The 54147-nt window shown below is 71.6% G+C and carries 29 protein-coding genes (1 of these 29 running past the window's edge); 22 read left to right on the plus strand and 7 right to left on the minus strand.

The features are described 5' to 3' along the window. The 3 genes in view from NLX83_RS28645 to NLX83_RS28655 are tightly spaced (at most 15 nt apart) and all read left to right on the plus strand, a layout consistent with a single transcriptional unit that may run on beyond the window. Window positions 1-1014, plus strand: partial view of a type I polyketide synthase gene (locus tag NLX83_RS28645; RefSeq protein ID WP_254238313.1) — the end only. The gene continues 19068 nt to the left of window position 1, outside the view; 1014 of the gene's 20082 nt are visible here — the last part of the coding sequence; its start codon lies off the left edge, out of view; it ends in the stop codon at window positions 1012-1014. A 7-nt stretch (window positions 1015-1021) separates the two neighbouring features. Next, complete coding sequence (locus NLX83_RS28650) at window positions 1022-12787, plus strand: type I polyketide synthase (RefSeq protein ID WP_254238314.1); 11766 nt, start codon at window positions 1022-1024, stop codon at window positions 12785-12787. A 15-nt stretch (window positions 12788-12802) separates the two neighbouring features. Further along, window positions 12803-21571 carry a type I polyketide synthase gene (locus NLX83_RS28655; RefSeq protein ID WP_254238315.1) on the plus strand — a complete coding sequence of 2923 codons (8769 nt, stop codon included), beginning with the start codon at window positions 12803-12805 and terminating at the stop codon, window positions 21569-21571. A gap of 72 nt (window positions 21572-21643) precedes the next feature. Here NLX83_RS28655 and NLX83_RS28660 read toward each other — a convergent pair whose 3' ends face one another. Further along, a complete protein-coding gene (locus NLX83_RS28660) occupies window positions 21644-22564 on the minus strand; it encodes a phytanoyl-CoA dioxygenase family protein (protein WP_254238316.1) in 921 nt (306 codons plus the stop codon). 143 nt (window positions 22565-22707) lie between these two features. Here NLX83_RS28660 and NLX83_RS28665 point away from each other — a divergent pair, with 143 nt between their 5' ends. The 4 genes from NLX83_RS28665 to NLX83_RS28680 all read left to right on the plus strand — a co-directional run bounded on the left by NLX83_RS28665 (window position 22708) and on the right by NLX83_RS28680 (window position 28117). Further along, on the plus strand, window positions 22708-23901 hold the full coding sequence (locus tag NLX83_RS28665) for a cytochrome P450 (RefSeq protein ID WP_254238317.1): 1194 nt from the start codon (window positions 22708-22710) through the stop codon (window positions 23899-23901). A gap of 14 nt (window positions 23902-23915) precedes the next feature. Then, a complete protein-coding gene (locus NLX83_RS28670; RefSeq protein ID WP_254238318.1) occupies window positions 23916-25046 on the plus strand; it encodes an acyltransferase family protein in 1131 nt (376 codons plus the stop codon). 300 nt (window positions 25047-25346) lie between these two features. After that, window positions 25347-26606 carry a glycosyltransferase gene (locus NLX83_RS28675; RefSeq protein ID WP_254238319.1) on the plus strand — a complete coding sequence of 420 codons (1260 nt, stop codon included), beginning with the start codon at window positions 25347-25349 and terminating at the stop codon, window positions 26604-26606. Between the two features lie 290 nt (window positions 26607-26896). Beyond that, on the plus strand, window positions 26897-28117 hold the full coding sequence (locus NLX83_RS28680) for an HNH endonuclease signature motif containing protein (protein ID WP_254238320.1): 1221 nt from the start codon (window positions 26897-26899) through the stop codon (window positions 28115-28117). Window positions 28118-28278: 161 nt separating this feature from the next. Here NLX83_RS28680 and NLX83_RS28685 read toward each other — a convergent pair whose 3' ends face one another. Beyond that, the gene (locus NLX83_RS28685; protein ID WP_254238321.1) at window positions 28279-28752 is read right to left on the minus strand and encodes a MarR family winged helix-turn-helix transcriptional regulator; all 474 of its coding nucleotides are present in this window, start codon (window positions 28750-28752) and stop codon (window positions 28279-28281) included. 95 nt (window positions 28753-28847) lie between these two features. Between NLX83_RS28685 and NLX83_RS28690 the strand changes: the two genes are divergently transcribed. The 10 genes from NLX83_RS28690 to NLX83_RS28735 all read left to right on the plus strand — a co-directional run bounded on the left by NLX83_RS28690 (window position 28848) and on the right by NLX83_RS28735 (window position 45069). Further along, on the plus strand, window positions 28848-29816 hold the full coding sequence (locus tag NLX83_RS28690; protein ID WP_254238322.1) for a ring-cleaving dioxygenase: 969 nt from the start codon (window positions 28848-28850) through the stop codon (window positions 29814-29816). Further along, window positions 29813-30412 carry an alpha/beta hydrolase gene (locus NLX83_RS28695; protein WP_254238323.1) on the plus strand — a complete coding sequence of 200 codons (600 nt, stop codon included), beginning with the start codon at window positions 29813-29815 and terminating at the stop codon, window positions 30410-30412. Before NLX83_RS28690 ends, NLX83_RS28695 begins: the two co-directional genes overlap by 4 nt. Window positions 30413-31141: 729 nt before the next feature. Continuing rightward, entirely contained in the window at window positions 31142-34033 is a 2892-nt protein-coding gene (locus tag NLX83_RS28700) for an ATP-binding protein (RefSeq protein ID WP_254238324.1), read from the plus strand. Further along, window positions 34030-36702, plus strand: coding sequence for a tetratricopeptide repeat protein (locus tag NLX83_RS28705; protein WP_254238325.1), 2673 nt, complete (start codon window positions 34030-34032; stop codon window positions 36700-36702). Before NLX83_RS28700 ends, NLX83_RS28705 begins: the two co-directional genes overlap by 4 nt. 5 nt (window positions 36703-36707) lie before the next feature. Continuing rightward, the gene (locus NLX83_RS28710; protein ID WP_254238326.1) at window positions 36708-39551 is read left to right on the plus strand and encodes a helix-turn-helix transcriptional regulator; all 2844 of its coding nucleotides are present in this window, start codon (window positions 36708-36710) and stop codon (window positions 39549-39551) included. 836 nt (window positions 39552-40387) lie between these two features. Beyond that, entirely contained in the window at window positions 40388-41104 is a 717-nt protein-coding gene (locus NLX83_RS28715) for a helix-turn-helix transcriptional regulator (RefSeq protein ID WP_254238327.1), read from the plus strand. Further along, entirely contained in the window at window positions 41105-41794 is a 690-nt protein-coding gene (locus NLX83_RS28720; protein ID WP_254238328.1) for a hypothetical protein, read from the plus strand. A 19-nt stretch (window positions 41795-41813) separates the two neighbouring features. Next, on the plus strand, window positions 41814-42965 hold the full coding sequence (locus NLX83_RS42030; RefSeq protein WP_254238329.1) for a cytochrome P450: 1152 nt from the start codon (window positions 41814-41816) through the stop codon (window positions 42963-42965). After that, a complete protein-coding gene (locus NLX83_RS28730) occupies window positions 42962-44419 on the plus strand; it encodes a sensor histidine kinase (RefSeq protein WP_254238330.1) in 1458 nt (485 codons plus the stop codon). The genes NLX83_RS42030 and NLX83_RS28730 overlap by 4 nt, the downstream gene beginning before the upstream one ends. Then, window positions 44416-45069 (plus strand): response regulator, encoded by a 654-nt coding sequence (locus NLX83_RS28735; protein ID WP_254238331.1) that lies wholly within the window; start codon window positions 44416-44418, stop codon window positions 45067-45069. Before NLX83_RS28730 ends, NLX83_RS28735 begins: the two co-directional genes overlap by 4 nt. 172 nt (window positions 45070-45241) lie before the next feature. Here the strand turns inward: NLX83_RS28735 and NLX83_RS28740 are convergent, their stop codons facing one another. Then, on the minus strand, window positions 45242-45817 hold the full coding sequence (locus NLX83_RS28740; RefSeq protein ID WP_254238332.1) for a phosphatase PAP2 family protein: 576 nt from the start codon (window positions 45815-45817) through the stop codon (window positions 45242-45244). Between the two features lie 110 nt (window positions 45818-45927). Between NLX83_RS28740 and NLX83_RS28745 the strand changes: the two genes are divergently transcribed. Further along, window positions 45928-46383, plus strand: coding sequence for a hypothetical protein (locus NLX83_RS28745; RefSeq protein ID WP_254238333.1), 456 nt, complete (start codon window positions 45928-45930; stop codon window positions 46381-46383). Then, window positions 46374-46826 carry a MarR family winged helix-turn-helix transcriptional regulator gene (locus NLX83_RS28750; protein ID WP_254238334.1) on the plus strand — a complete coding sequence of 151 codons (453 nt, stop codon included), beginning with the start codon at window positions 46374-46376 and terminating at the stop codon, window positions 46824-46826. Before NLX83_RS28745 ends, NLX83_RS28750 begins: the two co-directional genes overlap by 10 nt. Here the strand turns inward: NLX83_RS28750 and NLX83_RS28755 are convergent. Continuing rightward, entirely contained in the window at window positions 46780-47745 is a 966-nt protein-coding gene (locus tag NLX83_RS28755) for an aminopeptidase (RefSeq protein ID WP_254238335.1), read from the minus strand. The genes NLX83_RS28750 and NLX83_RS28755 overlap by 47 nt on opposite strands. Window positions 47746-47854: 109 nt before the next feature. Here NLX83_RS28755 and NLX83_RS42035 point away from each other — a divergent pair, with 109 nt between their 5' ends. Beyond that, the gene (locus NLX83_RS42035; protein ID WP_254238336.1) at window positions 47855-49906 is read left to right on the plus strand and encodes a tetratricopeptide repeat protein; all 2052 of its coding nucleotides are present in this window, start codon (window positions 47855-47857) and stop codon (window positions 49904-49906) included. Here the strand turns inward: NLX83_RS42035 and NLX83_RS28765 are convergent. Next, on the minus strand, window positions 49872-51407 hold the full coding sequence (locus NLX83_RS28765; protein ID WP_254238337.1) for a hypothetical protein: 1536 nt from the start codon (window positions 51405-51407) through the stop codon (window positions 49872-49874). The genes NLX83_RS42035 and NLX83_RS28765 overlap by 35 nt on opposite strands. Window positions 51408-51526: 119 nt before the next feature. On the opposite strand from NLX83_RS28765, the gene NLX83_RS28770 reads away from it, so the two are divergent. After that, entirely contained in the window at window positions 51527-52333 is an 807-nt protein-coding gene (locus NLX83_RS28770; RefSeq protein ID WP_254238338.1) for an SDR family NAD(P)-dependent oxidoreductase, read from the plus strand. On the opposite strand, the gene NLX83_RS28775 is transcribed toward NLX83_RS28770, so the two are convergent. Next, the gene (locus NLX83_RS28775; protein WP_254238339.1) at window positions 52320-52541 is read right to left on the minus strand and encodes a hypothetical protein; all 222 of its coding nucleotides are present in this window, start codon (window positions 52539-52541) and stop codon (window positions 52320-52322) included. The genes NLX83_RS28770 and NLX83_RS28775 overlap by 14 nt on opposite strands. Before the next feature lie 185 nt (window positions 52542-52726). On the opposite strand from NLX83_RS28775, the gene NLX83_RS28780 reads away from it, so the two are divergent. Further along, window positions 52727-53293 carry a GNAT family N-acetyltransferase gene (locus NLX83_RS28780; RefSeq protein WP_254238340.1) on the plus strand — a complete coding sequence of 189 codons (567 nt, stop codon included), beginning with the start codon at window positions 52727-52729 and terminating at the stop codon, window positions 53291-53293. Between the two features lie 2 nt (window positions 53294-53295). Here the strand turns inward: NLX83_RS28780 and NLX83_RS28785 are convergent, their stop codons facing one another. Continuing rightward, window positions 53296-53997, minus strand: a complete 702-nt coding sequence (locus NLX83_RS28785) for an SDR family NAD(P)-dependent oxidoreductase (protein ID WP_254238341.1) — start codon at window positions 53995-53997, stop codon at window positions 53296-53298. Window positions 53998-54147 lie beyond the last annotated feature (150 nt).

The following is a 54147-nucleotide window of genomic DNA, read 5'->3' on the forward strand; positions in this document are numbered from 1 at the left end:
GGGGTGCTCGATGACGGACTGGTGCAGGACATGACGCCGGAGAAGCTGGAGAAGGTGTTGCGCCCCAAGGTGGACGCCGCGCTGAACCTGCACGAGATCGCCGGTGAGCTGGACGCGTTCGTGCTGTTCTCGTCGGCGGCCGGGGTCCTCGGCAACGCGGGTCAAGCGAACTACGCCGCCGCCAACGCCTTCCTGGACGCGCTCGCCAGGCGACGCCACCGGCAGGGGCTGCCCGCGCAGTCGCTGGCGTGGGGCCTGTGGGACACCGCGGAGGGCATGGCGGGGCAGTTGGACGAGCGGGATCGGGCCAGGATGAGCCGGTCCGGGGTCCGAGCACTGTCCATTGTGGAGGGATTGGCGCTGTTCGACGCCGTGGTCGGGGGAGCGCGCGCCTCGGTGATGCCGATCCGCTTGGACATCGCGGCGCTGCGGGCGCGGGCCGGGCTCGTCCCGCCGCTGTTCGCCGGGTTGGTCCCGGTGCGCGCAGCGGCCACCACGGGCGCACCCCTCACCGAGCGCCTGCAAGGGGTTTCCGAGGCGGAGCGGGACCGGATGCTGCTGGAGTTCGTCCGCGACCAGGTCGCCGCGGTGCTCGGGTACGCCTCGCCCGCCGACGTGGACCCCGGGCGCAGCTTCAGCGAGCTGGGGTTCGACTCGCTCGCCGCGGTGGAGCTGCGCAACCGGCTCACCGCCGCGGCCGGGGTGCCGGTTCCGGCCACGCTGGTCTTCGACCACCCGACGAGCACCGCGCTCGTGGGCTATCTGGCCGACCGGCTGGCCGAGACCGCCGGGATCTCGGTGCTGCCGCTGTTCGCCGAGCTGGACCGGATCGAGACCGATCTCGCGGCCGTCACCGCGGACGAGGTGAACGCGGCGCGGCTGACCGTCCGGCTCCGCGAGCTGCTGTCCAAACTGGACGGTTCGGGCGCCGGGGGCGGTTCCTTCGCCGGGCGGGTGGACTCCGCCTCCGACGAGGAGATCTTCGCCCTCATCGACAAGGAACTGGGGAGCTGACCGAGACGTGTCCAACGAGCAGAAGCTGCGCGACTACCTCAAGCGCGTCACCACCGACCTGCACGAGGTGCGGCAACGGCTGCGCGCCGCGGAGTCCCGGGAGCAGGAGCCGATCGCGGTGGTGGCCATGGGCTGCCGCTTCCCCGGCGGGGTGCGCTCACCGGAGGACCTGTGGCGGCTGGTCACCGAGGAGCGCGACGGCGTCGGCGGCTTCCCGGACAACCGGGGCTGGGACCTGGCCTCGCTCTTCCACCCGGACCCGGCCAACCCCGGCACCAGCTACGCCACCGAGGGCGGGTTCCTGCGCGAGGCGGACCTGTTCGACCCCGGGCTGTTCGGGATCTCCCCGCGCGAGGCCACCGCGATGGACCCGCAGCAGCGGCTGCTGCTGGAGACCTCGTGGGAGGTCTTCGAGCGCGCCGGGATCGACGTGACCTCCTTGCGCGGCAGCAGGACCGGCGTGTTCACCGGCGTGATGTACCACGACTACGCCGCCCGGTTGCGCACCATCCCGGAGGGCATGGAGGGCTACCTCGGCAACGGCAGCGCGGGCAGCATCGCCTCCGGGCGAATCGCTTACACCTTCGGCCTCGAAGGCCCCGCGCTCACCATCGACACGGCCTGCTCGTCGTCGTTGGTCGCGCTGCACCTCGCCTGCCAGTCGCTGCGGCGCGGTGAGAGCTCCCTCGCCCTGGCGGGCGGGGTCACCGTGATGTCGACGCCCGGCGCGTTCGTGGAGTTCAGTCGCCTGCGCGGGCTCGCCCCGGACGGCCGGTGCAAGTCCTTCTCCGCCGCGGCGGACGGCACGGGCTGGTCGGAGGGCGTCGGCTTGGTGCTGCTGGAGCGGTTGTCCGACGCGGTCGCCAACGGTCACCCCGTGCTCGCCGTGGTGCGGGGCTCCGCGGTGAACCAGGACGGCGCGTCGAACGGGCTGACCGCGCCGAACGGGCCTTCGCAGGAGCGGGTGATCCTCCAGGCGCTCACAGCGGCTGGCCTGTCCACCGACCAGGTCGACGCGGTGGACGCGCACGGCACGGGCACCCCGCTCGGTGACCCGATCGAAGCGCAGGCGCTGCTGGCGACCTACGGCAAGGACCGGTCGCAGCCGCTGCTGCTCGGGTCGTTGAAGTCGAACATCGGGCACACGCAGGCCGCGGCGGGGGTCGGCGCGGTGATCAAGATGGTGCAGGCCATGCGGCACGGGGTGCTGCCGCGCATCCTGCACCTGGACGAGCCGACCTCGCACGTGGACTGGTCGGCGGGCGCGGTCTCGCTGCTCACCTCGACGGTGCCGTGGCCGGAGTCCCGTGACCGCCGCCGCGCCGGTGTCTCCGCTTTCGGCATCAGTGGCACCAACGCGCACGTCATCCTGGAGGAGGCTCCGGAGCCGGTCGAGCAGCCGCGCGCCGAGGGTTCGGGGCCCTGGGTACTGACGGCGAAGACGGCCGAGGCGCTGAACGCCCGCGCGGCGCAGATCGCGGAGCTGGAAGCACACCCGCTCGACATCGCGCACTCGCTGGCCACGACGCGGGCGGCGCTCGACCACCGTGCGGTCCTGCTCGATCCCGCCGCGCTTCCGGCGCTGCTCGCGGGGGAGCCCGACCCGAACGTGGTGCGCGGGGTGAGCACCGGTGGCAAGACGGTCTTCGTCTTCCCCGGTCAGGGTTCGCAGTGGACCGGCATGGCCCGCGACCTGCTCGACAACGAGGTCTTCGCATCGTCGATGTCGTTGTGCGCCAAGGCTTTGGCTCCACACGTCGACTGGGACCTGTTCGAGGAGCTGGACGGCCCGTTGGAGCGGGTCGACGTCGTGCAGCCCGTGCTGTGGGCGGTCATGGTGTCCCTGGCCGAGCTGTGGCGCTCCCACGGGGTCGAGCCGGAGGCGGTGATCGGCCACTCGCAGGGGGAGATCGCCGCCGCCTGCGTCGCGGGGGCGTTGTCGGTGGAGGACGCCGCGAAGGTGGTGGCGCTGCGCAGTCGCGAGCTGCTGGCGTTGTCCGGGCGCGGCGGCATGGTGTCCGTGGCGACCGCCGATGTCGACGACCTGCTGACCGACGGCGTGGAGGTCGCGGCTGTCAACGGCGCTGCGTCGGTCGTGCTCTCGGGCGACACCGACGCGCTCGACAAGGTCATGGAACGCTGCGCTGACAAGGAGATCCGGGCTCGGCGCATTCCCGTGGACTACGCGTCGCACTCGCGGCATGTCGAGGACATCGAGGATCGTCTGCGCGAAGTCCTCGCCGGTGTCGAGCCGAGGCGGCCGGACATCCCGTTCCTGTCCACCGTCACCGGCGAGTGGCTGACCGAAACCCTCGACGCGGACTACTGGTACCGCAACCTGCGGCAGCCCGTGCTGTTCGCGCCCGCCGTGCGGACCGCGCTCGACCTCGGCTACTCGGTGATCATCGAGGTCAGCCCGCACCCGGTGCTCGCGGTCGGCGTCCAGGAGAGCATCGACCGGCCCGCGGCGGTCGTCGGCACCCTCCGCCGCGACGAGGACGGGCAGCGGCGGTTCCGCACCGCCCTCGCCGAGGCCTACGTGCACGGCGCGCACGTGGACTGGGCGAAGCTGTGCGGTGGCGGGCGGCGCATCGACCTGCCGACCTATCCCTTCCAGCACGAGCGGTTCTGGCTCGACGCACCGGCCACGACGGGCGAGGCGAACAGCTTCGGGCTGGCCGCGGCCGATCACCCGTTGCTGGGCGCGGTCGTGCGGATGGCCGAGCGCGACAGCGTCCTGCTGACCGGGCGGCTCTCCCTGCACACCCATCCCTGGCTGGCCGAACACCGAGTCGGTGGTGTCGCACTGCTGCCCGGCGCCGCGTTCGTCGACCTCGCGGTCCGCGCAGGGGACGAGGCCGGGTGTGGCCGGATCGACGAGCTCACCCTCGAAGCCCCGCTCATCGTGCCCGAGCAGGGCGGCGTCCACGTGCACCTGTCGCTCGAAGCGCCGGATGAGGATGGCCGCCGCGCAGTCGCGGTGCACTCGCGGCCGGAGGACTCGGAGGACTGGACCCGCAACGCGGTCGGAGTCCTCTCCCCGCGGAGCGCGGAACCATCCACAGTGGACAGTAGGCCCGCTGAGGCCGAGCCCGTCGACGTCACGGGTTTCTACGACCGGCTCGCCGAGGCCGGACTCGGCTACAGCGGGCCGTTCCAGGGCCTGCGCTCGGCCTGGCGGCTCGGTGACGACGTGTACGCCGAGGTCGCGATCGATGTTGACGCCGCGGGCTTCGGGCTGCATCCCGCCCTGCTGGACGCCGCCCTGCACACCGCGGCACTCGGCACGGCCACCGAAGTGAAGCTGCCGTTCGCCTGGACCGGCGTGGAGCTGCACGCGGTGGGGGCCACAGCTCTCCGCGTCCGGATGAGCCCGGCCGGTCCGGACGCGATCTCCCTGGAACTGTCCGATATGGACGGTCATCCGGTCGCGACGGTCGAATCGCTCGTGCTGCGGGCCGTCGCCGCTCCTGCTCCAGAGCCGTTGTACCGGGTGGAGTGGGTCCCGGTCGCCAAGCCGGACAGCTCCGCCGAGACCGGCTTGTACGAGGTGACCGCCGATGACCCGCTGACTGCCACCACCGAAGCTCTCGACGCGATCCGCTCCTGGGATGAGTCGCGTCCCCTGACGGTGCTCACCAGTGGCGCGACGACGGGGGAGAACCTCGCGGCGGCGGCAGTGTGGGGCCTGGTCCGGTCGGCGCAGTCGGAGAACCCGGACCGGTTCGTGCTCGTCGACAGCGACGGCTCGGTCCCACCCGGCGTCGCCGTGGCCTCGGGTGCCACGCAAGTCCTTGTGCGGGAAGGAGAACTGTTCGCGCCCCGGCTTGCCCGTCCGTCCGCGGCGCTCATCCCGCCGCGCGCGAGGGCATGGCGGCTGGAGGTGACCACCAAGGGCAGCCTGGACAACGTCGCACTGGTGGAGTGCCCGGACGCGCTGCGCCCCCTGGAGCCGGGTCAGGTCCGGTTGGGCCTGCGCGCGGCGGGGCTGAACTTCCGCGACGTGCTGCTCACCCTCGGTATGGTCGACCAGGACGGGCTCGGCGGCGAGGCGGCGGGCATCGTGCTCGAAGCCGCCCCGGACACCGGTTTCGTCCCAGGGGAGCGGGTCTTCGGCATGTTCCCCGACTCGATCGGACCGGTCGCGATCGCCGACCACCGCATGATCGCGCGGATGCCGGAGGGCATGACCTTCGAGCAGGCGGAGACCATCCCGGTGGTGTTCCTGACCGCCTACTACGGCCTCGTCGACCTCGGTGGGCTGCGGGCGGGGGAGTCGGTGCTGGTGCACGCCGCGGCCGGGGGCGTCGGCATGGCGGCGGTCCAACTCGCCCGGCACCTGGGCGCCGAGGTCTACGGCACCGCGAGCCCGGCGAAGTGGGCGGCGACCGGCCTGCCCGCAGACCGCGTCGCGAACTCGCGGGATCTCGGTTTCGCCGAGCGGTTCCCGAAGGTCGACGTCGTGCTGAACTCGCTGGCCCGCGAGTTCGTCGACGCCTCGCTCGGGCTGCTCGGTCCGGGCGGCCGGTTCCTGGAGATGGGCAAGACCGACCGCAGGGACGCGGCCCAGGTCGCCGAGGCGCATCCCGGTGTGACGTACCGGATCTACGACATCATGGAGGCCGGTCCCGCCCGCATCGGCGAGATGCTGGGCGAGCTGATGGAGCTGTTCCGGCGCGGTGCGCTCACGCCGCTGCCGGTCACCGCGTGGGACGTGCGGCGGGCGGTCGACGCGCTGCGCCACCTCGGGCAGGCCAAGCACGTCGGCAAGGTCGTTCTCCGCATCCCGCCCGTCCCGGACCCGGACGGCGCGGTCCTCATCACGGGCGCCTCCGGAACGCTCGGCGGCCTCATCGCCCGCCACCTCGTCGCCGAGCACGGCGTGCGAAAGCTCGTGCTGCTCAGCCGGAGTGGCGCAGCGGCACCGGAGTTGGACGCCGACGTCACCGTTGTGGCATGCGACGCAGCCGACCGCGACGCCCTCGCGACTGTCTTCAGCGCGCACGACATCACGTCGGTGGTGCACGCCGCGGGTGTGCTCGACGACGGCCTCGTTCACGACATGACGCCGGAGAAGGTCGAGAAGGTGTTGCGCCCCAAGGTGGACGCGGCGATCAACCTGCACGAGCTCGCCGGTGACCTGGCGTCGTTCATCCTGTTCTCCTCGGTCGCCGGGACGCTCGGTGCGGCGGGCCAGTCCAACTACGCCGCGGCGAACGCGGTCCTGGACGCTCTCGCGCTGCGCCGTCACGCCGAGGGGCTGCCCGCGCAGTCGCTGGCGTGGGGCTTCTGGGCACAGCGCAGCGGTATGACCGCGCACCTCGATGACGCCGATGTCCAGCGCATGGAGCGCGCCGGGATGCCCGCTCTGTCCACAGAGGAGGGTCTGGCGCTGTTCGACGCCGCCGTCGCCTCCCCGGAGCCGGTTCTGCTGCCGCTGCGCCTCGACCGCGCGGCGCTGCGCAAGCTCCCCGAGCTGCCGGAACTACTGCGCTCGGTGGTCCGCGCACCGGCACGGCGCGTGGTCGGCGCGAGCACGCAGGAGGGCTCCGCGCTGGTGCGGCGGCTCGCCGGACTGCCTTCCGCGGAGCGCGAGGCGCGGCTGTTGGACCTGGTGCGGGCGGAGGTCGCCGCCGTGCTCGGGCACTCCTCCCCGGAGTCGATCAGCCCCGACCGGGCGTTCGGCGAGATCGGCTTCGACTCGCTCACCGCGGTCGAACTGCGCAACCGGCTCGCCGCGGCAACCGGACTGCGGCTGCCCACGACGCTCGTCTTCGACCACCCCAACCCGGCGGCGGTCACCCGGCACCTGCTCACCGAACTGCTCGGCACCACCGCCGCGGAATCGGTGCGCGGCACCGCCTCCGACGAGCCGCTGGCTATCGTCGGCATCAGCTGCCGCTTCCCCGGCGGCGTCGCGTCACCCGACGACCTGTGGCGCCTGGTCGCCGAAGGAACGGACGCGCTGTCGGGTTTTCCGGTGGATCGCGGGTGGGACACGGCCGGCCTGCACGACCCGGACCCCGACCGCCCCGGGACCTCCTACGTGAGCGAGGGCGGCTTCCTGACCGGAGCGAGCGAGTTCGACGCGGAGTTCTTCGGGATCTCCCCGCGCGAAGCCCTGGCGATGGACCCGCAGCAGCGGCTGCTGCTCGAAGCCTCCTGGGAGGCGTTCGAGCACGCCGGGATCGCGCCGGACTCGTTGCGCGGCAGCCACACCGGCGTGTTCGCGGGCGTCAGCGGCCAGGAGTACGCAGCCCTGGTGCACCAGGCCGCCGCGAGCACGGAGGGCTACCTGCTCACCGGCACCTCGGCGAGCGTGATCTCCGGTCGCGTCGCCTACGCCTTCGGCCTGGAAGGTCCCGCTGTCACCGTGGACACCGCGTGCTCGTCGTCGTTGGTGGCGCTGCACCTCGCGGGAGGGGCGCTGCGCAACGGCGAATGCTCGATGGCGCTGGTCGGCGGCGTGGCCCTGATGGCGACGCCGGGCGCGTTCGTCGAGTTCAGCCGTCAGCGGGGCCTCGCCGAGGACGGCCGCTGCAAGCCGTTCGCCGCCGCGGCGGACGGAACCGGCTGGGGCGAGGGCGTCGGGGTGCTCGTGGTGGAACGGCTCTCCGACGCCCAGCGCAACGGCCGCCGGATCTTGGCCGTGGTGCGGGGTTCGGCGGTGAACTCCGACGGTGCGTCGAACGGCTTGACGGCCCCGAACGGTCCCTCGCAGCAGCGGGTCATCCGCGCGGCCCTGGACAGCGCGGGGCTCGCACCGTCCGATGTGGACGTTGTCGAGGCCCACGGCACGGGCACGAGGCTCGGCGATCCGATCGAGGCTCAGGCGGTGATCGCCGCCTACGGTCAGGACCGGCCGCGGCCGCTATGGCTGGGCTCGTTGAAGTCGAACATCGGCCACGCGCAGGCCGCCGCGGGCGTCGGTGGCGTGATCAAGATGGTGCAGGCCCTCCGGCACCGCGTGCTGCCGAAGACCCTCCACGTGGACTCACCGACCCCGCACGTGGACTGGTCTGCGGGCGCGGTCGCACTACTGACGGAGAACGTCGAGTGGTCCTCCGACCGGCCGCGCCGCGCTGGTGTTTCTTCGTTCGGGGTGAGCGGAACCAACGCCCACGTGATCCTGGAGGAGGCTCCGCAGGACGCTGCGGCTCCGGCTCGCGACGAGCCTTCGGAGCCCGATGCTCAAGGCTTCGTCCCGTGGGTGCTGTCCGCGAAGACGCCGGAAGCGTTGGAAGCTCAGGTGGATCGGCTTCGCGCAGCCGCGGCGGACCACAACCCGGTCGACGTCGCCTGCTCCTTGCTGTCCGGCAGGGCTTCGCTGCCGCACCGCGCCGTGGTGCTCGGTGACCGGGTGATCACCGGCACGGGTTCGGGGCGGCCGGTGTTCGTCTTCCCCGGTCAGGGTTCGCAGTGGACCGGCATGGCTCGCGATCTCCTCGGGAACGAGGTCTTCGCGTCGTCGATGTCCGCGTGCGCCTCTGCGTTGGCGCCCCACGCGGACTGGGACCTCTTCGAGGAACTGGACGGGCCACTGGACAGGGTCGACGTGGTTCAGCCGGTGCTGTGGGCGGTGATGGTGTCGCTCGCCGCCGTGTGGCGCTCGTACGGGGTTGAACCCGCCGCGGTGGTCGGCCACTCCCAGGGCGAGATCGCCGCGGCATGTGTCGCGGGGGCCCTGTCGCTGGAGGACGCGGCGAAGGTCGTTGCCTTGCGCAGCAAGGAGCTGACGGCGCTGTCCGGACTCGGCGGAATGGTCTCGGTGTCCACAGGGGACGTCAGTGACTTGCTGACCGAGGGCATCGGGGTCGCCGCCGTGAACGGGCCGGGGTCCGTGGTGATCTCCGGAGACGCGGCCGCGTTGGACGTGTTGATGGAGACCTGCGAGGAACGGGGAATCCGCGCGCGACGCATCCCGGTGGACTACGCCTCGCACTCCCGGCACGTCGAGCGGATTCACGATCGGCTGGCCGAAGTGCTGTCCGGGATCACGCCAAAGCAGCCCGAGATCCCGTTCTTCTCTACTGTGACCGGTGACTGGATCGACGAGCCGGTCGACGCGGGCTACTGGTACCGGAACCTCCGTAAGACCGTCCTCTTCGGACAGTCCATCCAGGAGCTGCTTAAGGACCACGGGCTGTTCATCGAGATCAGCCCGCATCCGGTGCTGCTCATGGGCATGTCGGAGGCCGACGCGGTCGCGATCGGCTCGCTGCGCCGCGACGACGGCGGGACCGAACGGTTCCTGACCTCGCTCGCCGAGGCGTACGTGCACGGGGCCGACGTCGACTGGTTCCAGCTGTGCGAGGGCGGGCGTTTCGTCGAGCTGCCGACGTACGCGTTCCAGCGAACGCGGTACTGGCTCGACACGCCGACCAGCACCGGTGACCTCAGCTCGGTCGGCCTGAACGCGCCGGATCACCCGTTGCTGGGCGCCGCGGTGCCGCTCGCCGAGGGGGACGGCTACCTGCTGACCGGGCGACTGTCCCGCCGCGCCCACCCGTGGCTGGCCGACCATCAGGTCCTGGGAACCGTGCTGCTACCCGGAACGGCGTTCCTGGAACTGGCGATCCGCGCGGGTGACGAAGTGGGCTGCGGGCGGGTCGAAGAGCTGACCCTCCACGCGCCGCTGGTGCTGCCCGAGCGCGACGGTGTCCAACTCCAGGTCACGGTCGGCGGAGCCGAACTCGACGGCTCGCGCGCCGTCGCCGTCCACTCGCGGCTGGACGACGGGCAGTGGACCTGCAACGCGACGGGTTTGCTCGGCACCGCGACCACAACGCCGGAGGGGATTGCCGTGTGGCCCCCGGCCGGCGCGGTCCCGGTGGAGCTGGACGGGTTCTACCCGGCGCTGGCCGAGGCCGGATTCGGTTATGGCCCGAGGTTCCAGGGCCTGACCGCCGCGTGGCGGGTCGGCGAGGAGATCGCCGCCGAAGTGCGGGTGCCGGCAGATGAGCCGTTCGGCCTGCACCCAGCGCTCCTCGACTCAGCACTGCACGCGATCGGTCTGTCCACAACGGACAGTTCAGTGCGCCTGCCCTTCGCCTGGGGCGGGGTCGCACTGCACGCCGCCGGAGCGTCGGTGTTGCGGGTGCGACTGCGCCGCGTCAACGACGACGAGCTGTCTCTGATCGCGACCGACGAGACCGGGCAACCGGTGCTCACCGTGGAGTCGCTGGCACTGCGATCGGTGACGGCGGCCCAGATTCGCGCGGCAGGGCGCTCCGACTCCCTGTTCCAGCTGGACTGGAAGCCGGTCCCGGTGCCCGCTCCGTCCACAGAGGACTACGACGTCGTCGAGGTGTCGACTGTCTTCGAGGCGTTGGAAGCGGTGCAGCGCGCGGACAACCGCGTGGTGATCCACACCAACGGTGACATCGCCGGGGTTCCCGATCCCGCCGTGGCCGCGGTGTGGGGGCTCGTGCGCTCCGCCCAGTCGGAGAATCCGGACCGGTTCGTCCTCTTCGACGGCCCGGCGGAACTGCTTGCGGCCGCCGTTGCGCTCGGGGAGCCCCAGGTGGCCGTGCACGACGGCGGCCTCGTGGTCCCGCGCCTCGCTCGCGCAGGCAACGACGGCCTTGTGGAGCCGGAGGAGCCGTGGCGGCTGGAGGTCACCGAGACGGGCACGCTCGACGCGCTGGCGCTGGAGCCGCACCCGGTGCGGGCGCTGGGCGAGGGCGAGGTGCGGATCGCCGTCCGTGCCACCGGCGTGAACTTCCGCGACGTCGTCCTGAGCCTGGGAATGGTGCCCGACCAGGAGATCCTGGGCAGTGAGGGTGCGGGCGTCGTGGTCGAGACCGGCCCGGGGGTGACCGGACTGCGTCCCGGTGATCGGGTGATGGGCCTGTTCACCGGTGCCTTCGCCGCGCTGGCCGTCGCCGACCAGCGCACCCTCGCGAAGATCCCCGCGGGCTGGAGCTTCACCCAGGCCGCGTCCGTTCCCGTCGCGTTCCTGACCGCCTACTACGGCCTTGTCGACCTGGGCGGGCTCCGACGCGGGCAGTCGGTGCTCATCCACTCGGCCGCGGGCGGCGTGGGGATGGCGGCCGTGCAGATCGCCAAGCACCTCGGTGCGGAGGTCTTCGGTACCTCCAGCCCGGCCAAGTGGCATGCCACGGGTCTCGACGCCGATCACGTCGCCAGTTCGCGTGATCTTGGCTTCGCTGAGCGGTTCCCGAAGGTCGACGTGGTGTTGAACTCCCTGGCCGGTGAGTTCGTCGACGCGTCGCTGGGGCTGCTCAAGCCGGGCGGCCGGTTCGTCGAGATGGGCAAGACCGACCTGCGCGACGGCATCGAGGGCTATCGGGCTTTCGACCTCGTGGAAGCCGGGCCGAACCGGCTCGGCGAACTGCTCGCCGAGGTGCTGCGGCTGTCCGAGCGCGGTGTGCTCACCCCGCTGCCCGTGCGGGCGTGGGACGTGCGCCGGGCCCCGGAGGCGTTCCGCTTCCTCAGTCAGGCCAAGCACATCGGCAAGGTCGTGCTGACCGCCCCGGCCAGGATCGGCCCCGAGGGCACCGTGCTGATCACGGGCGGCACCGGCACCCTCGGCGGTCTGCTCGCGCGGCACCTCGTGCGGGAGCACGGTGTGCGGAACCTGCTCCTGCTCAGCCGTCGCGGCAGTGCGCCGGAGCTGGAGGCCGACCTGCGCGAACTCGGCGCCGACGTCACGATCGCCGCCTGCGACGCCGCCGACCGCGACGCGCTCGCGACCGTCCTCAGTGGACACAGTGTCACGACGGTGATCCACGCGGCCGGAGTGCTCGACGACGGTGTCGTCCAGTCCCTCACCCCGGAGCGCCTGGAAGCCGTCATGCGTCCCAAGGTGGACGCGGCGGTCAACCTGCGCGAGCTGACCGGTGACCTGGACGCGTTCGTGCTGTTCTCCTCCGCCGCGGCCACCTTCGGCGGTCCCGGTCAGGCGAACTACGCCGCCGCCAACGCCTACCTGGACGCGTTCGCACAGCGGTCGCGTGCCGAGGGCGGGCCCGCGCAGTCGCTCGCGTGGGGCCTGTGGGCCGAGCGCAGCGAGATGACCGGGCACCTGGGTGAGGCCGACCGCAAGCGCATGAGCAGCGTCGGCGTGGCACGGATGTCCACAGAGGAGGGTCTGGCGCTGTTCGACGCCGCTGTCCGCTCTGACCGCCCGGTGCTGCTGCCGATGCGCCTGGAGCCCGCGTTGCTGCGGGCCGACGCGGCGATGCTGCCACCGCTGCTGCACGGGCTGGTCAGGGCGGGTCGCCGCGCCGCGGCCACCCGCGGCGACGGTGGGTCCTCGTTGCTGGCGACGCTGTCCGGCCTCTCGGCGGGGGAGCAGGAGAGCATCCTGATGGACCTCGTCCGCGAGGGCGTCGCCGCTGTGCTCGGGCACTCCTCGCCCGAGTCGGTGCGGGCGGGCACGGCGTTCAAGGAGATCGGGTTCGACTCGCTGACCGCCGTGGAGCTGCGCAACCGGCTCACCGCGGCCACCGGGGTGCGGCTGCCGGTGACGCTGGTCTTCGACCACCCCACTCCGGCGGCGGTGGCCGCGCACCTGCTGGCCGAGCTGGCGCCGGAGACCGCCGACGCCGCGCCGGAGCCCGGCACGTCCGAGGACGAGGTCCGGGCCGCGTTGGCGGCGATCCCGCTGAGCAGGCTCCGCGACGCCGGGGTGCTGGACACCCTGCTGGAGATCGCGGGGCTGACCGGGCCGGGCGAGGACGACGCCTCCCTCGACGAGCTGGACGCGGACAGCCTGGTCGCGCTCGCCTTCCAGCAAGCCACCTCCTGAGTTCGGAGCACAGTGATGACGGGCAACAACGACAAGATCGTCGAGGCGCTGCGGCTCTCGCTGAAGGAGACCGAGCGGCTGCGCAAGGCCAACTCGGCGCTGGTCGAGCAGAACCGGCAGCCGCTGGCGATCGTGGCCACGGCGTGCCGCTTCCCCGGCGGAGTCCGCTCCGCGGAGGACCTGTGGCGGCTGGTCGACACCGGGACCGACGCGGTGGGCCCCCTGCCCACCGATCGCGGCTGGGACCTGGAGGCGCTGTTCGACCCGGACCCGGACCGGCGCGGCACGAGCTACGTCCGCGAGGGCGGGTTCGTCAGCGACGTCGCGGACTTCGACGCGGACTTCTTCGGGATCTCCCCGCGCGAGGCCCTGGCCATGGACCCGCAGCAGCGGCTGCTGCTGGAGACCTCCTGGGAAGCGGTCGAGCGGGCCGGGATCGACCCGCACTCGCTGCACGGCAGCGCCACCGGGGTGTTCGTCGGCGCCGCGCAGCTCGGCTACGGCACTGGTGCGTCCATTGTGGACGAAGCGGTGGAGGGTCACCTGCTCACCGGTGGCGCGTCGAGCGTGGTCTCCGGCCGCGTGGCCTACGCGCTCGGGCTGCGCGGGCCCGCCGTCACCGTGGACACGGCGTGCTCGTCGTCGCTGGTGGCGTTGCACCTGGCCGCTCAGGCGCTGCGGCAGGGCGAGTGCTCGATGGCCCTGGTCGCCGGGGTTTCCGTGATGGCCGTCCCGACGATGTTCATCGAGTTCAGCAGGCAGCGCGGCCTCGCCGCGGACGGTCGCTGCAAGGCGTTCGCCGCCGGTGCCGACGGAACCGCGTGGGGCGAGGGCGTCGGCGTGCTGCTCGTGGAGACCCTGGCCGACGCCCTGGCCAAGGGGCACCGCGTGCTGGCGGTCGTGCGCGGCACCGCGATCAACTCCGATGGCGCGTCGAACGGGCTGACCTCGCCCAGCGGTTCCGCACAGCAGGACGTGATCCGCCAAGCCCTCGCCGACGCGCGCCTGTCGGCGGACATGGTGGACGCGGTCGAGGCGCACGGCACCGGCACCACCCTGGGCGATCCCATTGAGGCGCAGGCGATTCTGGCGACCTACGGCCAGGACCGCGCGCATCCGCTCTACCTGGGCACGGTGAAGTCCAACATCGGTCACACGCAGACCGCGGCCGGGGTCGCCGGTGTGATCAAGATGGTGGAGGCGTTGCGCCACGGCGAGTTGCCGCGGACGCTGCACGTCGACACCCCCACGCCGCACGTCGACTGGTCGGCGGGCGATGTGCGGCTGCTGACCTCGCCCGTCCCGTGGCCGGAGACGGGCCGCGCGCGCCGCGCCGGAGTGTCGTCGTTCGGAATCAGCGGCACCAACGCGCACGTGATCCTGGAACAGGCTCCGGCGTGCCAGGTACCGCTGCCCGCTGAGCCCGGCCCCGTCCTGCCGTGGCCGGTCAGCGCGAAGTCCGAGGCCGCGCTGCGGGCACAGGCCGCACGACTGGCCGCGGTCGAGGCGAGCCCGGTGGACATCGGCTTCTCGCTGGCCTATCGGGCACACCTGAGCCATCGTGCGGTGATCTTGGGTGACCACGCGGAAGGGCTTGCCGCGCTCGCGGAGGGCGGTCGTTCGCCCCTGGTCGTCGAAGGCGTTGCCGCAGAAGGGAAAACCGCCCTCCTGTTCACCGGTCAGGGTGCGCAGCGGGTCGGCATGGGTCGCTCGCTGTACGACACGTACCCGGTGTTCGCTTCGGCCTTTGACGCGGTGTGCGCCAGGTTCGAGTTGCCGGTGCGTGAAGTCGTGTTCGGTGACTCCCGTCTGGATCAGACGGAGTTCACGCAGACCGGCCTGTTCGCGTTCGAGGTCGCTCTGTACCGGCTTGTCGAGAGCTGGGGTGTGCGGCCGGACTACCTCCTCGGCCACTCCATCGGCGAACTGGCGGCGGCGCACGTTGCCGGGGTGTTCTCGCTGGAGGACGCGTGCCGCCTGGTCGAGGCGCGAGGCCGCTTGATGCAGGCCCTGCCGACCGGCGGCGCGATGGTGTCCGTGGAGGCGCCGGAAGACGAGGTCAGGGAACACCTTGGCGGTGCGAGCATCGCAGCGGTGAACGGCCCGCGGTCGACGGTGATCTCCGGCGACGAGGACGAGGTGCTGGAAGTCGCGAGGCGGTGGAAGCACAAGCGGCTGCGGACCAGTCATGCGTTCCACTCGGCGCACATGGACGCGATGCTGGACGAGTTCCGCACGGTCGCGGAGAGCATCACCTACGCCAACCCGCGCATCGCGCTTGTGTCCACTGTGTACGGACGGCTCGCCAGGACCTCCGAGGTGACCAGCCCCGGGTACTGGGTGCGCAACGTCCGCGACACGGTGCGTTTCCTCGATGGAATGCGCTGGCTGGACAGCCAAGGCGTGTCAACGTACGTGGAGGTCGGACCACACGGCGTGCTCACCGCGCTCGGCCAGGAGTGCTTGCCTGATGCCAAGCTGATCGCGTTGCAGCACAAGGACAAAGACGTCTTCCTCCCGGCGGTGGCAGCCGCCTACGCGCACGGCGTCCACGTCGACTGGGCGCGGCTCTACCCCGGCGCGAAGCACGTCGACCTGCCCACCTACGCCTTCCAGCGCACCCGGTTCTGGCTCGCCGGGGGAGCCCGCGCGAGCGACGCGACCGGCTTGGGACTGGTGTCGGCGAACCATCCGCTGCTGGGCGCCGCGGTGTCCCTGGCCGACCAGAACGCGACCGTCCTCACCGGACAGATCTCCCTCACCGACCACCCGTGGCTCGCCGACCACACGGTCGCGGGAGTGCCCCTGCTGCCCGGCAGCGCGTTCGCCGAGCTGGCCCTGCGCGCCGCCGAGCAGGCCGGGTGCGACCAGCTCGACGAGCTGACCCTGCAAGCCCCGCTGGCGCTGCACTCCGCGGCGCAGGTGCAGGTGCTGGTCGGTCGCCGAGGCTCGGACGGCAGGCACAACCTGGAGGTCCACTCGCGGCCGGAGGGCGACGAGGAGTGGACGCTGCACGCCGTGGGTTCGGTGTCACCGGGCAGGCAGGACGCCGTGTGCGACTGGGCCGCCGCCTGGCCGCCGCCCGGTGCGCTACAGCTGCCCACGGACGGGCTCTACGAGGAGCTGGCCGACGCCGGGTTCACCTACGGCCCGAGCTTCCGCGCCCTCCGGGCGGCCTGGAGCCACGGCGAGGACGTGTACGCCGAGGTCCACATTTCTGAGGCGCAGTCCTTCGGCGTGCATCCCGCGCTGCTCGACGCGGCGCTCCACGCGATCCCGGTCGGCGGTCTCTTCGGCGACGCCGAGCAGGCGCGGCTGCCGTTCCTGTGGACGGGAGTTCGCCTGCACGCGGCCGGTGCTTCGAAGGTTCGCGTGCGGCTGTCTCCCGCTGGGCCGGACACGGTCGCGCTGGAGATCGCCGACGAGGCGGGCACTCCGGTGTTCACCGCTGACAGCCTGGTGTTCCGGCCGGTCGCCGAGCACCAGGTGAGGGGTGCGGCGCTCGCCCGCATGCTGTTCGAGCCGGTGTGGCGGCCCGTGCCGCTGCCTACTGAGTCCACAGTGGACTACACAGAGCTGCGCTGCGACGACGTCACCGAAGCGCTCGCCGCGGTGCGCTCAGCAGCGGGGCGACTGGTCATCACCACGTCGTCGTCGGCCGTGCGCGGCCTTGTCCGGTCTGCGCAGTCCGAGCAGCCCGGCCGCTTCGTCCTCGCCGAGTCCGACGATCCGGACGCCCTGGCCAAGGCGCTGACCCTCGACGAGCCCGAACTGCGAATCCGGAACGGGGAGCTCACCGTTCGCCGCCTGGTGCGGGCGGGCACCTCACCCCGCCCGGAGTTCGGCGACGGCACCGTCCTGATCACCGGCGGCACGGGTGCCCTCGGCTCGGCGGTGGCCCGGCACCTCGTGAGCGAGTACGGCGTTCGGAGCCTGCTGTTGCTCAGCCGGAGCGGTGGCGCCGCGCCGGAGCTGGACGCCGAGGTCACAGTCGTGGCCTGTGACGCGGCTGACCGGGACGCGCTCGCGACTGTCCTCAGTGGACACCGCGTCACCGCGGTCGTTCACGCGGCCGGAGTGCTGGACGACGGCCTCCTCGCCGATCTCACCCCGGAGCGGTTGGCCGCGGTGCTCCGGCCGAAGATCGTCGCGGCTCGCAACCTGCATGAGCTGACCACCGATCTGGCCGCGTTCATCGTGTTCTCGTCGGCGGCCGCGGTGCTCGGCAGTCCGGGCCAGGCCGCGTACGCGGCGGCGAACGCGGGCATGGACGACCTGGTCGCCGAGCGCCGCGCCGCGGGGCGGCCCGCGATCTCGCTGGCCTGGGGCGCGTGGGCCGACGGCATGGCGGCCTCGGCCGACCTCCGGCGAGTGCGCCGCATCGGCGTCACGCCACTGTCCACTGAGGACGGTCTGGCGCTGTTCGACGCGGCCGCGGGATCGACGTCGGAGGTCGTGGTCCCGATCCGGCTGGACACGACGGCCTCGCACGACCACGTGCCCCCGGTGCTGCGCGAGCTCATCCGCTCCGCGCCGCGTCGAGCCACGGTGGCGACGGCGCTGCCGGAAGACCTGCTCGCTTTCGTGCGGTCCGAGGTCGCCGCCGTGCTCGGCCACGGCTCGGCCGACGACATCGACCCCGACCGCCCGTTCGGCGAGCTGGGCTTCGACTCGCTGACCGCGGTGGAGCTGCGCAACCGGCTCAACGCGGTCACCGGCCTGACGCTGCCGGTGACGCTCGTCTTCGACTACCCCAGCCCGTCCGCGCTCGCCGCCCACCTCGGCGGCGCGCTGCCCGGCCCGTCCACCACGACCACTGCCGCGGTGGACGAGCCGATCGCGATCGTCGGCATGAGCGTCCGCGCGCCCGGGGGAGTGCGGACACCGGAAGACCTGTGGCGGCTCGTCGAGGAAGGTGGGGAAGGCATCTCCGTGTTCCCCGCGGACCGCGGTTGGGACCTGGACTCCCTGTTCCACCCCGATCCAGAGCACGCGGGCACCAGCTACGCCCGTGAAGGTGGCTTCCTCTACGACGCCGCGTCCTTCGACGCCGAGTTCTTCGGGATCAGCCCGCGTGAGGCCCTGGCGATGGACCCGCAGCAGCGGCTGTTGCTGGAGACCTCGTGGGAGGCGTTCGAACGCGCGGGGATCGATCCGGAAACGCTGAAGGGAAGCCGAACCGGCGTGTTCGCAGGCGTCATGTACTACGACTACGCCACCAGGTTGCCCGCCCTGCCCGAAGGCGTCGAGGGCTACGTCGGGACCGGTAACACCGCGAGCATCCTCTCCGGCCGCATCGCCTACACGTTCGGCTTGGAGGGACCCGCGATCACGGTCGACACGGCGTGCTCGTCGTCCTTGGTGGCGCTGCACATGGCGTGCCAGTCGCTGCGGCAGGGCGAGTGCTCGCTCGCGCTCGCGGGCGGCGTGACCGTCATGTCGAGCCCGGCGACCTTCGTGGAGTTCAGCCGTCAGCGCGGGCTCGCCCCGGACGGCCGCTGCAAGTCCTTCGGCGCCGCCGCGGACGGCACCGGCTGGTCCGAGGGCGTGGGAGTGCTCGTGCTGGAAAGGCTTTCCGACGCGCGCCGCAACGGTCATCAGGTGCTCGCGGTGGTTCGGGGTTCGGCGGTGAACTCCGATGGCGCGTCGAACGGGCTGACCGCGCCGAACGGTCCTTCGCAGCAGCGGGTCATCCGCCAGGCGCTGGCCGCGTCCGGTCTTGAACCGTCCGAAGTGGACGCCGTCGAGGCGCACGGGACCGGGACGGTGCTGGGGGACCCGATCGAGGCGCAGGCCCTGATCGCCACCTACGGCCAGGACCGGGACCAGCCGCTGTACCTGGGTTCGGTGAAGTCGAACATCGGTCACACCCAGGCCGCCGCCGGGGTCACCGGCGTGATCAAGATGGTGGCGGCGATGCGAGCCGGTGTGCTGCCGAAGACGCTCCACGCGGAGTCGCCGTCCCCGCACGTGGACTGGTCGGCGGGCGCGGTCGAGCTCCTGACCTCCTCGAAGCCGTGGCCGGATGGTGGCCGTCCCCGCCGGGCCGGGGTTTCCTCCTTCGGGATCAGCGGCACCAACGCCCACGTGGTCCTGGAGCACGAGCCCGCGCCGACCAAGGCATCGGCGCCGCCCTCGCCCGGCCCTCTTGTGCTTTCAGGCCGGAGTGCCGCTGCTGTGCGGGCACAGGCTCGCCGCATTCGTGATCACCTTGCGGCGCATCCGGAGCTGAACCCGGCCGACGTCGGGTTCACGCTGGCGACCGCGCGGGCCGCGCTGCCGCACCGGGCCGTTCTGGCGGACGAGCTGGTCGAAGGTGTTGCCGCACCGGGCAAGCTGGCGTTGCTGTTCACCGGTCAGGGCTCGCAGCGGGTCGGCATGGGTCGCTCGCTCCACGCGGCGTTCCCGGTGTTCGCGTCGGCGTTCGACGCGGTGTGCGCGGGGTTCGGCGACTCCTCAGTGGACAACTCCTCAGTGGACGACTCCGAGTTCACGCAGACCGGGCTGTTCGCCTTCGAGGTGGCGTTGTTCCGGCTCTTCGAGAGCTGGGGTGTGCGGCCGGACTTCGTGCTGGGCCATTCGATCGGTGAGCTGGCCGCGGCGCACGTCGCCGGGGTGCTCTCGCTGGAGGACGCGTGCCGCCTGGTCGAGGCACGGGCCCGGCTGATGCGGGAGATGCCCACCGGGGGAGCGATGGTCGCGGTCGAGGCGACCGAGGAGGAGGTCGAGTCGACCCTGCTCGGCATGGAGGACTTCGTGTCCGTCGCCGCGGTCAACGGCCCGAGGTCGGTGGTGCTCTCCGGCGACCGGGAAGCCGTGCTGGACATCGCCGACCAGTGGAAGGCCGAGGGCCGCCGCACCAGGAGGCTCCGCGTCAGCCACGCGTTCCACTCCCCGCACATGGACGGGATGCTCGACGAGTTCCGGTCGGTGGCCCGCGGCCTGGACTACCGCACACCGTCGCTGCCGATGGTGGCCGACGGCTCCGTGACCGATCCCGAGTACTGGGTGCGCCAGGTCCGCGGCACGGTTCGCTTCCACCACGGCCTCCTCCGCCTGCACGAGCTCGGCGCCCGGAAGTTCCTGGAGGTGGGCCCGGACGCCGTGCTCACCGCGATGAGCCAGGAAACCTTGCCGGACGGCGTGTTCATCGCCGCGCAGCGCCGCGACCGCCCGGAGGTCGAGACCGTGGTCTCCGCGCTCGGCACCGCGCACGTGCACGGCGTGGACGTCGACTGGCGGGCGGTGTTCCCGGGCGCCCGCCGCGTTGACCTGCCGACCTACGCCTTCCAGCACAAGCACTACTGGATGACCGCGCCACCGACGCCGGAGGAGAGGTTCTGGACCGCGGTGGAGGACGCGGACGCGCACTCCCTCGCTGATGTGCTCGGGGTCCCGGACGCGGCACAGCTCGCCTCGGTGCTCCCGCTCCTCGCCGGAGTGCGCGAGAAGGCCGACCGCTACACCGTCCGGTGGGTGTCGGTCCCGCGGACCGCTTCCCCGGTGCTCAGGGGGACCTGGGCGGTGGTGCCGTCCGAGGACGCCGAGTGGACATCGGAGATCGTGGCCGCGCTCCGCGATCACGGCGCCACGGTGGAGGTGACCGCGGAACCGTCCACTGTGGATGGTGTGGTGTCGTTGTGCGGTCCCGTCTCGACCACGGCTCCGCTGTGGTGCGTGACGCGCTCGGCCATGTCCGTGGCCCCCTCCGATCGCACCGGGGACCCGCGAGCTGCAGGCGTGTGGGGCAGGGGCCGGGTCCTCGCACTGGAGCTGCGGGAGGGTTGGGGCGGGCTCATCGACCTTCCCGAGCGCCTGGACCGCCGCGCCGCGACGCGACTGGTCCAAGCGCTCAACGGCACCGAGGACCAGGTGGCGGTCCGGCAGGCGGGACTGTTCGCCCGTCGCCTGGTCCGTTCCACCGCGACGCGGCAGCCGCGGACGGGCCGAACCCTGATCGTCGGCGATCACCCGGCCGTGGACGGCTGGCCCGACGCGGTCCGCACGGACGACGCGTCGGAGTTGGCCGCGCTGCTGGAGGAGCACGACCCGTCGTTGGTGATCCACGCGAGCGGCACCGCGGAGACGGCGTTGGCCGTGCATTCCCTGGCGGAGTGCGAGGTCATGCTGTTCACCTCGCTCGCGGGAGTGGTCGGCGCCGTGGGCCAGGGCGACCGCGCGGAGCTCGACGCGACCCTGGAGGCGATCGCTGATCTCCGGCGCGCGTCGGGGCGCCCCGTGACCACCGTGGCGTGGGGCCCGCTGACCACCGACCCGGAAGCGGAGACGCTGCGCGCGGTCGGCCTCCGCCCGATGACACCCGCGGAAGCCGGCGCCGCACTGCACACCGCGACCGGCTCGGTCCTGGTCGCCGACGTCGACTGGCAGCGGTTCGCCCCCGTGTTCACCATGACCCGCCCGGCGCCGTTGCTGGAATCACTCGTCGTCGGCGCGGTCGCCGAGGAGACCTCGGAAACCGACCGGGACGTGCTGCTGACGAAACTCGCCGAGCTCGATTCGGACGGCCGGTTCGAGCTGTTGCTGGACTTGACGCGCGGGCAGGCCGCGGCGGTGCTCGGCTATTCCTCGATCGGCGAGGTCGAGCCGGAGAAGGGATTCGTGGAGATGGGGTTCGGCTCGCTCGGGGCCGTGGAGTTCCGGGGGCGCATCAACGCCGCGACCGGGTTGAGCCTCGCCGCCACCGCCGCTTACGACTTCCCGACTCCGGTGGCGTTGGCCCGGCACCTGTCCTCGTTGCTTTCCGAGGCCGCCGCGGTGTCGTAGTCACGACGGCAAAGCACCGGGGCCGGTGCTCGAACACGAGCACCGGCCCCGGCGGGATTCACGCGGCGGTGGTCAGGCCTTGCCGATCTTGCGCAGGAACTGGTTCAGCCGCTCCGGCTCCGGGGTCTGAGGTTCCCACCGGGTGGCCGCCTCGTCCGGCTCCGGCAACACCTTCGGGAACAGCGAGCCGCCCATCGGCTCGCCGGGGGTCAGGCCCGGGTCCCACAGGATCGGCAGCACGGCGTCGTCGGGCTTGAACGTCACGCCGTCGCCGAGCCAGCGCGAGACGAACGCGCGGCGCCCGCGGTCCGGCCCGGTGCCGGTGGCTCCGTGCAGCGCACCCGGGTGGAACACCACCGCGTCGCCTGGTTCGAGATCCCAGCCGAGCACCTGCTCGTCGTTCCAGTCCAGCACGTCCTGGCGCGGCCGCTCGGCGGCCGGTGCCGCCCGCTCGTCGGTGCGGATGCGCTGCATCAGGCTCGAGCTGACCGGCGCGTCGGCCCGATCCCACAGGTGCGAGCCGCGCACCACGCGCAGCGCGGAGGAGTCCGGGCCGCACGGGTCGAGCGCGATCCACATCGCGCACACCTGCTCGCCCCGGATCGGGAAGGAGCTGGCGTCCTCGTGGAACGGGCTCGCGCCCTTGGTGCCCGCGGGCTTGGCGAAGATCTGGTCGTAGAACGCGGTCACCGTCGTCGAACCGAACAACTGCTGCGCGATTCGGGCCGCAGGTGACCGGAAAACGAACTCGTGAAACGTCGAATGCGTTTTCCACATAAACGCGTCACCGGTTCCGCGGCCCGCGGAGAAATCGGCCGTCGCCTGCGTCAGCAAGGACGGGTTGGCGAGGACGTGGTCGACGGCGTCGGACAGGCGCTCGACCCAGTCCTGGGAGAAGACGCCGGACACCCTGATGGCGCCGTCCCGCCGGTACGCGGCGACCTCGTCGTCGGTCAGGTCGCGCAACGGCTGTTCCGGTGTTACCAGGGGCATGCGGTCACCTCGTTCGGGAAAATGGTCGCTTCGCGGTCAAAATAACGACCGAGTGAATTGCGTTTCAACCCCTAGTGGAATGGTCTGCTAGGGGGCGGCTAGGGGTTGTAGGCGGGGAATGCGGCAATTTAGCTTTCGCATCGATGAGCACCTTCGAGCAGCCCCTGCGCTATCCGACCGGCACCGACGCGCGCCTCGGCGTGGACCCGGCGCTGGCCGGTCTGCGGGCGCGCTGCCCGCTGCCGCACATCCAGCTGCCCTACGGCCGCCAGGCCCGGCTGGTAACCCGCCACGCCGACGCCAAGGCGGTGCTCACCGACCGCCGCTTCAGCCGCGCGCGGCAGGTGCGGGACGCGCCGCGACTGATGGCCACCCCGCGCAACCCCCGCGTGATCACCAGCATCGACCCGCCGGAGCACAGCCGGGTGCGCGGCCTCGCCGCCAAGGCGTTCAGCCCCGCGCGAATCCGGCTGCTGCACGGCAGGGCCGAGCACACCGCGCGGGAGCTGGTCGACGACATGATCACCAAGGGGGCGCCCGCCGACCTGGTCGCCGACCTCGGGCGCCCGCTGCCACTGGCGATGATCTGCGGGATGCTCGGCGTCGAGCCCGCCGACCGCACAGCCTTCCGTGGCTGGACCGACGACATGCTGCTCACCGCGGAGGAGGACCGGCCGCGCGCCGAGCAGGCGATGGGTGCGCTGTACAAGCACATCGTCGGCCTGGTCGCGCAGCGGCGCGAGCGTGAGCGCGACGACCTGCTCAGCGACCTCGTGAATGCCTCGGACGACACCGGGCGGTTGTCCGACGAGGAGCTGAACCTGCTCGCGGTCAGCCTGCTCGCCGCCGGCTACGAGACGACCAGCACGATGATCGTCAACGCGGTGTACCTGCTGTTCACCCACCCCGAGCAGTTCGACCTGCTGCGCGCCGACCCCGGGTTGCTGCCGAGGGCCGTGGAGGAGTTCCTGCGCTACGCCGGGATCACCGGCGTCGACCAGGCGAGGATCGCCCTCGAGGACGTGGAGCTGCCCAGCGGGCCGATCCGGGCGGGCGAGGCGGTCGTGGTGTCGCTGGAGTCGGCCAACCGCGACGAGGACGTGTTCCCGCACGCCGACCGCCTGGACCTGACGCGGGAGCACAACCCGCACCTGTCGTTCTCGCACGGCCCGCACTTCTGCATCGGCGCCCAGCTGGCCAGGATGGAACTGACCATCGCGCTCGAAACCCTGCTGGCGCGAATGCCCGGGCTGCGCTGCGCGGTACCGGTCGAGGAGATCGAGTGGGTCTCCGGCTCGCTGGCCCGCCGCCCCGTCAGCCTGCCCGTCGCCTGGTAACCAAGGAGATCATCGTGGCCACTGCCTCCGGGCGGTCCGAAGTGGACGGACTGGGAGAGCTGGCGGGGGTCCGCCTGCCCTCGCTCACCGGGCTGCGCGTGCTGGCCGCGCTCGCGGTGTTCCTCTACCACATCGCCCACCAGAACATCTTCGCCGCGGAGAGCGCGAACGCGGTCTTCGGCGCGCTGTTCGACCGGGCGGGCGGGCCGGGGGTGTCGTTCTTCTTCCTGCTCAGCGGGTTCGTCCTGACCTGGTCCGCCCGGCCAGGCGCGCCGGTGCCCGCGACGTGGCGCCGCCGCATCGTCAAGATCTTCCCGAACCACGTGGTGACCTGGGCGCTGACGATCGTGGTCGTCCTCGCCCTCGGCCGCGCGGTGCCCCTGGTGCAGGCGATCCCCAACCTGTTCCTGCTCCAGTCGTGGGTACCGGACCCGACGGTCTTCTTCAGCGTCAACCGGCTGAGCTGGTCGCTGTCCTGCGAGCTGTTGTTCTACCTGGCGTTCCCGTTCCTGCTGCGCGGGCTGCTCCGGGTCCCCACCGCCCGGTTGTGGGGGGTGGCGATCGGCCTCATGGTCGCGGTGCTGTGCATGCCGTTCGCGGCGGGACTGCTCGGCGGGCCGACGATGCCCGTGGAGCCCGGGGAATCGGTCCCGGTGCTCTCGCTCTGGCTGGTCTACATCGCGCCACCGGTGCGACTGCTGGAGTTCGCGCTCGGCATGGTGATGGCCCGCATCGTCCTCAGTGGACGGTGGATCGGTCTCGGCTGGCGCCCGGCAGCGGGCCTGGTCGTTCTCGGGCTCGCGCTCGCGCAGGCGCTGCCCTGGCTGCACGCCCAGGTGGCCGCGACCGTCGTGCCGCTGGCGCTGGTGCTCCCGGCGGTCGCGCTGCTGGACGTGCGCGGCGCCCGCTCCGTGGTCGGTGGCCGGGCGATGGTCTACTTCGGCGACATCTCCTTCGCCTTCTACCTTCTGGGCGGGCAGATCACGTTCTACCTGCTGATGGCGTTCGGCAAGGGCCACGACGTGCTGAGCGGGCTCGGGGTGGTGCTGGTGTGCGTCACCACGACGGCGGTGCTGGCCGCGGTGCTGCATCGGTACGTGGAGATGCCCGCGATGCGCAGGTGGTCCCGGAGCCGCCGGTTGTGACGCGCGGCGACGGTCGCGGCGACACATACGGGCAGCTCGGCGTCGGTGCGACCACCGTCCCGACGAGATCAGTACGCTGGCGGGGTGGACTTCCTCGAACTGGCAAGCGGACAGTCGATCCACCTGCCCACGGTCGATCGTGACGGCGTGACCGAGGATTCCGCTGTCTTCAAGGGCGAGGTAGACCGCTGATCACCAGCGTATGCGTTCAGCCAGTGAAGGTGTCCGCAGGGGTGAGCACTCCTTCCCATATAGACACGTCGAACCGGGAGCACCGGATCGACATGCTCGGAGGCGGTCTTGGCACGGATTCTGGTGACGTCGCTGCCCTTCGCCGGGCACGTCGGCGCGATCGCCCCGCTGGCCCACGAGCTGGCCGGGCGCGGCCACGAGGTGGTCACCCACACGGGCGCCAAGTACCGGGAGCGCTTCCCGGGGGAGTGGCTGCCGTGGACTGAGGCGACCGACTTCGACGACGCGGACCTGGCCGCGACCTTCCCCTCGGTCGGGAACGGGAAGGGGGCGCGCGGCGGCTTCGAGAACAGCAAGCACGTGTTGTTCGGCACCGGCGCCGGACAGGCCAGGGACATCGTCGCCGCGGCGCGCCGCAGACCGTTCGACCTCATCGTGGGGGACCACCTGGCGTTCGGGACCGCCCTCGCCGGGGAGCTGCTCGGCATCCCGTGGGCGACCGTCGCCGTGACGCCGCTGTCCTACTCCAGCGGCGACCTGCCCCCGCCCGGCATGCCCCTCTCGCCCGCGCGCGGTGCCGCCGGTAGGGTCCGCGACGCCGTGCTCCGCCCCGTCGCGCGCGCCGCCTACCGCCGCCTCGCCGACCCGATGATCAACCGCATGCGCGCGGCGGTGGGGCTCGGCCCGACGCTCGTCGGCGGCGGCCTTGAGGGCTTCTATTCGCCGCACCTCGTTGTGGCGCAAGGAGTTCCCGGGTTGGACTACACTCGCAGCGATCTTCCTCCGCACGTGCACTTCGTGGGCCGTCTGGCTTCCCCGGGTTCTGGCGGAGAGCTTCCGCCGGAGGTGACGTCCTCGAAGGTGCCCGTCGTGCACGTCACGCAGGGCACCTTGGACGTCGATCCCGCCGATCTGCTCAAACCCGCGATCGCGGGGCTCGCGGACAAGCCCGTGTTCGTCGTGTGCACGTCTCCCTCCACGCTGGGTCCTTTGCCCCCCAACGTGATCGCGTCACCTTTCCTGCCGCATTCCGAGCTGCTGCCGTTCGTCGACGTTATGGTGACCAATGGCGGTTGGGGCGGAGTTCTGGCAGCCGTGTCCTCGGGCGTGCCATTGGTGGTGGCCGGTGGCTCCCTGGACAAGCCCGAGGTCGCGCGGCGGGTCGCGTGGTCCGGGGCGGGCGTGAACCTCCGAACCGGTCGGCCGAGCGCGCGGGCGGTGAGTCAGGCCGTGACGTCTGTGTTGGCGGACAAGGGGTTTCGGGCTCGGGCGGGGGAGTTGGGAAGTCTCTTGTCGGCCGCTGGTGGGGTGCAGCGGGCTGGTGTGCTGGTGGAGTCGCTTCTCGGTACCAGCGTGGGGTCGGCTTGACCTGGGGGCCCCTTGCGCGTGCCCTTGGGCCTCTCGGGGGCACGGGATGAAACCCCGGCCCTCGCGATGAGCGTATGGCACGCGCACCCCAGGTAAAGCCTCGATTCCGTTGTGCCCCTTGCGTTTCGCTGGTTGTGGAGATTGGTATCGCCCGGTTGGGGGACCCTACCCGAATGCCGATTTCGGTGACGCGCCGGAACCGTTGGCGGGTAGGGATTCACTCGCTGGTACTTGGATGTCGATCTTGCCCCCTGAGGCAATGGAGGTATCCACGGAGAGGAGGTGTGATCATGTTGGATACCAAGGCAATCAAGGATCTACTCGCCGCGCAGCTGGCGGCCAACGACTCCTACCAACTCCCCGAGAACGACCACCTGGAGTTCCTGCTGGAGTTGGAGACGATCAGCAGGCTCCTGACCGCTGTGAAGACCGACGCCGACACCCAGGCTGATGAGCGTGTCCTGCACGCCACCTACGGCTGTAGGGATCTCGCGATCCTGTTGCGGGACAAGCTGAAGATCCATCCCAGTGAGGCGAAGCGGCGCACGCGGTTGGTACGCGAGTTGCCGAATCTCCCGCACACCCGCGACGCGATGTATGCGGGTGCGATCAGTGGCGAGCATGCGTTGGTGATCTCGGATGCGATCAAGCGTCTGCCGTCGGAGTATGTGGAGGACGCGGATCGGGTGTTGGCGGATGTGGCGCCGACGTTGGACCCGCAGTTCCTGATGCGCGCCGGAAAATATGTGCGGACCGTGGTCGACCCGGACGGTGTCTACCGGGATGAGCAGGACGCGATTGCGCGGCGGGCGGCGCGGATGTTCCGGGACAAGGACGGGAGCCTGCGTTTCAGTGCCATGGTGGGTCCGCTCGATGGCGAGAAGATTTTCAACTTCTTGTTGGCGTTGTCCAAGCCCAGGAGTGTGGACGGGGAGAAAGACCCCCGGACCTTCGAGCAGCGGTTGGCTGATGCCTTCGTCAAGGCGATGACGATCGCGATGACCGCCCGCGACCTCCCCGGGCTGCCCCGTTCGCTGGTGGTGGTGACGATGGACGCGGACAACCTGGCGGACAAGACCGGGTGCGCCCGGACCGACACCGGACAGCCGGTGTCCCCCGGCCTGGCCCAGCACACGGCCTGCGACGCCGACATCGCCCACATCGTCCTCGGCGAAGAGGGCAAACCCCTCGCCTACGGACGCACACGACGACTCGCCTCACCGGCTCAGCGGAGGGCGTTGGCGGTGCGGGACAAGGGATGCGCCTTCCCCGGCTGCGATCGGCCCCCGGCATGGACGGAAGCTCATCATGTGGTGCACTGGATCGACGGCGGGCCGACCGACCTGAACAACCTCGTCCTGCTCTGTGTGCATCACCATCACGTGATGCACGAACAGGATTGGGTGATCGTTTTCGAGCAGGGGATACCGAGCTTCATCCCGCCGAAGTGGATCGATCCTGACCAGGTGCCGTTACGGAACTTCAGGGTGGATTGCCCATTGAAGCTGTGACGCTGGAAGGCAAGGGGCGCAACGGATCGGAGGCTTTGCCTGGGGTGCGCGTGCCATACGCTCGCGCGCGAGGGCCGGGTTCCCTCCCGTGCCCGTCCGGCAGGCCCTCGGCACGCGCTAGGGGCCCCAGGTCAAGCCGACCCGGCGCAGGAACCGGGCGATCACTTGCCGTTCGCGGAACGCAGCGTGCGCATCGCGTCGGCCAGGCCGATCGCGGTGTCGGGGCCCAGGGGGGCGAGCACGCGGCGGCGCAGGATCTCGGCGCACGCGACGCGGGCCTTGTTGGCGATCTCGGTGCCGTGGTCGGTGAGCGCCGCGTAGATCACGCGGCGGTCCGTGTCGCACGGTTCTCTTCGGATCAGGTCGGCGGCCACCATGCGGTCGGCGACCTTGGTGAAGCCACCGCTGGTCAGCGCGGCCTCGTGGGCGAGGCGGGTCATCGGCATCCGCTGCTCCGGGGAACGCACCAGGCGCAACAGGATGTCGAACGGGGCGGGGGCAAGGCCGAACCGCTCGGCGATCTCGTCCATCAGGCCCTGGTGCGTCGCCAGGTAGCCCTCGATGACCAGACCCCACAGCGTGACGATCTCGTCGTCATCGTCGAGCGGGGAGTTGAGCGTCTGCGGCTTCGTCATGCCGACAGCCTAGCCGCCAGGTCTCTTCTGCGGAGACCTCTTGCGTGGAAGAGATATCGGGACTAGCGTCTGCGGCAGCCCTTCGAGGAGGAACCATGTCGATCAGCACCAGCGGTCTGCACCACGTGACGGCCATCGGCGGCGACCCCAACCGCAACGTGGACTTCTACCTGCGCACGCTGGGGTTGCGCCTGGTGAAGACGACGGTGAACTTCGACGACAACGGCACCTACCACCTCTACTACGGCGACTCCTCGGGCAAGCCGGGCACGCTGATGACCTTCTTCCCCTGGCCGGAGGCGCCGCAGGGGCGCATCGGCACCGGGCAGGCCAGCACCACCGCCTTCTCCGTGCCGGAATCCTCGATCGGCTGGTGGAGACAGCACCTGGAAGACACAGGGGTCGAGGTCAGCAGAGTGCGCAACAGCGACAACGAGGACACCCTGAACTTCCGCGATCCCGACGGCCTGGCGCTGTCGCTGGTGGCGCACCCGCAGGGCGATCCGCGCGACCCGTGGGACACCGCGCTGGTGCCCGCCCAGCACGCGATCCGCGGCCTGCACTCGGTGACGCTCTCGGTGACGCGGGAGGACGAGACGGCCGCGATGCTGACCGACGACCTGGGTCTGCGCTTCCTGCACCAGGACGGCGACCGCCTGCGGTTCGAAGCCGGAGACGGTGGCGCGGGAGCGCTGGTGGACGTGCTGGTGACGCCGAAGGCGCCGCGCGGGCTGACGGCCGCCGGGACGGTGCACCACGTGGCGTGGCGAGTGCCGGACGAGCAGACGCAGGTGTCGTGGCGCGAAGAACTGGTCGACAAGGGCGTGAACGTCACCTCGATCATGGACCGCCAGTACTTCCGCTCCATCTACTTCCGCGAGCCCGGCGGCACCCTCCTGGAGGTCGCGACCGACACCGGCGGCTTCGACATCGACGAGCCGCTGCTGGAGCTGGGCCGCGCGCTGAAGCTGCCGCCGTGGCTGGAGCCCAAGCGCGAGCAGATCGAGGCCATGCTGCCGGTGCTGGACCTGCCCAAGGAGAACAACCCCGAGGTTGTTGCGTGACCCAGCTTGAACACCGCTTCAACGACGGGAACCCCGAGCTGCCCGTGCTGCTGCTGTTGCACGGCACGGGAGGCGGCCCGGACGACCTGCTGGGCCTCGTCGAGCACCTGAGCCCGGGGTCGGCGACCCTCGCGCCCGCCGGGCCTGTGTCGGAGAACGGGATGGCGCGCTGGTTTCGCAGGCTGGCCGAGGGAGTGTTCGACTTCGAGGATGTGGTCACTCGCGCACACCAGCTGGCCAACTTCGTCGTGGGTGCGCGCGAGCGGTACGGCTTGGCGGGGCGGCGAATCGTCGCGGTCGGTTTTTCCAACGGCGCCAACATCGCCGCGGCGGTGGCGTTGTTGCGGCCGGACGCGGTGCGCGAGGCCGTGTTGTTCGCGGGAATGGCGCCGCTGCCCGATCCGCCGCGACTGGACCTCACCGGGAGCCGCGTGTTCCTCGCCAATGGACGGCGCGACCCCATGGCGCCGCTGGACTCGGCCGATCGGCTGGCCGAATTGCTGGCCGAGCGCGGGGTGGCGGTCACCCGGAGCCTGCACCCGGGCGGTCACCAGATCACCGCAGACGGCCTGACGGCTGCCCGCGACTGGCTCTGATCTGCCCGTTCGGGCCCGACCGGGCATCGCACCGGGAATGCGCATTCCACGGACCTCGGCGGCGATGTGGGTTCGGGCACCGCCGCGGTGCCCGGTGACCGGATCTCGCGGGGGCCGTGCCCGGTTCGAGTCCGGGTGCGGAATACTCGCGCTTTGTCCGACATTGATCCAGGACAAATGTCACGGCGTTTGGTCAGCGGGCTTGCCGGAGGGCACTGTGATTGAGGTGAGTGCCTTTTCGTCCTCCTTCTTTTTTCACAAGTCTTGACTCCGGGTGCGCGATGTGCTCGCGGTCGCGGTGATCCGCGTCACGCTCGTTCGGGGGTAGTCCCGAGTTGTGCCGGAGGCCGCGCCGCCCGAGGCCCGGTCAGCTGCCGTGATCGGCCGCCGGGTCGGCACGCTGCGGCGTCGCTGCTCCGCTTGGGGCGCCCCGTGTCCGTCGAATGATGGACGTCAACTCATCGGCCCTCATCAGAATTCGTTAATCATCGCTGTTCTTTAAGGTTTCCGGATCTGTCGACATCTTGCCCCCTGGCGCGAATCCACCAGCGAAAACCGTGATCCAGACCCTTCTTCGAGCGGGTTCGGTAGGGTTTGCGGCAAATGTCATTCTCTTCATGTCGGCCGCCGGAAGGCACGGCCGAGGGGGAACGACTGGGTAGTCTCTGGTGGTGGTAGCGCTCTCACCGCGATGGGGGCAGCCGTGGCGGAAGGGAGCTGGCCCGCGTGGTGGACGACGGCAGGCGTGACGGCGGGCGGCGGACCGGCCCCGTGCGCTTCGTCGGTCGTTCCGCCGAGGTCGCCACGCTGACCGCTCGTGCCCGATCGGCACTGTCCGGGCGATCGTCCGCGGTGCTGCTGCGCGGGCCCGCCGGGATCGGCAAGACCCGCCTCCTCGACGACCTGCTGCCCGGTCTCGCGCTGGAGCACCACGCGACCGTCCTGCGCGTGGACTGCCGCGAGGTGAACAGCAGCGTCGGCTACGGCGCGGTCCGGGCGTTGTTCTCCACCCTCGGCATCACCGGCGAGGACGACCCCCGGCTGAGCGCGAGTGCCCGGTGGGCACTGCCCGCGCTGCTCGCCGACGAAGACGGGACGGCGGTGGAGAACCTCGGCGGGACTCCGTCCTACCGCGTGCTGCACGGGCTGTACTGGCTGGTGGTCAACCTCGCGGCGGAGGCGCCGCTGGTGCTGGTGCTCGATGACGCCCACTGGTGCGACGAGCGGTCCATGCACTGGCTGGACTTCCTGCTGCGCCGGGCGGACGGCCTGCCCCTGCTCGTGGTTCTCGCGCACCGGACCGAGACGAGGGGACCGGGCACTGCCGGACTGGGCGCGCTGCTCACGCACGCGCGGTGCACGTCGATGGATCTGGGGCCGCTGCGGACCGACGAGATCGCCACCCTGGCGGTGGACGCCCTCGGCGGGACCCCGACGCCTGCCTTCCTCCGTGCCTGCGTGGAGGTCTCCGGCGGTAATCCATTGCTCACCGCTCGGCTGCTCGGCGAGCTGCGCCGCGATGGTGCTTTCCCCGACGACGCCGCCGTGGCCAGGGTGGAGGTCGTCGGCCGCGACGTGCTGGCGTCCTCGGTGCTGCTGCGCCTGGCCGGGCTGCCGGAGCACGCCCGCGCGGTGGCCAGGGCGGTCGCGGTGCTCGGCGGGGCGGTGCCCGATGGCGGGGCCGACCTGGTCAGCATGCTGGCGGGCGTGCAGGCGCGACTCGTGACGATGTCCGCGGAAGCCTTGCGGCGCAACGAGGTTCTGCACCCGGACGAGCTGGACTTCGTGCACGACGAGGTGCGCTCGGCGGTGCTCGGCGCGACTCCGGCCGAGGAGGTCACCCGGCTCCGCGTGCGCGCCGCGCGGCTGCTCAACGACGCCGGGCGGCCCGCGGAGGAGGTCGCCAACCAGCTGATGCTGCTGGCGGACCTGCCGGAGCGGTGGATGCTCGGTGTGCTCACCGACGCCGCTGGGCACGCCGAGCAGCGGGGCGCTCCGGACGCCGCCGTGAGCTACCTGAACCGCGTGCTGCACCACACCGAGCAGGTCCCGGTCCGCGTCCAGCTCGCGCGCTGCCTGGCGCACACCGATCCCGCGGGCGCGCTGGAGCAGCTCGGCCGCGTGCTGAGCCTGAGCATGGACGTGCGGCAGCGGGCGGAGGTGGCCGTGCAGTACGGCCTCACCGCGCTCGCCACGCAGCGGGCGCCGGAGGCGACCAAGGTGCTCGGCGACACCCTCGCGGAGCTGACCGCGACGATCGGGCCCACGCCCGGCCCGACCGACCGCGATCTGCGCACCAGGCTGTGGTCGGCGCTGCTGTTCATCGGCTCGGACGAGAAGTCCACGATGCCCGTGCTGCGCGAGCTGGCCCGGCGGATGCCCCTGCCGGACGGCGACACGCCCGCGGAGCGCGAGGTGCTGGCGATGGCCTCCTCGCTGGCGGCGGTGGAGTGCAAACCGGTGGAGCACGCGGTGAACCTGGCGCGGCGGGCTCTGCGCGGCCCCGCGGGGGGAATGCCGCGCTGGGCGGTGCTCAACGCCGCGTTCACGCTTCAGTTGGCGGACAAGACCGACGAGGCGCTGGCGGCGTTCGACTCGGTGCTGGAGAACAGCCGCGAGCACGCCAACCTGTGGTCCTACTGCATGACCCTGGCCACGCGCGCCATGCTCCACCACAGCATCGGCGAGCTGTCGGAGTTCACGGCCGACATGCACACCGCGCTGGCGGTGTTCGAGCAGGAGCCGTGGGACACCGCGGGCACGGTGCCCTGGGTCGGGCTCGCCGTCTCGCACCTGGAGCGGGCGGAGCTCGACGAGGCCGAGGCCGCGCTGGCGCGGGCGCGCCCGGACCGGATCGACGACCTGATCTGGGAGGGGCCGCACTACCTGATGGCGGGCGCGAAGCTGCGCTGGCGGCGCGGGGACCTCGACGGCGCGCTGGAGAACCTCCTGCGCTGCGGCGCGGTCCTGGAGGACTCGGGCATCACCAACCCGCTGTTCACGAGGTGGTGGGTCGACGTCGCGTGCATCCGCGCGGAGCAGGGGCAGCAGCGCCAGGCCCGCGAGGTCGTCGAGCGCGCGCAGGACCTGGCCCAGCAGTGGGGAACCCTGCGCGGTGTCGGGCTGGGCCTGCTCGCGGAGGGCGTGCTCGCCGAGCCGCGGCGCGCGGTGCGGGTGCTGGCCGAGGCGGTCGACGTGCTCTCGGCGACCCCGGCCCGGCTCGACCTGGCGAACGCGCTGTGCAGGCTGGGGCAGGCGGCGCTGTGGGCCGATGACGCGAAGGGCGCGCGGGAGCACCTGCGCGGCGCGCTCGACCTGGCCACCCGGTGCGGGTCGCAGGTGCTGGCCAACGAGGCGGGCAGGCTGCTGGTGCTCGCGGGCGGGCGGCTGCGCAAGGAGATCCGCTCGCCGATCGACGGGCTGACCGGCAGCGAGCGGCGGGTCGCGGTGATGGCCGCGGACGGCAACAGCAACCGGGAGATCGCGGAGTCCCTGTTCGTCACCGTCCGCACCGTCGAGGTGCACCTGACCAACGTCTACCGCAAGCTCGGGCTCAGCCGCCGGGCGGAACTGCCCGGTGCGCTCGCCCGCACCCCGGCGCCGGAGAAGGGTTCGGCGTGAGGGCGGTGGCGGAGCGCGGGACGCGGCGCCGCGGCTGGCGCGACGAGGACGAGCTGGACCTGCTGGTCGACCGCGGTGCCGAACTGGACCTGCTGAGCCGTTCGGTCACCGGCCTCTCGCTCGGCCGCTCCGCGCTCGTGGTGATCGAGAACCGGCCCGGCGCCGGGCGGACGGCGTTGGTGCGCAGGACGATCGCGCTCGCCGAGGCCGCGGGCATCCGGGTCTGCCCGGCCCGCGGCTCGCGCACCGAGTCGGAGCTGCGCTACGGCCTGGTCTCCCAGCTGCTGTCCGCGTTCCCGGCCGATGACTGTCCAGTGTGGACGGACGCGCGGTGGGCGGAGTCCGAGCGCGAGTCGGAGGTGCTGCCCGCGCTGTGCCGGGAGTTCCTCGGCCTGGCGCGGCGGGAACCGCTGCTCGTGGTCGTCGACGACGCGCACTGGGCCGACCCGTGGTCCGCGCGGTGGCTGCGCGCGCTGGCCCGCAGGCTGCGCGAGGTGCCGCTGCTGCTGGTGGTCGCGGGCAACGACGGCTGCCGCCCGATCGGCCTGCCCGCCATCGCCGAACTGGCCGCGCCGCGGTCGGGCTCGGTGGCCGCGCACCTGCTGCGCCCGGGACCGCTGAGCCCGGCCGGGGTGAACATGCTGCTGGCCACCGCCTGCCCCGGGCCGCTGGACGAGGACTTCAGCCGCGCGCTGCTGCGGGCGACCAGCGGGCAGGTGTGGCTGGTGCGCGCGGTGTTGCGGCAGTTCGCCCGCACCGGGCTGGCACCGGTCATGGAGCACCTCGGCGAGCTGCACGGGACGGTCGCGACCGAGCTGGGCGATCGGGTGGCGCGGCTGACCGCGGTGCTGCCGGAGGAGCTGGTCGGACTGCTGCGCGCGCTCGCGGTGTGCGGGTCGCGGCTGGACTTCCGGCTGGTGTGCTCGTTGGCCGGGCTGCGCACGATGCCGGAGTCGGAGGCGCTGGCCCGGCTGGAGGGCGTCGGGCTGGTGCGGCCCGGGGACGAGCCCGAGCTCTCCGATCCGGTCACCGCGTCCCGGGTGCTGTCCGGGATGCCGGAGCGGGAGCGGGCGGAGCTGCACGCCGCGGCGGCGGAACTGGGGCACCGCTCGGCGATCCCGGACCGCGACGTCGCGGGCATGCTGCTGGCCGCGTCGCCGATCGGTCGGCCGTGGGCGGCGGAGCTGCTCAGCCGCGCGGCGGCGCGGGACCGCAACGGCAAGCGGCCCGCCGAGGCGAGCCGGTTCCTCCAGCGCGCGTTGAAGGAACCGTTGAGCGAGCCCGCGCGGGCGCGGCTGATGATCGAGCTGGCCACCGCGGAGCTGGGGCCGCGACACACCGCCGGTACCCGGCTGCTGGGCGAGGTGATCAGCGGCCCGGGCGGCGCCGAGGTGGCCGAGTACCGGCTCGCGGCGGCGGATCTGCTGCTGGCGGGCGGGGAAGTCGAGGTGGTGCGGCGGCACCTCGTGGGCGCGCTGCGCCGGGACACCCGGCCGTACGACCGCGCGCTGACGGCGCTGTACTGGCTCTCCGACATCGCCGGGAGCGTCGAGGACGAGCCGTTCGCGCCGGGCCGTCTCGCGCCCGCGGGTGCCGAGAACGTCCGTGCGACAAGCGATTCCGCGCAGGCCGGGGTGCTGGCCTGGCGGGAGGCGATGAACGGCCGGGACCTGGAGCGGGTGCGGGCGTCGGCGCGGGCGGCGCTGCGGCCCGCCGCCGGTGGTGGAGCGCTGATCTGCCCGAGGATGGCCGCCGCGCGGGCGCTGGGGCTCACCCACGACTGGGCGGAAGGGCTCGCCGGGCTGGACCAGGTGCTGATCGAGGCGCGGCGGGTCGGCGTGGACATGGTGCTGGCGGCGGTGCTGCTGCTGCGCGCGGGGCTGTGCCTGGGCATGGGGCGGATCAAGGACGCCGAGCGCGATCTCGCGGAAACGTTGCGGCAGTTGCCTTTGCGCGAGTGGCGCCCGCTCGCCGCGCCCTCCGTGGTATCCGTGCAGGCGGTGCTGCACCTGGAGCACGGCGATCCGGAGGCGGCGGGCCGGGTGCTCGCCGAGTTCGCCTCGGCGCTGCCGCCCGGCGCCACCGAGGGCATGTCGTGGTGCCATTTCCTGTTCGCCCGCGCCAGGTTCCAGCTCTCGGTCGGTGAGCCGACGGCGGCCGTCGCGGACCTGCTGGAGTGCGGGCGGCGGCTGCTGCACCACCGCGTCGGCAACCCGGCGGTGATCCCGTGGCGCTCCACCGCCGCGCTCGCCCTGCACGCGGTCGGCGAGCAGGAGGAGGCGGAGCGACTGCTGGCCGAGGAGCGCGCGCACGCCAGGACGTGGGGCGAACCGAAGTTGCTCGGCAGCACGCTGCTGGCCTCCGCGCACGTGCTCGCCGAATCCGCGCCGGAGGAGGCCGCGGCGCTGGTGGCGGAGGCGAGCGGGCAGCTGGGCACGACGGTCGACGACCTGCCTGGGGGCCGACCCGTGCTGAGCGCGTTGAGCGAGCTGGAGCGGCGGGTCGCGGAGCTGGTGGCGCGGGGGCGCTCCACTTCCGAGATCGCCGTGGAACTGGCGGTGAGCAGGCGCGGCGTCGAGCTGAACCTGAACCGGGTCTATCACAAGCTCGGCCTGTCCGGCCGGGGTGAGCTGGTGGCCGCGTTCGGCCACCGGGGCAGGGGGGAGTAGCCGCCGTGTTGCTGGAGCGGGAGACCGAGCTGAGCGTGGTCGCCGGGGCGCTGCGCAGGGCCGGGGCGGGCAACGGCTCGCTGCTGGTGATCACCGGTCCGCTCGGCAACGGCAAGACCGAGCTGACGCACGCGGTGGCCGAACTCGCCGGGGCCCGCGGCGCCGCGCCCGCAGCCAAGGTCGTGCAGGCCAGCGGAGCCTTGCTGGAGCAGGACTTCGCCTTCGGCGTGGTGCGGCAGCTGTTCGAGCCCGCGCTGGCCGCCGCGCCCGCCGAGACCCGGCAGCGCTGGCTCGGCCACGCGGCCGGGTTCGCCCGGCTGGCCTTCGCCGACGACAGCCCGCCCACCGAGGGCCGCACCCCCGCCGCGGTCGCGCAGGCGGTGTTGCAAGGGCTACAAGCGTTGGCCGCCAACATGAGTGCGGACCAGCCGCTGCTGATCGTGGTCGACGACCTCCAGTGGGTGGACGCGCCGTCGCTGCGCTGGTTCGGCTACCTGGTCAAGCGGCTGGACCGGCTGGCGGTGACCGTCGTGGTCAGCGTCCGCGAGGGCGACCCGCGCTCGGAGCAGCCGCTGATCGCCGAGATCACCGGCTCCGCCACCCGCACGCTGCGGCCAAGGCCGTTGAGCCCGGCGGCCACCGGTGAGCTGGTCCGCGAGCAGTTCGGCGAGCCCGGCGAGGAGGAGTTCGTCGCCGCGGTGCACGAGATCGCGGGCGGCAACCCGATGTTCCTGATGTCGATCCTGCTGAACATGCAGGTCGGCAGGCGGCGCCCGGTCGCGGGGGAGATCGAGAACGCCCGGATGCTCGGCCCGTCGATGTTCCGCGACCGCCTGGTGGCGTGCCTGCGGTCGCAGCCGAAGCCGATCCGGCAGTTCGCCAACGCGATGGCGCTGCTCGGCGAGCACGCGGAGCTGGAGCTGATCGGGCGGCTGGCGCGGCTGGACGCGGTCGGCTGCACCGAGGCGGTGCGGGTGTTGGACCGGCTCGGGCTGCTGGCCGAGGGGCCGGTGCCGCGCTACATCCACCTCACCGTGCAGGACGCGGTCGAGGAGTCGATGACCGTCGAGGAACGCGCGCGCGTGCACATCAGCGCCGCGAAGTTGTTGCACGGCTGCGGTTATCCGGCGGAGCAGGTCGCGGCGCACCTGCTCGCGGTGACGGCGCCGCAGGACAGCTGGGCGATCGAGGTGCTGCGTTCGGCGGCGCACACGGCGTTGCGCCGCGGTGCCCCCGAGGTCGCGGCCCGCTACCTGCGCCGGGCCCTGGTGGACTCCTCGTCGGACGGCGAGGACCGCGCGATGCTTCTTGTCGATCTAGCGACCGCGGAGCGCGGTTTCGACCCGCCCGCCTCGGTTCGGCACATCTCCCAGGCGGTTCCGCTGCTGACCACCGCGAAGGACCGCGCCGCGGCGGTGGTGCGGATCGCGCCCTCGGTGCTCAACGCCGCGCCCCTGCCGGTGGGCGATCTCGTCCGCCAGGTCGCGGCCGAGCTGGGGGATCCGGACCGCCTCAACGGCCAGGAACGGGAACTGGCCCTGCGACTGGAAGCCCGGCTGCGCTACACCGGGCAGGAAGATCCGGCGCAGCTGGCCGAGGCGGTGGACCGGCTGCTGGCGATGGGGCCCGCCCCCGGGACGAGCACCGGTTCGGAGCGCGAGCTGCTGGCGGTGCTGCTCTACGCCGCGATGATGAGCCAGAAACTGCCAGCGCCGGAGATCGTCAAGCGCGCCAACCGGGTGCTGGAGCGCGAACCCGCGACCGCCTCGCACGTGCACACCGCGTTGCCGTTGCTGGTCAGCACGCTCGCCGCGGCCGACTCCGTGAAGATCGTCTCCTCGTGGCTGGACATCGCGCTGGAGCAGGCGCAGCGGCAGCAGGCGACGGTCGGCAGCACGTGGATCTACGCCGAACAGGCGCTGGTGCTGTTGTGCTCCGGCAACATCGGCAAGGCGAGGGCGCGCGGCATCGAGGCGCTGGAGCTGGTCGACGCGGAGTGGGTGGAGGCGACGACGCTCGCGTCCTCGGCCCTGACCACGATCGCCATGGACGCCAACGACGCCGAGCTCGCGCGGTGGTTGCTCGACCGCAACGGGGAGCGCTCGGGGCGCACCCAGTACGGCGTCGCGCACCACGCGATGCACCAGCTGTTGTCCGGGTTGGTGCTGGCCGTCGACGGTGAACCGAACGTGGCGCTGGAGTACCTGCACGACGCGGGTCAGTGGCTGGAGCGGGCGGGTTGGCACAACCCGGCGGTCTACCCGTGGCGCGGCTGGGCGGCGGCGGTGCACCGGCAGGCGGGCGATCACGTCGCGTCCGCCGAACTGGTCGAGGAGGAGACCGCGAGGGCGCTGGCCTGGGGTGCCCCGGCGGCGGCTGGACGCGCGCTGCGCGGGCAGGCCGCGCTGCACCGGGGAGCCCGTGCGATCGAGCTGCTGGGCGACGCCGTCGATCTGCTGCGCACCTCCTGTGATCGGCTGGAGTTGGCGAAAGCGTTGGCGCAGTTGGGTTCCCGGTTCCAGGAGCGCGGTGACGCCTCGGCCGCCGACGGGCTGTTGCGGGAGAGCAGGGCATTGGCGCTGGCCTGCGAGGCCGGGCCGCTGGTGGAGCTGGCCGCGCCCGAGTCGCCCTCGGTGCCCGTCGCGGTCGGCGGAGCGCAGCAGGCGGCGCTGACCAAGACCGAGCTGCGGGTGGCGGGCATGGCCGCGGCCGGTGGCACCAACCAGGAGATCGCCGACGTGCTCGGCGTCAGCCTGCGCGCGGTGGAGAAACACCTGACCAACTCCTACCGCAAGCTCGCGGTCCCCGGCCGGGCCGGGCTCGCCGCCGCGCTCGGGAAGCGCCAGTAGCACCGCAGTGCTTGTCCTGGCTTGTCCTGTAAGTGGTTGAGCTGAGCGTTCCGCCCGGAGGTTGGGGTGTCTTCAAGTACCCCCAACCCCCCTCTCGATCATCGTTAACCACCCCCAACCCCGACACGGCCCCAGGGTTTGTCGTCGTTGAAGACCGCTGGGACGGGGGTTGGGGGTACTTGAAGAACGGCGTACCCGAGGACGTGCCGGACACGGCCTGGTTCACCCGGAAACCGCTGCCGCCCTTGGGGTTGGTGGCGGTTTTCGGTGTTCGGGGGGCGGGGTCGGTGGTACTTGAAGACGCCCCGACCGGCCCGGGCGGGCGTTGCGGCGGCGGGTCGGCGCGCTGGTGGAGGGGAGATCAGCCCCTGGGAGGATGTCCGGATGCCCGCGCGGGCGCCCCGCTGACGTGAAGGCGATTCGACTTCCCTTATGGGCATGCGGTGACGCTCACCCGGTACTCATGCGCACTTCACCGGGAATTGTCATTGGGGATCATCCCGAAGAACTACACCGGCTGGGTCGAGGGGGGTACAACCGCATCCCCCTTGATCGGCCACGCGGATGATCAAATCTGTGGAATATGACTATGACCTGGGATAATAGCTTCTTGACGTGATCTTCACGTGGGGCGGGTGACCGTACCGAACCACCGGCGGCCACCCGGTGCACCGAACCGTCGGGGCGGTCCGACCACAGTGTTAGTGGTTGGTCCGTATGCCAGTTGAAGCCGTTCGAGTGAATACATAGCCTTCATTTGTGACCGACGGCGCGCAAGCCGTTCACGGCACGGGCCGAAGGCCTATCTGTTTCTGGGGATCAGTGGGGTGGTTCTGATGACTGTCATGGCAAGGGAGATCGCCGGAGAAGGCGTGGCACGAGTCCCCGCCGAGCTGCCCAAGCGCTGGTCGCCCGCGCCGCTGTCGCGCCAGGTCGACCTCTACAAACCGCTTTTCGAGCGGTCCGGGATGTGCATGGCCAACCTCGATCCGGAATTGCGGGTCAGGGACGCCAACGCCGATTTCTTCCGGCAGTTCGGCAGGCGCTCGGCCACCGTGCACGGCCGCCGCTTCCAGGACTTCCTGCACCCCAGCGTCGAGGCCAACCTGCGCCGCCAGCTCTCCCGGCTGGTCGACGGGCAGCGGACCAGCTTCGGCGACCGGATGGTGGCGATGCGCCCGGACGGCAGCGTCTTCGCCGGTGAGCTGACCGGGATCGCCGCGCACGCCCCGGACGGGCGGGTCGGCGCGGTGGTCGTGGTGATCCGCCCGGAGGCCGAGGACCGGCAGGAGGCGCGGCCCGCGCCGGACCAGGCCAAGATCCTCACCGACCTCGACGCCAGAATCCTGGAGGGTGTGGCGGCGGGCGTGTCCGCGGTGGAGATGGCCTCGCGGCTCTACCTCAGCAGGCAGGGCGTGGAATACCACGTCAGCACGATGTTCCGGAAGCTCGGCGTCTCGAACCGGCCGGCTCTGGTCTCCAAGGCGTACTCCCTGGGAATTCTGAGTGTCGGTTGCTGGCCGCCGAGGGTGCTCCCGGAATACGTCAAGTAAATGCCGCGTGAGAAAGACCTGTTCGATCGCACTGCGGCGGCCTTCGACGCGCTCGACCCACTGATCGCGGTTTACCGGAAACAGGACCGTGAGCTCCTTCTCCGGATCGCGAACAGCCTGCCGCGGCGAAATGACGTGCTGGAGATGCGGCGGCGGCACTACGAGTCCACGCTGCACCGGATCGGGGTCACCGCCTGGGACGCCTACGACGAGCGCGCGGCCCAGTTCCTGTGCCTGGAGCGCAAACCGCAGGTCCCCGCGCTGCCCGTGGGCAGCATGCGGATCGTGCCGAACACGCCGGACTGGGGCGAGGTGCGGGACGACTTCGGCGAGCTGCGCGAGCTGCTGCCGGAGGACGTCCTCGCGGGCGGCGGGTTCACCGTGGTGGGCCGTGAGGTGGTGATCCCCAGCCACCGCTCGCTCGGCGTCTCGGCCGCGCTCGTACACGCCTCCCTGAAGTGGTGGGCCGCGCGGACCCCGGTCCGTAGGCTGGTGTTGACCAGCCTGGCCTCCGCCAGTTCCGCGGCGCGGTTCTTCGGGGCCGAGCCGGTGACCGGGCCGCTGCCGCTCGGGCCCGGCCGGGTACCGGTGATCGTGATGACCGTGGAGCTGGAGACGGCCAGGGAACGCGCGGAGAGCTGGTTGCGCGGCCGGGGATGGGAGATCCACCCCGGTGGCCTGCCAGAGTGATTGAGGTGGAGGGCCGTCGGTGGCCGAGTGTGAACCGGTGCCCTACCCCTTCCCCAGGGCCGAGCTGACCGCTCCCGCCCCGGCCTACCGGCGGCTGCGCCGCGAGCGCCCGGTGTGCCGGGTCCGCCTGCCGAGTGGTGACCTGGCGTGGCTGGTCAGCCGGTGCGCCGACGCGCGGCTGGTGCTGGCCGATCCCCGCTTCAGCAAGCGCGCGCTGCTCGACGGCGGCGCCGCGCGGACCCGGCGCGGCGAACTGCTGGCGGGCCTGCTGTTCACCACCGACCCGCCGGAGCACACGGAGTTGCGGGCGCGGCTGACCGGTGCGCTCACCCCGCGCCGGGTCGCCGCGCTGCGGCCGGTCGTCGTCGGGCTGGCGGAGCGGCTGCTCGACGACCTGGAGCCCGGCGGCGACCTGATGCCCGCGTTCGTGGAGCCGCTGGCGATGTCGGTGATCTGCGCGCTGCTGGGCGTTTCCGTCGACGAGCACCGCCGCTACGCGCGGTGGGCCGAGACGGTGCTGTCGGTGGACCACTTCTCCGACGACGAGGTCTCGCGCGCGCAGCGCGAGCTGCTGGAGAACATCCACGCGCAGGTCCGCGCCGCCTCCGGCCCGGGGCTGATCGCGGCACTCGCCGCTGATTCCCCTGACTCCCCGGACGTCCTCGCGGTGGTCAAACTCGTGGCGACGCTGCTGGTCACCGGCTACGAGACGATGGTGGCCGCGATCGGCTGCTCGGTGCTCACCCTGTTGCTCCACTGTGGACAGATCCCCGCGGCGGACCCCTTGCTGCTGGAGGAGTTGCTGCGGTTCGTCACCTTCGGCGACGCCCTGCGCTCCCGGCGCGCGGTCGCCGACGTCGAGCTGGGCGGGGTGCTGATCCGCAGCGGCGACGTCGTCATGGTGTCGATCGCTTCGGCCAACCGCGACGAGGACGCTTTCGCCGAGCCCGAGCGTTTCGACCCGCGGCGGCGGGGCACGCGGCACCTGTCGTTCGGGCACGGCCCGCACTTCTGCGTCGGGGCCGCCCTCGCCCGCCTCGAACTCGAAGTCGCACTTGAGGTTCTGGCCCGCCGCCTGCCCGCGCTGCGCCTGGCCGCGCCCGCCGAGGAGATCCGCCTGCGCCACGGTTCCGCCGAGGCCCCGCCGGAGTCGCTGCCGGTCACATGGTGAGCCTGGGCAGTTGGGTGATCGCGGCGATTCCGGTCGTGTGGGCGGGATTCACGTGGTTCGCGTGGTGGGAGGCGACCAGCGCGCTGGTGCTCCTCGCGGCCGGTGCCTTGCTCGGTCGGCGGTGGCCGGTGGCCCCGCTCGCGATCGCGTTGACGCTGTGGGTGACCTCGCTGCTGACGCACCCGGAGTACCCCGAGATGGCGATGCTGCCGTTGCTGCCCGCGACGGTTCTCGCGGGGTACGGCGCGGGGGTCCGGGACCGCGATGCCCGGCCGACGTTGATCATGCTCGCGGCCGGGGCGGTCGTGCTCGGCGTCGCCGTACCGGACCTGGGCACGCGGTTCTTCGCGGTGCTCGGCGTGGCGGTGCTGGGGTTGCTGCCGTGGTGCCTGGGCCGCTATCGCCGCCAGCACCTCGCCCTGGTCGAGCAGGGTTGGGATCTCGCGCGGCGCCTTGAGCACGAACAGCAGGTCGTCGCGGCGCAGGCCCGGCAACGGGAGCGCGCGAGGTTGGCGGGGGACATGCACGACCTCCTCGGGCACGAGCTCGGCCTGATCGGCCTCCGCATCGGCGCGCTCGAGGTGTCGCCCGACCTCGATCCGCGGCACCGCGAGGCGGCGGGCGCGGCTCGCTCCGCGGTGACCGACGCGGCGGAGCGGCTGGCGGACATCGTGAGCCTGCTCCGCGAGGACCCCGAACCGCCGTCGATCACCGAACTGGTGCGGCGCAACCGCGACTCCGGCCTCGTGGTGGAGTTCGGTCTGAGCGGTTCCGCGCCGCCACTGGTGGAGCGGACGATCTACCGGGTGGTGCGGGAAGCGCTGACCAACGCGGCGAAACACGCGCCGGGATCGGCTGTTCGCGTCCGCGTCTCGCACGGGGACGGGACTTCGACGGTCACCGTCCACAATGGTCTGAATCCGAGCGAGGCGCCGGGTGGTGGGCAGGGTCTGATCGGGCTGGCCGAGCGAATCCGCTTGGTGGGCGGGGAGTTTCGCGCGGGTCCGGTGGGCCCGGAGTTCGAGGTGTACGCGTCCGTTCCGCACGAGCCCGTAGTGGTCGAGCCCCTCGCGGAGTCCACTTTGGACGTTGCGAGGGCGCGAGTTCGGCGGAGCCTGGTCCACGCGGTGTCCGTAGCGGGTGTCACCGTTGTCGGGGCAGTGGGCGTTGTGCTCGCGTTCCTCGTCTACGACGCGGGTACCTCGGTGTTGAGCCCGCGGGACTTCGATCGCCTGGTGGTGGGGCAGGCGCTCGACGAGGTCCGGTCCGTACTGCCCGCGAGGACGCGCGTCGAGACCCCGCCGAGCTTCGCGCCACCGGCTCCACCGGGCGCGGAGTGCCGGTACTACGGCACCCACGGCAACCCTTTCGTCGGCGGACGGCTCGATCTGTACCGTTTGTGCTTCGCCGGGACCCGCTTGGTGGCCAAGGATTTCGTGGAGGGGAAGCCGTGATCAGGGTCGTGCTCGCCGACGACGAGGCGGTGGTGCGCGTCGGCGTCCGCGCGGTGCTGGCCGCTGACGAGGAGATCGAGGTCGTCGCGGAGGCCGGGGACGGCAGGGAAGCGGTGGACCGCGTGCTGGCGCACCGGCCCCATGTGGCGTTGCTGGACATCAGGATGCCAGTGCTCACCGGCCTCGATGCCGCCGAGGAGATCCGGCGGGTGGCCCCGGAGACCGCGGTGCTGGTGTTGACGACCTTCGCCGACGACACGTACATCGACCGTGCGTTGGGCGAGGGCACCAGTGGTTTCGTGCTCAAGACCGGCGATCCGCGCGAGATCCTGGATGGCGTGCGCGCGGTGGCGGCGGGTGCCGCGTACCTCTCGCCGCTGGTCGCGCGGCGCGTCGTGGATCGGCTCGGCCAGCCCCGCGACCGCGCTGCCCGGGAACGGGTCGCCGAGTTGACCGAGCGGGAGCGCGACGTGCTCGCCTTGGTCGGCGGCGGGTTGTCCAACGCGGAGATCGCCGCGCGCCTGCACCTGGTGGAGGGCACGGTGAAGGTCTACGTCAGCACGATCATGAAGCGGCTCGGCGTCCGGAACCGGGTGCGCGCCGCGATCGTGGCCTACGAAGCCGGTCTGGTCACCGAGTTCGCGGACTGACCACACCGACTCACCCGACGGTCACCGCCGTAGTGAGGACGTCTTCAAGTACGCCGTACCCCCTCCCCAGCGGTCGTTAACTGCCACTAACCCCGGGGTTAGTAGCAGTTAGCGACCGTTCCAGCCGGGGTTTGTTGTACTTGAAGACGCCCCAACCTCGCTGCGCGTGTGCCTATTGCGAGTGGGTGCGCGACCACCTTCGTGAGTTCGTTAGCTGACGCGTCAGCGGGTCGCGTAGGAGGAGAACCACGAGTGCCGCGACGGAGCCGCCGAGGATGAGTCCGGCTAGGACATCGTGCGGGTAGTGCACGCCGACGATCACTCTGGACGCCGCTTCGAGCAGCGCGGCCGGTACCGCGAAGAACGCCGCCCGACGCCAGGCGATGATCAACCCGACGGCGGCCGCGCCCGCCAGGGTCGCGTGGTTGCTGGGAAAGGACCAGTCGCCCAGTGGAGGGCATTCCGCGATAGTCCCGGACACCGCGCGGCAGGGTCGATCCTGTTGCCACAAGGACTTGGCCGTCTCGCTGAGCAGGTACGCGATCACCGTGGCCGCCGGGGCGAGGAGCGCGACGGCTCGTGCTTGAGGGGTCCTCGATCGCAACCACGCGACCGCGAAGCCCATGGCGAGCAGGGCGAGCACGCCGGTGGTGGCGGTCTCGGCGAGCGCGCGAACCCAGCCGGGCAGCCCCGCCGCGAACTCGGTGACGGCGCGGTACCAGTCGACGCTGATGTCGGGTGGTGTCATGCGGCCAAGCTAGGAATCCGCGGGGAGCACCGGCACTGTCCAGGGTTATCGATCACCCCTGTCCCAGGGCAGTGGTTGACGCTCACCAGAATCAATAGCATGCTATGGATATGAACCGAGCCGTTGTCCTTCGCGTTCACCTGACCGCATCCTCGCTGGCGTTGCTGCTGGTGCTGACCTTCCAGATCGTCACGGTCACCGTGGAGCTGGGCGGTGACGCCGCCGCGATCGCGGCCGCGAAACGCGGGATCGCGCTCGGCCTGTTCGTGCTCGTCCCGGCGCTCGCCGCGGCCGGGGGCACTGGGCGCAAGCTCGCCGGGCGCAGCCGCGCGCCGTTCGTGGTGCGCAAGACCCGCCGCATGATCGCGATCGCCTCGGTGGGCGTGCTGGTGCTGGTGCCGTGCGCGGTGGCGCTCGACCAGCTCGCCGCCGTGGGGGACCTCGGCGGCTGGTTCCAGGTGATCCAGTACGTTGAGCTGGCGGCGGGGCTGCTGAACCTGACGTTGCTGGGGTTGAACTTCCGCGACGGCCGGGCGGTGACGAGACAGGGGAGCAAGTGGAGCTGATCCGGGCCGAATCGCTTGGCTACCAGGTCAACCTGGCCGCGCGCGTGCTCGAACAGGCGCTGCGCGAACGGGTCGAGCGCCACGGCGTGGTGCCGGGCCAGTTCCCCGCGCTGCTGTCGCTCTACGAGCGCGACGGGCTGACGCAGGCGGAGCTCTGCCGCCAGGTCAGGGTGGAACAGCCCACCATGGCGAAAACGTTGCAGCGCATGGAACGCGACGGCCTGATCCGCCGCGAGCGCCATCCCACCGACGCCCGTCAGGTGCTGGTGTTCCTCACCGAACGCGCCGAAGAACTACGGGAACCGTTGGCGCGCGCGGGAACAGGGGTCAATGCCGACGCGGTGCGCGGCCTCACCGAAGAGCAGGTCGCGACGCTCATGACCTGCCTGACCCAGATCACCGACAACCTAGCCGCCCCCGGTCGACCACGAAGTCCTCGTTGAGCGCCGACGCGTTCCGCCCGTCCAGGTAGCGGTTCTCGCCCAGGGCGAGGAAAACCGCGCCGACCTGGTGTTCGTCGTTGAGCACCCAGCCGACCGGGCGCGCGGCGGGGTTGAGGCCGACTCCGATGTGCGAGACCCGCTCGCCCCGCAGGTGTTCGGGTCCCGTCGTGACACGACCTTCCTCGAAGGTCAGCACGATGTCGCCGCGGAGCCGCACCGTCCCCTCGACCGACTCCTCGATCACCGTCGAGTACACCGACCCGGCGGGCAGGTTGCTCGTCGCCGCTCCCCGCGCTCTGTCCACTTCGGACACATGTCCGTCGTCGGAGAGCAGTTCCCGGCCGCCCCGGTCGGCGGTGAGCAGGCAACCCGGCGACTCCAGCACCCACTGCGGGCGGTCCAGCTCGGCGGCGGCGCGCTCGACCGCGTCGGCCAGCACGCGCCGCTCGACCGCGATCGCGGGGAGCACCGCCCGGTCGAGTTCCGCCGTCGACCACCCCAGCTCACGTGCCAGCCGCGGCGTCGGCACGCCGACCACGAGAAACGGCAGCCGCCGCCGCGCCTCGACCTCGCCCATGACGCCCCGCGCGCGCAGAAACGCCTGGAGCACTTCGGGTTTCACCCCGTCGAAGTCCGGCTTCTGCGCGCCGAGAGTGATCACGCCGTCGGCCGTTTCGAGCATCGCCGCCCGGTGCGTGCCGAAGTGCTCGATCAGCTCCGGCTCCGTGCCGTGCAGGATGCTCGCGAACAACTCGTCCGGGACCGCGTCCACCACCGCCGTCACACCGCGCCGCTCCAGCTCCGCGACCACGGCGTACACCGCCTCCGGCCGACCGCAGCGATCACGGACCACGACGAGCCCGCCCGTGGGCGGGGAGATGCCGTCGACCGCCGCGACGGCTACCTCGGACCAGGACATGGGCGAACTCCTAAGCGAGCGGGCGAGTCGGGCGTATACAACCGGGTTCGGCGCGCGCTCGCCACGGCTTTACCGGCTCGCGCCCGCTGGGCTCGGTAGGGTTCGCTCCGTGGACGGCGTGGCGAACTCGATCGGTGGTGACGTGCACGGGACCGCGGTCCAGATCGGGCATGTCGGGGTGCTGAACCAGATCGTGCGGCAGGAACCGGAAGCCTGGGTACCGCCCCGCGCGCTGGCCCCGCCGCACCCGGAGTTCGTGAACCGGATCAAACCGCGCCAGGAGATGGTGCGGGAGCTCGCCGCGGCCAGGGACGAGCAGCGCCTCGCCCGGCTCCTCGTGCACGGCCAGCACGGGTATGGGCGGCTGGAGCTGATCAACAAGCTGTTCGACGAGGTCAAGGCGGACTTCCCGGACGGGACGATCCTGGTCGAGTACGGCGGTGCGACCGCGGACGGCATCGGTGGTGCCGACGACGCACTGCGCACCGCGCTGGTCCTCTGCCGGGTTCCTGTCGCCGACATCCCGGTTCGCTTGGCGGAGAAGCAGAATCTCCTCCGGACGACGCTCGCCGACCGGCGCGTGCTGATCGTCCTCCGCGACGTCACCACGCCCGCCCAGGTCCAGCCGTTCATCGTGGCGTCGCCGGGCTCCGCGCTGGTCGTCCTCAGCGTCCGGCGCCTGGGCGCGCTGCTGAACGACGGGTTCCGGCCGATCGCGCTCAGCGGACTGGACTCCGGCCACGACGTCGAGCTGTTCCGGAAGCTCGTGCACGGCCTGCCCATCGCGATGGACGAGCCCGGAGTGCGGGCCTGCGGCGGATCGCCCCTGCTCATCCACCTCCTCGCCGCGCAGGTCAACGACCGTCCACATCGGGCGAACCGGCTCATGAAGCGGTTCGCGGAACTGGGACCGCCCGCGTTGGACACCGACGCCACGGCCCAGATGCGCAGTCGGCTGGACACCCTGTGCTCGGCACTGCCACCGCGTGCATTGGTCGCTTACCAGAAGCTCGGTCTGCACCCGGGAGCCAGGTTCACCGCCGAAGCCGCTCGCGCGGTGTTCGGACTGTCCGAAGAGGACACTGAAGACGTCCTGGACTCGTTGGCCCACTTCAGCCTCGTCCGCGCCGACGAGACGAGCTACCGGTTCGACTTGATGGTGCTCTGGCACGCACGTGCGCGCGCATCCCGGGAACTGGCCGACAGCGAGGAGGTCGCGCGGCGAATCGTCGAGTACTACCTGGATTTCACGGTGGAACGCGACGCCCGGTTGTCCGCGCGCCCACGGATCGGCCCGCGCTACCGCGGGAAAGTCCAGCTCGCCGGTCCGGAGGAACGCAAGGCTCTGCTGGAGGAGTTGGAGGACAGCCGGGAAACGCTGCTCGGCGCGGTCCTGCTGGCGGAGAAGCACGGGCTGAACGACCTGGTGTGGCAGTTCTGCGAGGCGTTGTGGGGTCTCTACCACCTGCATGGGCACTACGAGGACTGGCGGCGTACTCACGAACTCGGCTTGGTCGCGGCCTCGGAGCCGATCGTGGTCATGCGGATGGCGTCGCAACTCGGCTCCGCGTACTTCGCACTCGGTGATCTCGGCCGGGCGGAGAAGCTCTTCGCGGCGTCTTTCGAGGCGGCCAGGCAGGTTCCCGGTCCCGAAGGGCGCACCGGAGAGCAGAGCGCGCTCGAATGGCGCGGCAAGATCTGCTTCCGGCTCGGGCGATATGACGAGGCCCTGAGCTTCTACGACGACTCGGCGGCCGCCGCTCGGCTCGCGCCGCAGGACGAGCAGCCTCGGATGGTCGCGCTGCTTGAGCTGCAACGGGCGCGATTGCGCCTGAAGCAGGATCGGTTCGCGGCTGCGCTACAGCACGCCGAGAAAGCGGGGGAGTTCTTCGGCGGCAAGGGGGAGTCGGACAACAAGGCGAAGGTGTTGCTCGTGCGCGGCAAGGCTTTCGCGGGACTACGCAGGGACGAAGAGGCCATGGGCGTGCTGCTCGCGGCGTTGGGGATCTTCCGGGAGGAGGGGTCCAAGCGCAGTCAGCTCGATGTCGTCGGACCGCTCAGGGAGGTCGCTGAACGATTGGGGCGTCAGGACGTCGTCGAGGGCTGCGACAAGGCGTCGCACAGGTTCAGCCTGGAGCTCGGCCTGGCGTCGTCAGGCTGAGGTAGAGCTCCGACGCGTACCTCAAAGGGTCTTCTCCTTCGTAGGAGAACACCTGTCCATCACGCAGGCGGACCTCGCAGTGGTCGCGGTCGATCACCGCGACGAGTCGGCAGGGCAGGTCGTCGAACAGGGTCTCGGCCTGCGCTTCGTCGTGGCAGAACACGATGTCGGCCGCTGAACGCAGCGCACGATCCGGATGATCGGCGTGCACGACCAGGTGCGGATCGTCGAGCACCGGCTCGGCGAGGAGCCTGCCGGGGAACACGTCCGCCGGGTAGCGCGTCAGGTCGGCCGTCACCAGGTGCGCCGTCATTTCGTCCTTTGTGGACGGTTGGAGCCGGAGCGGCGGCACCTGCACGCCGCGCTTCGGCTCGGACAAGCCGAGCAGGCCGTACGCGCACGCGCGGAGGCGGGCGGCTGCCTCGTCCGGATACGAGCTGATCAGGTCGGCCGCCTTGTGGAGTTCTCCGGGGACGAAGCCGGACAACGCTTCCTCGACCTGGGCGCGCAGAGAACGGTTCGGGTCCAGCCGGGCGGCGCTCGTGCCGAGAGCGTCCACACAGGACCCCGACGCGACGTCGTCCTCCGGGAACGCGGCCAGCACAACGGGAAGGTCGAGGGCTGACCCGTAGGCGGTCGTGGCGCCGATGTCACCGATCACCATGTCCGCCGCGATCAGCGCCGCGCCCCAACCCTCCAGCGGCGGGACCAACGTCAGCCCGGCGCGGAGGCAGTCCGCCAACCACAGGCGGACCTGGTGCGGGCCATGACCGAACCAGACGTGCGGGTGCAGGATCGCGGCGACGCGGTAGGAATCGACCGGCAGCTCCGCGAGCAGCTGGCGGAACAGGTCCGGCCACGCTCCGAACAGCGACCGGGACGACCACGTGGAGGAGACCACGACGAGCCGCTGATTCGCTTTCACACCAAGGGTTGCGCGGTATCGCGAGCGCAGTGGGCGACTGGCGCGGATGCGGTCGAGGGTCGGGTCCCCCGCGACGACCGCGACCGGAACCGCCTGGGGGACGGCGACCGCGAGGCGGTCCAGCTGTTCGGTGTGGGAGAGCACCAGCGCTCGGGCGACGACTCGTCCGTCGCGCAGCAACGACGGTTCGGACAGGCCGTAGGTGTGCTTGCCGTCCACGTTCTTCGAGTACCCGACACCATGCGAGACGATCATGATCGGCGCTTGGAGCTGGTGCAGGTCCCCGCTGTGGTTGGCGGTGATCGCCAGGGCGAAGGCGGTGCCGAGCGCCTGCTCCCACGGCACTTCGAGGACTCCCAGCTCCGCGAAGCACTCCCGCACGCCACCGGTGATCGCCGAGGCGTCCGGGCAGGTGAACACCAGCTGCACGCGCAGGTCGGAGTCGAACAGGGGGACCAGGTCCAGCAGCCGGTTCGCCGAGGTCACGGTGTTCACCAGGAACAGGACCTTGTGGGTGTCGGGCAGGGTGGACCACCGCCGGGCCTCCGCCCCGATCGGGCTCCTGACCCAGCTCACGGTGATCACCTTAGCGGGAACCGGTCGTCGAGGTGCGCCGCGATGGCCGATTAGCGCCGGACTTTCCCGTTGCCGCGGAACAACATTGGGTGTCCCAGCAAGCAACGAGAAGGACAGTCATGGATCTGAAGCTGGACGGCTTGGTCGCCGTCGTCACCGGCGCGTCGAAGGGCGTCGGCCTCGCGGTCACCAGGACGCTGCTCGCGGAGGGCGCCAAGGTGGTGGCGGTGTCCAGGAAGAGCAGCCCGGAACTGGACGAGCTGACCGGGCCCGGCCTGCTGCACGTGCCCGCCGACCTGATGGACCCGGAGGCACCGGCCCACGTGGTCGCGGAAGCCGTCCGGGTCCACGGCCGGGTGGACGTGCTGGTGAACAACGCCGGTGGGGCCCCGCCCGGGGTGACGCTGCCGCGCTCGTCGTTCCTGGGGGCCTCCGACGCGGACTGGCTGGCGACGTTCGAGTTCAACCTGTTCTCGGCGGTGCGGGCGATCCGCGCGGTGATCCCGGTGATGCTGGAGCGCGGCGGCGGTGCGATCGTCAACGTCTCGTCGGGCAACGCGCGGCAGCCGTCACCGATGAACGCCGACTACGGCGCGGCGAAGGCGGGGATGAACAACGTCACCAAGGTCGTGTCCGAGGAGTTCGCCCCGCAGGGCATCAGGGTCAACACCGTCTCGCCGGGCCCGGTGCGGACCGCGTGGTGGACCGACGAGGGCGGCGCCGCCGACACGATCGCCGGTATGACCGGCAGCGATCGCGACACGGTGATGGACAGCCTCGCGCCGGAGATGATGAGCCTGAGCACCGGCAGGCTCGCCGACCCGCAGGAGGTCGCGGACGCGGTGGCGCTGCTGGCCTCCCCGCGCTCGGCGAACACCACCGGGGCGGAGTTCGCGGTGGACTCCGGGTTCCTCAAGGGGCTGTGACAGCAGGGGCTGTGACGGCGAGCTCCGCGTCCAGCCCGGTCACCCGCAGCCGCCGCTGGATCAGCACCAGGCCCCACAGCGCGGTCGGCGGCCTCGTCGAGGGCTTCGGTGAAGGTGTCGCGGGTCGCCAGGTCCACCGGGCCGGAGAGGGCGACCACCAGCGGTCGTCCTCGGCGCGGGCGGTGACGGTGAGCTGGTCGGCTGACACTCGGTGGTGCTCGCTTCCCGGAGAACGGACGCGCCGGTGCCCACCCTCCACAAAGGACGGTGGGCACCGGGTGGCTGAACGCCTACCGCCATGATCCGGATCGCCCGGCCCGATCGCCGTCGCGGGACCGGCGACCACCCGAAGGTGTGGCCCTGTGCGAGCGGGGCGCAGTACCATCACCGGCGATGATCACGCAGCTGTCCGCCGTCACCGGCCAGAAGGTCCGGCTCCGCGAGGTCGCTCCCGCGGACGGGCACACTCTGCGCGGGTTCGACCGGGACGCGACGCGGGTCGGCGGCTACCGGCACTGGGCGGCGCACCGGGCGGACTCCGGGGGCGAGGACGTCCAGTTCGCGATCGAGACGCTGCGCAGCCGGATGCTGGTCGGGTCGATGTGGACCATCCGGGCCGGTGACCGGTTCAGCTACGGCATCGGGATCGGCGCGCAGCACCGGCGCTGCGGTTACGCCGGTGACGCGATCACGGCGCTGCTCGGGTTCATGTTCGAGCACCGCGGCTACGACTCGTGCGAGGTCAGCATCCACGGCGGCAACGTGGCGTCGCTGTCGCTGCACGGCGTCCTGGGTTTCCGCGAGGAGGGCCGCCAGCGCGACACCGAGGTGCTGCGCGGGCGGATCAACTACCTCGTGCTGATGCGGATCACCGCGGCGGAGTTCTCCGCGCCCAGGACCACCTCGGGGCGCGGGCGGCACTGGCGGCCACGCCGCGGGCGGCACTGGCAGGCGGGCTGAGCTCAGCTGCCTGGGAACGTCGGCGGCAGCCCGGCGACGATGCGCCGGGTCCGGTCCACCACGGCGGCGTGCCACTCCTCGGGGACCACGGCGAAGACGCCGTCGTCGATCGCCTTCAGCGTTTCGGCGGCGACGTCGGCCGGGGCGACCCCCTCCGCCGACATGCCGGTCGCGACCAGCGCGGGGCAGATCATGCTCACCCGCACCGGGGTGTCGGCCAGCGCCAGCGCGGCGTGCTGGACGAGCGCGACGACCGCGTGCTTCGACGGCCCGTAGGCGCCGCCCGCCGGGAAGACGGTGAGCCCCGCCAACGACGCGGTGACGAGCACGTGGGCCGGTTCCCCCGCTGCGAGCAGCCGCGGCACGAACGCGCGGAGCCCGTTGACGACACCGCTGACGTTGACGGAGAACACGCGGTCCCAGTCGTCGGCGGGAACCTCCCAGGGCGCGCCGACCGCGGACCCGACGATCCCGGCGTTGAGGCAGATCAGACGCGCCCGCAGGGCCTGCTCGGCGAGCGCGGTCATCGCGGCCGGGTCGGTGACGTCAGCGACCACGCCGGTCGCGCCGAGCCGGTCGGTCGCCACCGCGAGCGCGTCGGCGTTGACATCGGCCAGCACGAGTGGGGTTCCCTTGGCGTGCAGGGCTTCGGCCAGCGCCAGGCCGATCCCGCCCGCCGCCCCGGTGATCACTGCGGTTGTCATCCGGCCAGCCTAAGCCGTGTCCCGCACGGAGCCCCCACCGATCGTGACACCCCCCGTCCTCTCCCGAAAAACTCATCCGCGCAGCCCAAAATCCCGTTTCGTACTCAAAACGGGTTTTTGGAGCGCTCTTTTTCCCGTTATGAGTACGAA

Source organism: Allokutzneria sp. A3M-2-11 16 (assembly GCF_024213555.1).
GTDB lineage: Bacteria > Actinomycetota > Actinomycetes > Mycobacteriales > Pseudonocardiaceae > Allokutzneria.

Coding starts and splice junctions, on each gene's coding strand:
- NLX83_RS28655 (WP_254238315.1), top strand. CDS start 12,803: ATGACGGGCAACAACGACAAGATCGTCGAGGCGCTGCGGCTCTCGCTG.
- NLX83_RS28660 (WP_254238316.1), bottom strand. CDS start 22,564: ATGCCCCTGGTAACACCGGAACAGCCGTTGCGCGACCTGACCGACGAC.
- NLX83_RS28665 (WP_254238317.1), top strand. CDS start 22,708: ATGAGCACCTTCGAGCAGCCCCTGCGCTATCCGACCGGCACCGACGCG.
- NLX83_RS28680 (WP_254238320.1), top strand. CDS start 26,897: ATGTTGGATACCAAGGCAATCAAGGATCTACTCGCCGCGCAGCTGGCG.
- NLX83_RS28685 (WP_254238321.1), bottom strand. CDS start 28,752: ATGACGAAGCCGCAGACGCTCAACTCCCCGCTCGACGATGACGACGAG.
- NLX83_RS28690 (WP_254238322.1), top strand. CDS start 28,848: ATGTCGATCAGCACCAGCGGTCTGCACCACGTGACGGCCATCGGCGGC.
- NLX83_RS28715 (WP_254238327.1), top strand. CDS start 40,388: ATGACTGTCATGGCAAGGGAGATCGCCGGAGAAGGCGTGGCACGAGTC.
- NLX83_RS28720 (WP_254238328.1), top strand. CDS start 41,105: ATGCCGCGTGAGAAAGACCTGTTCGATCGCACTGCGGCGGCCTTCGAC.
- NLX83_RS28740 (WP_254238332.1), bottom strand. CDS start 45,817: ATGACACCACCCGACATCAGCGTCGACTGGTACCGCGCCGTCACCGAG.
- NLX83_RS28745 (WP_254238333.1), top strand. CDS start 45,928: ATGAACCGAGCCGTTGTCCTTCGCGTTCACCTGACCGCATCCTCGCTG.
- NLX83_RS28755 (WP_254238335.1), bottom strand. CDS start 47,745: ATGTCCTGGTCCGAGGTAGCCGTCGCGGCGGTCGACGGCATCTCCCCG.
- NLX83_RS28770 (WP_254238338.1), top strand. CDS start 51,527: ATGGATCTGAAGCTGGACGGCTTGGTCGCCGTCGTCACCGGCGCGTCG.
- NLX83_RS28780 (WP_254238340.1), top strand. CDS start 52,727: ATGATCACGCAGCTGTCCGCCGTCACCGGCCAGAAGGTCCGGCTCCGC.
- NLX83_RS28785 (WP_254238341.1), bottom strand. CDS start 53,997: ATGACAACCGCAGTGATCACCGGGGCGGCGGGCGGGATCGGCCTGGCG.